This is a genomic window from Acinetobacter portensis (assembly GCF_023158935.1).
Classification (GTDB): Bacteria; Pseudomonadota; Gammaproteobacteria; order Pseudomonadales; family Moraxellaceae; genus Acinetobacter; species Acinetobacter faecalis.
Genome location: NZ_CP096120.1, coordinates 1,323,958 through 1,381,628 on the forward strand (window position 1 = coordinate 1,323,958; position 57,671 = coordinate 1,381,628).

Below are 57,671 nucleotides of genomic sequence, written 5' to 3' on the forward strand. Positions count from 1 at the left end.
CGAATTGTTCTGCCACACCAAAACCATCGCCAATTTCAACACCTTTCACAGCATTAATTGACATCATGGCATGTGCGATATCTGCATCTAAACGATCAAATACAGGCTCGCCCCAACCTACAGGGACTTGAGTCGCAATAATCTCTAGTTTCGCACCACAGCTTGTACCTTGTTCACGCAATGACGTTACAAGTGCTTCAAAACGTGGAACTGCATCAACATCGCCACAAAAAAATGGATTATTTGGAACTTCATTCCAATCTAATTTTTCAGCTTTTTCTGTGCCAATTTGAGTGACATGACCACGGATTTCAATACCAAATTTTTCGAATAAGAATTTCTTGGCAATTGCACCTGCGGCTACACGCATTGCTGTTTCGCGCGCGCTTGAGCGACCACCACCACGGTAATCACGGAAACCATACTTTTGTGTATAAGTATAATCTGCATGACCTGGCCGGAAAGTTTGTGCAATGTTGCCATAATCTTTCGATTTTTGGTCTGTATTGCGAATAAGTAAACCAATTGATGTACCTGTGGTTTTACCTTCAAATACACCTGAAATAATTTCTACTTCATCTGGCTCTTTACGCTGAGTTGCAAATTTAGATGTACCTGGTTTACGGCGATCTAAATCTTTTTGCAAATCTGCTTCAGACAGTTCAATTCCTGGTGGAACGCCATCGACAATAGCCATAAGACCAGCGCCATGAGATTCACCACAAGTCGTTACACGAAACAGTTGTCCAATACTATTACCTGCCATGTTTACGACTCCTTATGAATTGATAGATTGAATAAATAATTCACGGTACTCACGGCATTGCGCTGCTGTTAATGCAAAAATGCCCGAACCGCCTTTTTGGAACTGTAACCAGTAGAAATCTACTGTGTTAAAGTTTTGCTTCATTGCCCATTCAGAGTTACCTACTTCAATCACAATTAAGCCATCTTCAGTTAAGTAATCTGCTGCTTGCGCTAACATTTTACGTACCAAATCTAAACCATCTTGACCTGCGGCAAGTGCCATTTCAGGTTCATGATGGAACTCATCAGGAAGATCAGCCATATCTTCCGCATCGACATATGGCGGATTCGATACGATTAAATCATATTGATTTTCAGCAGGAATTTTTTCGAACAAATCAGATTCAAGCAATGCAACATTGAACTGTTGATTGTGATGTTCACAGTTAATTTGTGCTACTTCTAAGGCATCTTTAGACAGATCAGTCGCATCCACTTCTGCTTCTGGGAATGCATAAGCCAATGCAATGGCAATACAACCTGAACCTGTGCACATATCTAAAATACGGCGTGGCATTTTAGGATTTGGGTTTTCAGGTAGATTGTTCACACCTTCACGTGCTTCGTGATTTTCATCTAAACAGTATGGTGCAAAACGGTTTTGAATCAGTTCTGCAATTGGAGAACGTGGAATCAGTACACGTTCATCCACATAATAAGGTTTGCCGTCAAAGTAGGCTAAATTCAATAAATATGAGGTTGGCATACGCTCATTAATACGGCGTTCCAATAAGCCTAAAAATTCAGCTTTTTCACTTGGGAGTAATTTTGCATCAAGAATTTCAGCATCTGCTTTCCATTCAAGTGACATGCTTTGTAATACAAGTGCTGAGCTTTCAGCAAAATAGTCTTCTGTACCTTGACCTAAATGCGCATCGTATTGACGTAATGCTGTCACACCAAAGCGGATAAAATCACGAATTGTACTGAGGTTGTCAGCAGCTTCCTGAATATGTTCAGGGCTAATAGTCGGGCGATCCACTTTAAGGCGTCTCCAAAGTCATATGTCTTAAGCGCCTTATAATACCTTGTTTTAAACAATTTTTAATATTTTGATTGTTTAATTTCCACAATTATCTACTTAATGTTTTATTCTTTACTTGTACTTCAAGCATATCTGCACGTGAACTTGTGAATCGTAATGAACATCCAATATTTGCTGAATTAAGTTGCTTTGGTTTTTTATTGATTAAGCCACACGATACATCACGTTGCTTTTCCCAGTTTATTTGAATGATATTTAAGTTACTTTTTTCTTGTTCATTTGAAAGTGCCATATTCTTTTTAAAGAGTTTTTTCACTCTTTTATTTTGAGCTTTCAGTTCTTTAGATTGGCAAAAATTAATTATCTTAATTTGATTGTTTGATGATTTCATGCATTTAACATATTTCTTAGAAAACCCCATTGAATAGGAATTTACAGCAAATAAACTGCATGCAACAAACAACATACCCTTAAAAAACTTCATATAAATTTCCCCAAATTTAAATTTGAACTTTCAATTTATTATTAAAAACTTAATTGCCACTGTATATACCATTTTTTCAGCTGGCTTTCAAAATTAACATTGATTCTTCAACAATAAACCCTATATATATAATTGTCTTAATCGGTATTTAATTTTATGAGCTACAAACATAATAACTTAATGGCAATACGTACAAACTACTGGAATGATACCCAAAATCCTGATGTATTAATTGAAAAAGAGTTTTTACAAATTACTTTAAGCGAACAAAATATTTATGCTGAACCTTCTTTAGATGATGCTAAATACCTATTTTTTAATTTACCGAGCATTATTATTGTTAAAGGCTATGCCCTTGGTTTTATGAACAATAGTGTTAAAAGTATGATTCATGAGTTTATTGAAACACATAAAGTCGAGCTACAAAATAAAGCCGAAATTAAAATGAAATATCGAATGTAAAAGAAATGTTTGGCACACTTAGGCTATTAAATGTTCAAATCTAAAACAAACTATGCTTTTTAAGCACTTAAACTTTTTTAATACGTGAAGTCTTTGTAAAATTTAGTACAATCTAACCAAACTGCAATTTGCTTATTAAAGGTTTTATTTAAATGTCGGATCAGCACGATAAGCTCAAAAACTTAAAAACCTCCTCTATGGATCGACGCTTATCCATTGCTAAAGCATCTTTATTGGCTGGTACACGTTGGGCTGCGTCAAATGCGACATCTATTTTTTCAAGTGAAGAAGAAAAAGAAAAGAAACGTAAAAAAGCAACCAAAGAACAAGCAGATTACCTTGTTGCAGAAATAGGTAAATTAAAAGGTTCAATTGTTAAAATTGGACAAATGATGGCTTTATATGGTGAACATTTTTTACCCGAAGAAGTTACTCAAGCTCTCAATACACTCAATAATCAAACTGTAGCACTTGCTTGGCCTGCAATTCAGGCACAACTTCAGGCGCAACTTGGTTCAAAACTAAATGAACTTACGATAGATCCTGAACCAATTGGCACCGCTTCTCTTGCTCAAGTTCATCGTGCAATTCGCAATGTAGATGGTTTAGAACTTGTACTTAAAGTTCAATATCCGGGTGTTGCAGATGCCATAGATTCAGACATGAATCTATTTAAAAATATGCTAAAACTCACACGAATTGTGCCGCAAACACGTGAATTCGACCAATGGTTCGAAGAAGTTCGTGAAATGATGCATCGTGAAGTAAATTATAAAATTGAAGCTGAAACTACACGCAGATTTGGCGAACGTTTAAAAGACGATTCACGCTATGTTGTGCCTGAAATTATTGATGAGCTTTGCACGAATGAAGTCTTATGTATGACTTTTGAGCGTGGCGTACCTATTAATAGCCCTGTTATGCTTTCATTACCTCAGGAACGTCGCAATAAATTAGGTGAAGCATCACTTGAAATTGCTGTTCGTGAAATTTTTGAATGGGGCGAAATGCAAACCGATCCGAACTTTGGTAATTACCTTGTTCGCTTAGGTAATGGCGCAGATGTTGAAGATAAAATTATTCTTTTAGATTTTGGCGCAATCCGTCAATTCGACACACATTTACTTACTGTTGCGAAAAATCTAATTCAAGCTGGTTATGATCACGATCCTTTAGCGATGGTGAATGCAATGACTGGCTATGAATTTTTCGATTCAATTCCGCAAAGCATTAAACCAGATATGGCAAAAGTGTTTTTATTGGCAACTGAAGCATTTAGTAGTCCTGAAAATAATGACAACTTACCAGAAGGTGTAATGGATGAAAATTACCGTTACGACTGGAAAAAAAGCATGCTACATAGTCGTGTAATGCAACGTGCATCTAAGTCTATGGCTTCACGTTATTTTAGTGTTCCACCTAAAGAATTTATGTTTATTAGCCGTAAATTTATTGGTGCATATACGTTTATGACTGTAATTGAAGCAAAAACCAATGTACGTGCGATGGTTGCTAAATATATTTAATATCAGCCAAATAGATTTTCTTATTTAAGCTATAAATTCATTCATTTATGTGGGCTTTTTATATTATAAAATGATATAAAAGTCCCCTATCTACACACATTTAAGTCCGTTTTTTATGTACTCTCTACGCACTATTCAAATTCAAGACAACGCACAACTTGCTCAAATTATTCGCGAAGTTTCCAAAGAGTTTGGCCTGGCACCTGAAGCAGGCTTTGCCGTTGCAGATCCAATTCTAGATGACTTATATACCATATATTCACAAGAAAATGCGCAATATTGGGTAGTTGAAAATGAACAAGGTCAAATTTTAGGTGGCGGTGGAATTTCTCCACTTCAAGGTGATAGCAGTACTTTAGAAATTCAAAAAATGTATTTTTTAGCTGAAATTCGCGGTTTGGGCTTTGCTAAAAAAATATTGGAAAATGCTTTTGAATTTACAGAAAAACAAGGTTTCAAATCTTGCTATTTAGAAACGACTAAAGAACTTTGGCAAGCTGTAAAACTCTATGAAAAATTAGGCTTTAAACATTTAACAGCACCTAAAGGTAATACTGGTCATAGCCATGCCTGCGAAATTTGGATGGAAAAACAAATCTAAATTGCACAGCATCAATATATTTGAATTTTAGTTTAAATATATTGATGATTTTTTAAACAAAAACAATAAACCAATGAACAAAATCTGCTTGCCTTGATCAAAAAATAATTCATTAAATTCCAATTAAATCATTTGCTTAATTATCAAACTTTATATTTTTTAATTTCAATTAAACTTCAATTCCTTTTCTTTATGACCGTACTTATTACATAAATAAGTCGGATTCTTGCGTTTATGCTTTCAAGTTTATCTGTAGAGTGGCTTCTTGCAATTGGCATTTGCCTTGGTATTTTATTGATATTTATTTTAAGGAAAATTCATTCATTTCTGAGTGATTTTTTTAGACCTTTTAAGAAAGGAAAAACGTATTGGTGCCGTGTAACTGCTGTGAGTGATGGAGATACTCTCACCTGCTATCGACTCAATTTAAGACGCTCACAAACTAAAATCCGCTTTGCTTATATTGATGCGCCTGAATCGAATCAAGAATATGGTGATGAAAGCCAAAGATTGGTGAAAAAATTAGTGTATCGCAGATTTGTTCGTATCAATATTACCGATGTAGACCGTTATGGTCGCTGTGTTGGTATTGTTTATCGTAGAACACGCAATGTAAATGAAGAGTTGGTTAAACGTGGTGCGGCTTGGGTATATGAAGAATATATTAAAAATGCCAATAAACGTCAGCATTGGATGGCTTTACAAAATCAGGCAAAAAAGCAGAAGAAAGGTTTATGGAAACAAGCTAGACCTATCCGTCCTAGCATATATAGAAAACAGGCTAAATCTTAAATTTAAAAGCTGGCATTTTCATATAAAAAATCCTCCTTATTGGAGGATTTTTCAATTCTATAAAACAAATACTTAATTTTAGAATTTTGCGTTTAATACATTTTCTGAAACTTTGTTTTTCCAAAGATCGCGAAGTGTTGGTAAATAGAATTTTTCACCTAATTCAACAAGTTCTGCATCAATAAGTGCATTCACTTCATGCATAAATAAATAGTCAAAATCTACAGAAGATAGTTTTGTTTGCGACTTTTTGTATTCTTTTACTTTTTGCTGAGCTTTTTTCACTAAAGTATCTGCAAAAGATTTGTCTTTATATTGAGAAATTGCATTTAGACGCAATTCGATAATGCCCCAACCACTAAGTAGCAATTGAAATTTCTCAAAATCAGCAGTGGTTGATTCCCAAGTCATTTCATCTAAATTTTCATTTTCAGGCAAAACTGGAAGTAAGAGTTCCATAACACTTGGGAAAATCTTTTTTAAACTTAAAATAAATTTAACTGGATGCTCACCTGGATAATCCTTAAATTGAACCTGTTTTTGAACATCTGTTAAATAAATATCGAGCATTGAAAATTTTCCTAGATTGATTACTGCTTGTAGTAGATCGCAGTAATTTAAAACGAAGTGCATTTTAACAATTATGGCAGGTTATTCAAAGTTAAATCATTAATAGCGATTAGAAGAAACTTTTTCGCTTTTTAATTCGTCAATTCATAAAGGGTTGTAAGGTTTGGTGATTAGCTGACATACAGTGCAATATGTATTTTTCAATCTCTGGAGATCATCCATGATCGCTATTATTGTTAAATCCATAAACACCTTAACAGCTTTACACGAATCCGATGGTAAAGTTGGTGACACAATATCAATCTATTCAGCTATTGATGGTTCTCTTATTGAAGAATGCGTAATATTTGAATGTGAAAGCTATTAATAAGTAAAAGCCCTCTATCGAGGGCTTTTTTATTTAGAATTCCATCACTTCACATTCGGTGAAATCATTTGTTCAGGTCTTACAACTTCATCAAATTGCTCTGCGGTCACCAAATTCAGCTCAATAGCAACTTGCTTTAAAGTCTTTCCTTCTTTATATGCAGTTTTCGCAACTTTTGCTGCATTTTCATAACCAATTACGGGGTTTAAAGCGGTTACAAGCATTAAAGAATTATGTAAATATTCATCAATTTTTTCACGGTTTGGTTCAATACCTACCGCGCAATGCTCATTAAAACTATTACATGCATCACCCAATAATTGAATAGACTGTAAAAGGTTAAAAGCAATTACAGGCATAAACACATTTAATTCAAAATTACCTGATGCACCTGCTACGTTAATGGTTGTGTCATTACCCAAAACTTGAGCAACCACCATTGTCATTGCTTCACTTTGAGTTGGGTTTACTTTCCCCGGCATAATGCTTGAACCAGGTTCATTTTCAGGAATACGAATTTCCCCAAAACCGCAACGTGGTCCACTTGCTAACCAGCGAATATCATTGGCAATTTTATTTAAGCTTGCAGCCAAAGTTTTTAAAGCACCAGAAGCAAATACCGCAGCATCTCTACCTGCTAAAGCTTCAAACTTATTCGGTGCAGTTATAAAAGGTAAGCCTGTTAAAGCACCCAATTGATCCGCCGCTTTCACCGCATAGTCAGGATGTGCATTTAAACCTGTACCTACAGCAGTACCACCTAAAGGCAACTCATACAAACCTGTTAAAGCTTGTTGTAAACGTTTTAAGCCATGATCTAACTGAGATACATATCCACTAAATTCCTGACCTAACGTTAAAGGTGTAGCATCTTGCAAATGCGTACGACCAATTTTCACAATATCCGAAAATTCTTTTGATTTTTTATCTAATGTGTCACGTAAATTGGTCACAGCAGGAATGAGTAATTCATTGATTTGTAAACTTGCAGCCACATGAATTGCAGTTGGAAATGAGTCATTTGTAGATTGTGCACGGTTCACATGATCATTTGGATGCACAGGTTTTTGCGAACCTAATGGATTTCCTAATTTTTGATTGGCAATGTTAGCAATCACTTCATTACAGTTCATATTACTTTGCGTACCAGAACCTGTTTGCCATACCACCAAAGGAAATTGTGCATCCCACTTTCCTTCAATCACTTCATCTGCTGCACCTACAATATATTGTGCCAATTCTGTAGGAATTTGATTTAGCTCTGCATTGGTGATTGCCGCGGCTTTTTTAACTAAACCCATTGCGCAAATCATAGGACGTGGTAAACGCTCACCACCAATTTTGAAATTCTGTAAGCTACGTTGAGTTTGCGCACCCCACATTGCTTCACTTGGAACTTCAACTTCACCCATTGTGTCGTGTTCAATACGTGTTTGCATTTACTACCCCTAAGGTCTGTTCGCTATTGCCAAGCTATAGCAAATTTAGTGTCTTAAATATTGTTGCTTGTAAATTATCATATTTAAAATAAAAACAATTGTAAATGATAATTATTTACAATAACTCATTAATTATGCGTTTAACTGCTTTTGATAAAACAGCCATTCATCTTCTATCATTTGTTTAATTGTTTTTTGCGCTTTCCAATTAAACATACGTTGTACTTTTTCTGACGATGCACCAACTTGAGATAACTCTTCACCTTCAAAATAATTTGCATCAATTGTTGGAATTACTACATTTGTAACTTTAGAAACTACATCTAATAATTGTTGAATAGAGCAATTTTCACCTGAAATATTAAATATTTCATAAGCTTGATTTTGATAATACAACCATTGCAAAGATAAGCTCACCGCAGAACAAACATCCATTACATGTACAAAACTTCTATATGCTGTTTTATCTTCAGTATTATCATGTTTACGTAATTCTATAAATTCACGCTGCCCCGCAGCCACTTGCATTGCCAATGGCACAATATTTTTAGGAAATGGACGTATCAACTCGCCTAAATTCGTGTATTCAAAAGCCCCTGCAATATTGGCTAATCTTAAATTTACAATTTTCCACTCGGGGTCGGTCATGTAGGTATCTTTTAAAATATCTTCCGCCATTTGTAGAGATTTAATATATGGATTATTAAAGTGATAATTAAATAAATCTTCTTCTTTTAAATCTAAACTCGATTTTCCATAAACAGCTAAACTTGAAAGATAAACTAAACTTCGTACACCTGTACGCTGCATAGCACGCAGTAAACTCATCATACAGCTAACATTTGCATTGTAATATTCAAGTGGTTTAAGCACAGATTCTGTTAAAGATTTAAACCCTGCCGCATGAACCACACTATCTACTGCATATTGTTGAATAATATTCATTAAAGCGGGTGTATTTCGAATATCTACTTTTGCAAATGGAATGTTCATTCCTGTAATAGATTCTAGGCGTGCAAGGTTGCTCATGTCAGTATTGGATAAATTATCGACCAAAAGCACCTCTTGCCCTTGAGCCAAAAGGCTTAAAGCAATGTGAGATCCTATAAAGCCTAATCCACCTGTGACCAAAATCATTGTATACTACCTTTTTCTTATCAAATCAGAATGTCTCCTATTGGGAAACTGTTGATGTGTGAATTTCGATGAGTACTTTATTACTAATAACATCTGCACCTACTTCTATTCATGCTTGGCATGCGTTGGGTTTAGCCCAAGCCTTGCACAGTAAAAATGAAGATTTTCGTGTTTTCTTCTATCAAGACGGTGTATCTGTTGCCAATGAATTGCAATGGGTTCCAGATGATCAAAGAAACCTAAAAGCCGAATGGCAAAAACTCGCAATTCGGTTGCCTGTTTGCGTAAGCGCAGCACTTGCGCGCGGTATTTGTGATGAAGAAAATGCAAAAAGGCATCATCTTAAGCAACACAATTTAGCACAAGGCTTTGAATTGGTTGGCTTAGGTGAACTTGCAGATGCAGTTCAATCTACAGATCGTCTACTTCAATTCTAATCTTGTTTTCCAATAAAACCAGTTGCATTCAAAAGGTAAATTGTGTGAAAAATGTACTCATAATTTTAACTCAAGCGAATTTAACAAGCTTGCAAGCACATGAAAGTTTGTCTGCAACAATGGTACTCGCGACCTTTGGCTGTGAAGTGAAAGTCGTTCTGCAAGATGCCGCACTCAGCCTATTACAATCAGATTTACAGTTCGACCAGCTTAAACATGTGTTTAAAGTGGCTTCAAATATGGTCGATAGTTTTGAGTTCTACGACTTATCTCCAATTTTTGTAGAAAGCCAAAATAAAGATTCAATTTTTGTTAAAAACAGCACACAAGAAATTGAATTTATTGAATTAAATTCAAAATACATTCAAAATTTTGATCATGTTTTGTATTGGTAAATAAATGGACAACGTAATGACAAATAATACACTTTATTTAGTCCAATCTAGTTTTAATGAAAGCCCTGCTATGCTAGAAAAACTAAAACAGCTTTATATTACAAATGATGCTGTGGTTTTAATGGGTGAAGCTATTCTATATGCAAGTGCAGTACTGGCTAATGGTATAAACCAAGTTTATGTATTAGAAAATGAAGCGGAAAATTTAGCACAATTAGAATCTGCACAAATTGAAGTGATTTCATACAACCAATTTGCAGATTTAGCATTAAAGTTTAAACGTAGCATTCGTTTAAAATAATCGATCAATCACATTATTGTTTTACAAGTTTAAAGGCACTTTATGAGTTTAGAATTGGATCAAGATGGTCACTTAGTTGATTACACCATTTGGAATGAAGATGTTGCTCAGGAACTTGCAAATAGTTTAGATCTTGAACTAAGTGAATGGCATTTCCAAATTTTAAATGCTGTACGCCAGTTTTATGCACAATTTGGACATTCTCCTGCAACGCGCCCGCTCATTAAATTTTTAATGAAAACTGTTGGACCTGAAGTTGATAATGCAATGCTTCAGGATAAATTTAAAACAGGTTTGGTTGCACGTCATTTAAGCCGTTTGGCGGGTATTCCAAAGCCTGCAAACTGTTTATAAATTAAAAGTTTTGCATTTAAAAAGCACCCAATTGGGTGCTTTTTTTAAAGATTTATATTTATCCAAAGAAACCTATAGAAAGCTGAATAACGACTGCATTCACAATATCTACAAAGAAAGCACCTGTAAGCGGAATAACCAAAAAGGCTCTATGCGATGGTCCATAAGTATTGGTTACTGCTTGAATATTAGCAATTGCAGTTGGCGTTGCGCCAAGGTTAACACCACATTGACCTGCACAAAGTACCGCAGCATCATAATTACTTCCCATAATCCTAAAGGTAACAAAGTAAAGGTATAGCGCCAACAATATCGTTTGAGCAATAAGAATAATGACCAGTGGCCCCGCCAAATCTGCAAGCATCCAAAGTTGTAAAGACATAAGTGCCATAGCTAAAAATAGCGCCAATGAACCATTACCAAATACATCAATACAACGGTCAAACATCTCAATTCTAAAAATATGCTCTAAGATGTTACGTAAAATAACACCGCACATTAAAGCCCAAACAAAAGTTGGAAGCTCGAACCACTGACCTTTTGCAAAATCTGCCATAAAAAATGCAAAGCTAATACATACTGCGAACATCCCCATCGTTTTTACAGCGTCATCTGCTGTAATTAAACGTGTTTTTTTAGGATATTCAAAAGGCGCAATTTCAGATGCTGGAGGTGCTTCATTTCGACCATTTTCAGTCACAATTTCTTCTGCAAGTTGGTAACGACGTATTAGAAATTTAGCAACTGGTCCGCCCATCATACCGCCAATGACTAAACCAAATGTTGCACTTGCCATTCCTAAAACAATTGCACCTTGTATGCCATGATCTTGCTCAAATACTGTGCCCCAGGCACCTGCCGTACCATGTCCACCTGTTAAAGTTACAGAACCTGTAATTAAGCCAATTAAAGGATCTAAACCTAAAAGTTTAGCTAAACTAATACCCAATGCATTTTGCAGTAATACAAAAATAATCACACAAATAAGAAAGACAACTAAGGTTTTACCACCCTCTTTTAACTTGCCTAAACTTGCGCTTAAACCCACAGAAGTAAAAAACATGAGCATAAAGATTTGCTGTATGTGTGCATCAAAATTCACAGTAATATTAAACTGTTTAAATAAAATATAAGTAACAACAGCTGCAACTAAACCACCGGCGACAGGTTCAGGAATATTGTATTTTTTTAAAATACTCATTTTGTGAACACAAAAATACCCAATTAAGAGAACTAACACCGCAATGACAATGGTCATAAATGCATTTAATTGATAATCCATATTATATCCTTGTTATATTCCAGACACTTATATACAAATAATGCATTATTTTCAGCTTTAAATATGTAATTTTCATTATAAATATAAAGTTATATTTATTTTTAGGTATAAAAAAGCACCCTATTGGGTGCTTTTTATTTCAAAACAACTTACTTTTTAGCAGGAACAGATGCTTCAGTTGTAATATTTACAGTAATTTTGTCGCCCACATTCGGCACATACGCACCTACACCAAATGCAGAACGGTCAAATGTAGTTGTTGCATTAAAACCAATAGTTTCTAATTTAGTCATTGGGTGTACAGCTTGTTGATTTAATACAGCATCTAAAACAACAGGTTTAGTCACATCTTTAATGGTTAAGTTACCTGTAATTTTGAAATTCTTTTTGTCTGTAGTTTCAACTTTAGTACTTTTGAATGTGATGTTTGGATATTTTTCAGCATCAAAGAAGTCAGCTTTTTTCAAATGCTCATCTAAAGCTTTAACGTTTGTATTTAAGCTCGCAAGTGGAATAGTCACATTTACAGATGACTTTTCTGGCTTCGCATTATCTACGTTAATTGTACCTTGAATGTCGCTAAAGTTTGCAGATGGTGTAGAAAAACCAAAGTGATTCCAGTTAAATACTGTTGCTGTATGTGTTGGGTCAATTTGATAAGCAACAGGCTTTGCCATAGAAAGTGTTGCAGCTGAAGCGAATGCCAAACCTAATGCGAGTGATTTAAATTTCATGTTTATATCCTTTTTTGAATATGAATAAGTCTATATTTTTCATTGAAAATTACACTGTTATGTATAAAACGATATGTTGCAAATATGGAACGATTGATTGTTATTAATTTGTAACTAAACAATTGAATCACATAATAAAAATATGTGATTACTACAAAGCTTTATTTATCAAATGGTCAAGTATCACAGCTACTAGAATTTGCGGTTAAACATAGCACCTTATTGTTAATGTTTCGTATTAAGGTTTACATAACTTCACCATAGCTTCTTTTTTTCTTATTTATCATTTGTATATAAGTCAAATAAATAATAGGCATATTATGAAGAAGTTTCTCAAATATCTACTTATTCTAGTCATTATATTATTCATTATTGGGCTCATTTTCTTATTTAGACCAATTGCATCTAAACCTGTTAAATCTGCTTCAGATGAAAAAGTATTAGATGTTGTACTCATTGGTGGCGGCATTATGAGTGCCACATTAGGGACCTATTTAAATGAACTTGAACCTAATTGGAATATCCGAATGTATGAACGTTTGGATGCTGTGGCAGAAGAAAGTTCGAAAGGTTTAAACAATGCGGGTACAGGTCACTCTGGTTTTATGGAGATGAACTATACCCCTGAAAAAGATGGCAAAATTGATATTAAAAAGGCGATAGATACCGCATCTCAATTTGAAGTGAGTAAGGAATTTTGGTCTTATCAGGTTAAAAATGGCGTACTTGGGCAACCAAAGAGCTTTATTAACCCTGTTCCTCATATTGCTTTTGTTTGGGGTGATAGCGTTCCGTATATGAAAAAACGCCATGAAGCCATGACTCAAAATCCAATGTTTGAAGGGATGAAATATTCAGAGAATCCTGAAGAAATTAAGCAATGGGCACCTTTAGTTATGCAAGGTCGTGATGCTTCGCAAAAAGTTGCAGCAACACGTATGGATGTTGGTTCAGACGTTAACTATGGTTCTATTACCACTCAGTTAATTAACAACTTAACAAAACAAGATCAATTTAAACTTGAAACATCAACTGAAGTTACAGGCATTAGCCGTAACGATGACAATACGTGGACTGTTTCTGTTAAAAACTTGAAAACAAACACAACAAGTCATGTGAAATCTAAATTTGTATTCATTGGTGCAGGTGGCGCAGCAATTCGTTTACTACAAATGACAGGTTTAGAAGAAACTAAACAATATGCGGGCTTCCCTATTGGCGGTATTTTCTTAATGACCGACAATCCTAAAGTGACGGCTATGCATACCGCTAAAGTATACGGAAAGCCTGAATTGGGTGCGCCTCCTATGTCTGTTCCGCACATTGATACGCGTTATATTGATGGTAAAAAATATGCTTTGTTTGGTCCTTTTGCGACATATTCAAATAAATTCTTAAAACATGGTTCTCAGTTCGATTTAATGGATTCGACCAACAAGAACAATGTTATTCCAATGGCAACAATTGGTTTAGAGAATTTAGATTTGGTGAAATACTTAATTAGCCAAGTTGCAATGACGAAAGAAGATCAATTTAACGAGCTTAAAAAGTATTATCCTGAAGCGAAAATTGAAGATTGGACATTAAACCAAGGTGGTCAACGTGTTCAAATTATTAAGAAAGTGCCAGGTAAAGATGCAACTTTGCAATTTGGTACTGAAATTTTTGCCTCTAAAGATGGTTCTGTAACTGCGTTGTTGGGTGCTTCTCCGGGTGCTTCGACTTCTCCATACATCATGTTAAGTTTGATGGAAAAAGCCTTCCCTGAACAAGTAAAAGGTAAATGGAATGGCAAGTTGCATGAAATTGTTCGTTCTTATGGGCAAGATTTAAGTGCTAACCCTGCTCTTTTAGATCAAATTCGTACTTATACTAGTTCAACTTTAGGTTTGAATTATACGCCTACGCGCCATGCAGCTAATGATTCTACTGCGGTTGTTCCCGCTGTTGCGAATGCAAAATAATTTATTTCTAGTTCCATAAAAAAAAGATGAGCTTCGACTCATCTTTTTTTTATTTAAATTAAGCGATTATTCGATGTCATACACCCAGTTTCGGGCTTGTTTATCGGTGATGGTTTCACAAACGTAATAGTCGTGATCCCATGCGTCAGGATGAAAAATGTCTTTTTTTGTGTAGGTGACATTCTTGCCTTTTTCGACACAGACAAAGCTGTCGCCTTGGTCTTTGACTTGGGTTCCATTTAGGAAACCACCAATACAGAGGAAGCGGGATTGTTTTGCCATTAATAAATAATCTTAATCAATTTCGATAATTATACTATGAAGCTAATTTATCTAAAATCTTTTGAATATTATGTTCGTAATTGCCAATCTGTTTCATCCAAAATGTATTACTTTCAATCAAATTAATAAACTGTATTTGATCAATTTTCATGTTTTCTTGTTCCTCAAAAAAAGAACTTTGAACCAATGAATTTATAAAATCCATATTACTACTCAGCATAATAATGGCTTCATCCATAGATATCTTTAAATGTTCTCCAAAATATTCATGATCAAATTCTAATGTAGTATCTATAATCCAAGAGTGAATTTTTACATCATTTAAATTTTCAAAATATTGATTTAAAAAATTATCTCTTACGTGAGATACTTTTTTCGAAAGTTGATAAGCTGCCTTATTTAAAGTGAAGTTTCGATATTCATAAATCTCTTGAATACTACTTTTAATATAAGTTGATTTAACCTCAGCTACGATCACATGGTTTTCGCATATAGCTATAAGATCAATTTCACCAACTTCTCTATCTAAAGGCTGATATTGGCAAAACACTCGAAATCCAGCATTCTGAAATTTTTCAGCCAAATTTAACTCAATATTATCTGTTTCACTTCTTAGCTCTAAACGATTTTTATGTAATTTACGAACATAATTAATCATAGCTGTATTCAAATTTTGATATGCTGTAAGCCATGCAAATTGAAAAATAAAATCATCAATTTTATAAAATGGTTTTTGTTGAAATGTAGAATGATCATCTTCACGATACAGATCACAAGTCCAAAAATTCAAAATTTGTTCCATTTTATTTTTTTTGACAGTATTTGAACTTCCTTTTACCCACGAGGACATTCTTTTAATCTTTTCTTCTTGTCTAGCAAATGTGAATGGCATTCTATTTTCACCTATCACAAAACCATGCATAGTAAGTTGCGTTAAGGCATGTAAATTAGTTTCTGAATGAGATAAGAAACTCATAAATTTTTCAATATGATCTTTTAAAAAATGTGCTTGTGACAAAGTAATAGTAATCATTGTTTCATAAACATCAAGCTTTTGATTACTAATACTGAACTGAGTAATACCATACACTTGAGCCAGCTGCTCTTGAATACCAAATGCTTTTGATAATGCAACGGCATTAGCTTCTAAATTATCACCTGTATTTATAATGCTGTGTATAGCATCAGAATTTAGTAATTTTTCAGTACCAACACCCAGCCAATAGCTTATTAGTAATGAATTTTTCTCTGACCAGTGATCTTTTTCTTGTGTATTAGCGTAAATTAATTCTGAATTTTTCAGCTCATAATTTACCTGCTTATTAAAACTAAACGACTCAAGTACATTTCTTTTATAATTAATAATCTCAATTTCTATAGCTACAAGCTTTTTATACAATTCATACTGTTTTTGAAGTTGTAAAGTCATGCCATTACCAATTAAGAAAGGCATTAATTTACTTTTCAGTGCCAAAGCTATCGATTGATCAGTTAATTTTTTAGTATTTCTTCGAGAGGTTTTAACAATTTCATCAAAAGCCTTCCAAACCGTTTCTGCTGAATTCTTTTCATTTTTATCAAATTGATATGGCAAATATTCAAAATAATCCTGATTTGGAATCAAATATTCATAAGCATAGAGACTACCAAAAGACATAGCAGTGATTTGCCCCATATTTAGCTCATTTTTTATCTCTTCATAAATTTCTAATCGATGATTATATTGTGCATGTAAATAATCCACAGTCTGAAAAAATATAGATAGTGTTTCATTGTTAACTTCTTGTTCAATTTCCTTAAGTACAGACCATGAATGATGTTCAATATTAAGAATTATCCCAGAATAACGTACCGCTAAAATAAAACTTTGAACATCAAGTTTTAAAAAATTTAGACAGATGTTCTTATCAATCAAATTAAAACGAATATATTGGCTTAATCCGAGAATATAATTTTCACTTTTGACATCATCAATAGTTAATAATTTAATAAAACTTGATTGCCAGAACATATCAAATTTACTTTTAAAACTTCTACTTTGAGGTTGTGAACTTTTATATAAGAGGTCTTCTACAATTTTTTCTTTTGCAATCTCAGCCCCATATTCCAATAACAGAGACTCAAATTTATTTTCGTAATAATTTTGCATAAAAAATAAGGGCTGATTAATCAGCCCTTATTTTTAACTCATATTACTTTAATTTTCAACAAATTAAGTTAACTGAGCAGCAGCAATTTTCTTAGTATCAACATCTTTAGCAGCGTTTGTATAGTCGCTCATTTTGTCGAAGCTTAAGTATTGGTAAATATCAGCAGACATGCTGTCAATTTGAGCAGCATATTCTTGATATTCCGCAGGAGTTGGTAATTTACCAAGTACCGCAGCAACAGAAGCAAGTTCAGCAGAAGCTAAGTAAACGTTAGCACCTTGACCTAAACGGTTCGGGAAGTTACGAGTAGAAGTCGAAACACAAGTTGTGTTCGGAGCTACACGTGCTTGGTTACCCATACATAATGAACAACCTGGCATTTCAGTACGCGCGCCAGCTTTACCATAAGTATTGTAAAAACCTTCTTCCATCAATTGACGCTCATCCATACGAGTTGGTGGAGCAATCCACAAACGAGTATTTAATACGCCACCAGGAACTTTCTCTAACAACTTACCAGTTGCACGGAAGTGACCAATGTTAGTCATACATGAACCAACAAACACTTCGTCAATTTTCACGCCTTGAACGTCAGATAACAATTTCGCATCATCTGGATCGTTTGGACAACAAAGAACTGGCTCAGTAATTGTAGCTAGGTCAATTTCATACACTTTCGTGTATTCAGCGTCAGCATCAGCTTTAAGAAGTGATGGGTTCGCTAACCATTTTTCCATGTTCTCAACACGACGAGCCATAGTACGCGCATCGCCATAACCTTCAGAAATCATCCATTTCAACATAGTAATGTTTGATTTAAGGTATTCAGCAACTTTTTCTTCAGAAAGCGTGATAGAACAACCAGCAGCTGAACGTTCAGCAGAAGCATCAGAAAGTTCGAATGCTTGCTCAACAGTTAAGTCAGTTTCCATTTCTGTTAAGTCGATTTCTAAAATACGACCAGAGAAGATGTTTTTCTTACCTTTCTTCTCTACAGTTAAGTCACCTTGCTGAATCGCAACGTAAGGAATTGCATGTACTAGGTCACGTAGAGTGATACCAGGTTGCATTTTACCTTTGAACTTAACAAGAACAGATTCAGGCATGTCTAGTGGCATAACACCAGTTGCAGCAGCAAACGCTACAAGACCAGAACCCGCTGGGAAAGAAATACCAATTGGGAAACGAGTATGCGAGTCACCACCAGTACCAACTGTATCTGGAAGAAGCATACGGTTTAACCAAGAGTGGATAATACCGTCACCTGGACGTAAAGACACACCACCACGGTTCATGATGAAATCAGGAAGCGAGTGTTGCATTTGAACGTCAACTGGCTTTGGATAAGCAGCTGTATGACAGAAAGATTGCATAACAAGGTCAGCAGAGAAACCTAGGCAAGCTAAGTCTTTCAATTCGTCACGAGTCATTGGACCTGTTGTATCTTGAGAACCAACAGTTGTCATCTTAGGTTCGCAGTAAGTACCCGGAAGTACACCTTGACCTTCAGGAAGACCACAAGCGCGACCAACCATTTTTTGAGCTTGAGTGAAGCCTTTACCAGTAGCAGCAGGCTGAACTGGTACACGGAATAAAGTAGAAGGTGCAAGACCTAATTCTTCACGTGCTTTAGTTGTTAAGCCACGACCAACGATTAAGTTGATACGACCACCCGCACGAACTTCGTCAAGAAGAACTGGAGTTTTAAGTTCAGCTTCAGCAATAACAGCGCCATCTTTAGATGCAGTTACTTTTGCAGCAGCGTGATCGATGTTTAGAACGATTTCATCGCCCATGTTCATGTTAGCAACATCAATCTCGATTGGTAACGCACCAGCATCTTCCATTGTGTTGAAGAAAATTGGAGCGATTTTAGAACCTAGGCAGTAACCACCGTCTTTTTTGTTCGGGATGTGAGCAATGTCATCACCAAAGAACCAAAGAACAGAGTTAGTTGCAGATTTACGAGATGAACCTGTACCAACAACGTCACCAACGTAAGCAACTTGGTTGCCTTTAGCAACTAGCGCTTTAATTTGGCTTAATGGACCAACTTCACCTGGTTTTTCAGGGTTGATACCATCACGTTCGTTTTTAAGCATTGCGTTAGCGTGTAACGGAATGTCTGGACGGCTCCAAGCGTCTTGTGCAGGTGACAAGTCGTCTGTGTTTGTTTCGCCAGTTACTTTGAAAACTGTAAGTTTGATTTCTGATGGTACGTCTTTACGGCTTGTGAACCATTCAGCATCAGCCCAAGATTGCATAACCGCTTTTGCATTTGCATTGCCCGCTTTTGCTTTATCAGCAACGTCATGGAACGCATCAAATACAAGAAGAGTTTTCTTAAGTGCTTCAGCAGCTAATTCAGCAAGTTCAGCGTTATCAAGAAGAGCAACTAAAGGTGCTACATTATAACCACCAAGCATAGTACCTAGTAAGTAAACTGCACGTTCTTTAGAAACTAATGGAGAAGTACATTCGCCATTTGCCAAAGCAGCCAAGAAAGCAGCTTTTACATAAGCAGCTTGGTCAACACCCGCTGGAACACGGTTTTCTAGTAAATCAACTAGAAACGCTTCTTCGCCAGCTGGTGGATTTTTTAATAATTCAACTAATGCAGCTGTTTGAGCATCATCAAGTGGCTTCGGTGGGACTCCGAGTGCGGCACGTTCTTCAACGTGTTGGCGGTAAGCTTCTAGCACGGTGTAATTCCTCTTTTTAAAAAATTATTTACAAATTCCAGCCATTCACAGGCTTCGTAAATAATATGGACTACTTAATTTTACTAAAATTCCAGTTAAAAGTTAATGCGCTACAAGTGTTTCTTCGTGATGCTCATTATTTATTAACTAAATGATGCCAATCTTGATTATTCGGTAATCGAATTGCTAAAAATATGTACATCTAACTTGTATGTTTAACACTTTTTAAGCAGAAAAGAATCATTTAAAAGGCAACATGATGTTGCCTTTTAAATAAAAAAAATCATATTCAACCTTAGTGGACTGTAGTGCCTTGTATATATTGCTCTAAAGTTGATCGGCAGCCTGTAAATTTCATTTGAATTTGATCTTCATGCAACATTTGATGCGCTGCACTTGCAAAGGATATTTTAACTAAAAATAGTTTGGCTTGTTCATCTATAACTTGATCGATATACACTTTATCGCCCAAACTTAATACATAACTGCTACCACCAATAATGGCAACGCCTTGCTCGTCTTCCAAGAGCAAATCTGAATTGTGAAGATATCTAACGACTTCCATATGACTCTCCTTTTGTACTTGTTATAAATCTTAATATGACAAAAAAAGATAAGCTTTTCTATTAATTTGATAATATTTTATACAATGAATATTGCTTAGGCTATTTTTATTTTGTGTTAAAAAAACCGTTCCTTAGAACGGTTTGTAATCTGGCATTTGATCATGCGGTGTTGCAATACATCTTTCTGTTACTTTTACTTTAAGGTTATTGCGTGCACCTTCAACATCATCATTAAGTTCTGCTACTGGCAATTCGTAAGCTTCATCAATAATTTTTAAGATAAAACCTTTAGTTGTTTCATCATCAATTTTTTCTGCATGCTCAATTGCTTTGTCTTTTTCAATACCATTTTGACGATCTAACACAATTGAACGTGCTGCATTTCCTACGCTTGTACAGTAACCATGCCACTGCTCTTGCGGAGTTAAAGGTTTCTTTTCAGCACAGCCTGTTAATGCAACAAGAATGCCTAAAGCAAGTAACTTTTTCATTCAAAATCTCCTCTTGTGCCTATGATAATCAAATTTGTGCAAAATAAGAAATTTCAAATGTTCTAAATACAAAAAAGCCCTTTATAGCGCTTTTTTAATACTTAATTTCAACAAATTTTATGTATTCACAAAATTTCTTCTGTTTTAAATTCTGGATGTAATACTCGATATTCCTTTAAAAGCCTTTTTTCTGTCGCTAAAAAAGGTTTATTTTCTTCAAGCCAAGTTGACTTTCGTGTATCAAAGTCTGAATTCACTAAAAACCAATCTGAAACAACACCATAAATAAACGTATTATCTGAAAATACAAATTTCGCTTGATTGCGAATTTTGCTGTTAAGAAAAATTTTATGAGTGGGTAAAGCGCCAAATATGCCTAATTTTGTATACCGATACTCATATACATCGACCATAAAAAAAGAATCCAATATCTAATCCTCTATAATATCTTAATTAGAGAAATTAAACCGATTGGACTCTTTTTTAATACTTAAGCAAATATGTCTAAAATTTTAACCGCAAGTTGCCGTTAAAATCTTTTTAGTGACAGGATCAATTGTTACAGTAACGCGCTCTATACGGTAATCCATAGTTACAGGTTGACCTGGTTTTACAGTACGCACAATTGAAGACTGTGTTTTTTCTTTAATTTGCTCTTCTGTTAAATCTTTAAGTCCAACCAGTTTTTTTGCTTCTTCAGACACACATTCCGCATTATCTTTTCTAAAAAGCTCCCACTCTTCAATCACCTGCCCATTTGGTAAGTGGCAATAGCCAACTTGTCCATTAGTTTCATTTTTAATAGATAACTTTCCGCCCAAATCTACACAGTGTTTGCTTGCAGGGTTAGGCATACCTAGTTTTGGAGTAATGTCTTTTTGAGTTTGTGCGGTTGAACATGCAGTAATTGAAGCAAAAATTACACCCATAAATAAGATTTTTTTCATTGCATTATTATCTTCTTGAGAAAATTAAAATTTATCAGATTCATACATTTTGTGTGTTTATTATTTGCAATTTTTATTGAATAAGCACGTTAATTTTATCTAAATTAATTAAATCTTATTTTCTTTGAAACTTTTTCACTTCACACCAAGTTTGCACATCTAACTTATTAAAATTTTCACAGTGATGATTCAAAGCAATCTGATAATAAGTATTTACGTCTTTTTCAGAGAAATAATAATAATTTTTGTGATCTTGAGCATATCTCCAATAACCACCTGAGCCTTCATCAACTTGTGTAATTTTTAAAGTGAATATATTTGAATATTCAGGAATGTAATTTGATGAATCTGTCATCAACATCCATAAATTTGAAAAAAATTGATTAAAAAAAAGTAATATAAAAATAGATACGAATAACATAAGTATTTTTTTCATTATTAAAAATGAACCTATAGATTTTTTTAAATAACTAGAATATCTATGAATAGAACCTAGCATGTTTTAGTGTATTTATTTATATAAAAAAATGCCTGTAATTTATGAAATTCATACTTTTACAGGCATATCTTTTTTACTTATTCACTAGAATCTCCAGTTATAGAAAAAGTCGATTGCTCGTTCTAAAGACTGACTCGCTTCCATATATAAACGCTGATTCATTTGATAACGCAGCGTTAATTTATTTACAGGCGTAAATACACCAACACCATATCGAATAAACAAATCTGGTGTGATATAGCCCGTTAAGCTGACTTGCGTATCATCACCCGTACCTTGTGCATCTAAAGCCAAACCGCTTAATCCGAAAGTACGTCCAATTTGGTTTGTTAAAGCACGTGTCCCCCCAAGTCCCATACTAATACCTGCGGCTGCAATGGTATTGTTTACATCTGACTTAAAGCCTTCTGTTTGACTTAAACCACTTGAGCCTTCATTAATACGACCTGTAATAATTGCATTTAAAGCTTCTTGCTCAGACAACCCTGCATCGTTATACACTTGAATACTTGGGCTTGATGCTGTACCTGTAATTCGAATACCGACCAAACTGCTTTGGATGTTTTTATTGGTATCAATATCTAATGTTGGATTAGATAATGCACCATTAAAACGAGCAATCGCACGATTTAAATCTAGGCTTTGTCCATAAGCTTCAATTTTCACACGCTTACTTACACCAATTGCGCCATTAGCACGCATGGCAGTTTCAGAACCGCGTTGCGTTAAATACAAACGACCCGTTAATGGAATACGACTATCAAAGCCTTGGAAGATGACCTGATTACCCAAGCTTACATCTAGGTCAGCATGAATAGACCAAGGTTTTGCCGCTTTTAAAATTGCAAGTTGGTCTTGTCCTTCATGTACCACACGCACATCTGAAGATACATTCACTACACTTGCTGTTGCTTCAGGCATAGAAATAAGTGCACGTGGTACATTTACTTCACCTTTCACAGATAATTTACTTTGGAATGGATAAGCCTGTAATGCAATATCTGTATTTACAATGGCTGTAATTAACGGCGCTTGGCGCACCAATAAATTATCACCTTTCAAATTCAGATTAAGTTTCGGTTCGCCTTTCCAGTCAAAGTCTCCTGTAATTTTCCCAACGCCACGACCACTATTAAATGCACCATTAATGGCAGCATTGTCTTGTCGAATAGAAGAATACAATTGAATATTGGTTAAATTAACAGGTAAAGAAATCATGCTAATTGCACCATTTTTCAAACGCATTTCACCTGTCACTAATGGCTTAGATAATGAACCATTCACTTTACCCGCAAAAGATAAACTACCGTCTAAACGGCGTACATCTGCAATAAATGGTTTAAGTACTTTTAACTGTAATTCATTAAATGCAACTTCACCACGCATGGCTTTATTTGCAGAATATGGGTCAATCACAACATTGGCATAGCCTGTACCAATTGCAGGCGTTTTCACATCTAAACGTAGTTGCAAGCCTTCAGAAATACTTTTCGCAATCACAGAAATTTGGTCATATTTTAAATTTGAACCAATTTCTTGAGGATCATCTCCTGTAATACCAATAATGCCATTTTGAGTTAGAAGTTTGACGTCAATTTTTGGCTTTTGCCCCTGCGCCCAAGATGCTTTTGCATAACCATTTACCTTACCTGTAATGGCTAAACCATCTGGCATAAATGCAGAGAAATCACTTAAATCTACGTTCTGCGTTACAAAAGAAACATTACCCTTTGTTTTACTTGTGCGAATAGGCTGATCGAAACACAATTGACTTTGCTGACTCATCCAACAATGTGCACCAATAAATAACTCACTATTATTCGTGTGATAAATAACTGATGCATTTTGTTTTTGAACTAGGCGAGTTCTGAGTGAGTCAAAGTCACCTTTTTGAATTTGACCATACCAATCGTTATTGGCATTAAAACCACCTGCCAATTGAACATAAAATTCACTCAGTTTGTTTTCTGCTTTTACTTTAAGTACATGCGCCTTTCGTGTTCCTGCTACAGAAATTTCACCTTGTTGAATTTCACGTTCACCACTACGTAGCGAATTTAGTCGTGCAGTTAAAATAGTTGGTGTTGTATCTGAAGTTGGCAATTCACCTTCAATTTTCAACTGTTTTACACTAAACAAGTTATTAAAACTAAAACCATCTACAACCAAGTTTGCTGTTGCTTTTAAACGTGGTTTCGCCTGAACATTTAAATAGCCATATGCTTTTCCGCGCAAACCACTGTAAACCTCATATAAAGCAGGTGCATTAATTTTAATTTTTAAGTTTTGTGCATTACCTGTCGCTTGAATTTGGTTTTGTGCATAAGACAAAAATAAATTATTGGCTTCAAACTGCTTCGGAACCAAACCATTTTCATGTGAACTTAGTAACATTGTTAAGTTACCCGTACCACGAATAGGCTTATTGTTAATTCTTCCTGCCACGTTTAAACGCGATATATTTACACGCTTAACTTTATCTGCCCAAAGTCCTTGGGTTTTTACAACACCCGAAACTTCACCACGAACGCTTGATACAAAATATTGTGGTTTAAAGCGAATAAGAGATGCGTTTACATCCCAACCAATTCCATGCGTTAAATTCACAATACCATCAGCAGCAATACGTCCTGCAACACCATTATGACTAAATTGATTAATCTTAATATATTGTGAAGTACCTGAAATTTTAGCTTTTAAATGACCTTCACTACCTTCAATTGCACTTGCATTCAACGCACCATCATAATCAACGGCGAAGCTTTTAAAAGCTCCACCATGTTTTTCATCATGGAATAAAATTGCTGCTGTCGTTTTGCCTGTTAAGCGCACAGATTCATTTTGATCTGCTAAACGACCCGTTAATGAAATTGGATTTAAATGAATAATCTGCTGATTTGTTCTAGCATAACCATTGGCTTTTACGTGACCATTTAATAAATTAATTGGCGCGGCACTTGTGACCGTTTGCGGATTAAAATTATTGGCATTAAGTAATGCATTCCACTTTAATTGACGCTTATCTGTTGGTAATTCTACAAATGCGCTGCCTTTTAAACCGCCTTGACCTGCGCTAAAACTAAAGTTAGGTACATTAAGGTTATTATCTTTTATATTTAACTGCGCTAAATATTGTCCAGCGGGTAACGTAGATTTTTCATGTGGTTTGATAAATGTTTCCACATGAATATTCTGTTGATCATCTACTAAATTCAGTTTTACATCACCCGAATCACTTTTTAACCAACCAATATACGGCATTTCACGGTCTAAACCTTTCCATGCAACATTCATAAGCATTGGTTCAGGTTTTTTTGTTTTAGCTTCTTTTTGATCTAATTTTAAATCCCAAGCTTCATATTTATCGAAGGCAACATTAGCTGTTAAATGTAAACCATCTTCCAATAAACCTGTAGATGCTAAATTTGCATCTAATGATGGTGGTAAGAAATCACGTACAACTTCAGGAATAATCTTATCTGTTGGTTTTATATTGTCTAAACGACCTTTCATATCCCAAGTCACATGATCTTTCCAACTTACAACACCTGCAACATTCACAGCCCCATCTAAAAGCTGTCCATTCACATTTTCAATGTTGAGCTGATTCACTAAATCTGTGTGCATTGAAGCTGTATAACGACCTTCAGGAATATCTTGACCGCTTAAATCTGTATTTAAATCAATATTAAGACGTTCAATATCTCCATAATATTTTGCAGTTCCTTTTTTCGCAAAAAGCTTTTGATCTGTTAATAATGGAAGATGATAGTTTCTAAATTTTACTTCACCTTTCATTGGAACATGTTCACGAAGCGGATGAACAATTCCCCAACCCGTTAAAAGATCTGGAGTATTAGTAGCAAAGCCAGCTTCAATGGTGTCTAAAGTACCGTTCGCAACAACATGAATACCATGAATATTCAAACTGTCATTTAACGATGGAATATTTACATCGGCAGTTGCTTTTATTGGGTATTTGCCCTGATCAAAAGTCATTCCACCATTGGCATTTTTAACATTTAAATACCCCATATCTAAATGGGTGTTTTTAAAGGTAAGTTCTGTACCTTTCCATAATGCTTTTTCCAAATGAATATCGTTAAAATCAACTTGTGTGGAACCTGTAATAATCGCCAAATGGTCGACATCGGCTTTATCTACACGTAAAACAAATGGTAGTCGAATTTCATTGTATTTAAATGGCTCATTTGAAGATGGACCTTTGGTTATAATTTGAAGATTTTCTACATTAGCATGTGTTAAATGAATTTCTTTTTTAACTATTGCACGCCAACCTAAAGACACATCTGCCCGATCAATTTTTACATCTACAGATTCTAGCGTTACCAGTACTTTTTTTAGAATAATGCCATTCAGTAAATTTCCACTTTCATATTCATAGTGAATAATTTGCTGACGTTCAAGCACGCTATCGAGTAAAAACTTACTTCCTCGGTCGGTTGAAAACATAACTGCTAAAGCAGCAACAATAAAGAGAACTACAAAAAGAAGTGACATAAGTACACTTCTTAGTATTCTTCGCTTTTTAGGCAAAGCTGTTGGTAATTCTGGTTGCTGTTCCACTTCAGCCATAAATCTTCTCTAAACGTAAATTATAATTGTGAGCCAATAAAGAAATGTAAACGAATTGGTTTACTGTCATCCGACAAACCACTTGCCACATCTAAACGGATTGGACCAATTGGTGATGCCCAACGAATACCGACACCCGCACTATAAGCAGCAGGTGTTTTAAAATCTGCATCATACGCATTACCAAAATCTGTAAATACCGCAGCGCGCCATCCTTCAGAAAATTGATAATTATATTCAAGTGAACCCACAGCAAGTGCTTGACCACCTACTTTAAAGCCATCTTCTACAGGAGATAAACTCTTATAGTCAAAACCACGCATGGTTTGGTCGCCACCCGTTACATAACGTAAGTTATAAGGTACACGGCTAAAATCATCGGTAAAGATATAGCCCAAATCTGCACGACCTACAAATTGATGATCATAGCTTTCACCTACAGAATAAATGAAACGCCATCCTGCATTGGCAATTGCCATATTGACATCGGTTAATAGATTTTCACTACCAACTTCAACTTTATAAGTTTGCTTAAAGCCACGTGTTGGATTTACTCGTTTATCTGAATCTACACGCGAAATTTCATAACCAAATAGTAACGATTCTTGCTCAGGATTTCCTGTACCCAAAAAAGTATCAGGAATATCATCTACGTTAAATATGCCTTGCCCTGTAAGTCGATCCAGTCGGTAACGAACCCCCATTACATGTTGCCAACTACCACGCGGGTTTTTAATGACACGGTCTGCACCTAATACAGCAGATTCAATGAGCAAGTTTCCTGTATCAGAAATGTCTTTACGCTCTTCACGCTCATAACCGCCCACTAAAGAAATATAGTCATTTAATGGATGGTTATATGGAATGTTGTATCGACCATCAATAGATTGACGCTTTTCAGACAACTCAAAGTTTGCATCGAAAGAGTGACCACGCTTATTCACAATTGCACGGCGATATTGGCTACGTAAACGCACGCCTGTATCTGTGCCATAACCTAAACCGACTTCAGCATTATTTAACTTATCGGCATTTAAAGTCACAACAACTGGTATTTTTTTATTTTCACGTGCTTGAGCTTTTAAACGCTCTGTTTCATCTTCTTTTGTTTCTTGCTGAACCTGAAGAGTTCTAAACTCTTTACTGTCTTCATCTTTACCCAAACCTGCAAACTGATCTTCATTCACCACATTTTGTTTTACTTCAGTTGAAGATGCTTCTGCGACAGGTCTTGGAATTGGATCTGTTGAAGTACCATTTGCCAATTTTTCCAAATCAATTAAAGCTTGAAGATCCGGTGCATATTCTAATTTGTTCTCAATAGGATCAGGTCGAACTGCATCAACTAAGGTGTAATTAAAATAACGTGAGTTCGTTAAGTTATTTGCTAATGTATTTACACGCCAAAATGCATAATCTTGACCATCTTCCCAAGGCACTAATTGTTCAAGAATATCTCGATCTAAAGGAAATTCCTTATTTGGATCACTCATACGAAATTCAACCGCACCAATTTTATATCGGTCGCCTGTTTCGTATTTTAAATTAATATCTGCTGTATCTTGTGGTTGTGAAACTTTTACATCGTGCATACGCCAATATGAATCGAAATAACCATTATTGGTTGCAGCATCTGCAATTCGTTCTTTGGTTTTTTCGTATAAACCATGATTAAAAACATCGCCTTCAGATAAATCTGGTAATACGCCAATTACTAAGAATTGTGATTGAGTTTGTCCTGCACCGCTAAACTCAACATTATTGGTTTTTACAACAACAGGTTTATTTGGAACAACTAAAACCTTAACTTTACCATCACCAATTTTTTCAAATTTAAACTCTGCATTATAAAAACCAACCGCTTGCGCTGCTTGATTTGACATCGTTCTTAATTGAGAAATAGATGAAATAAAATCATCAAATGCTTCTACCGTATAACTTGATAATTTAGCTTCTATATTGGTCTTTAATAATTCGACTGATGCCTTTTCACTTGCAGTAAATGTATCTAAATTATCTGTAACAACGACTTCTGCACTAATACGAGGAATAGCTTGCGCATTGCCAATCTGTGGAGGACGAACTTTATTATAAATCTTTCTAAAGAAGCCTACTTTCTCAGGCTCTTTCGGTTCATCGTTACTTAAACTTAAAACATTTAACGTACGACCTGTTTCATTGGCTTCTACAATAATTCTGCTATCTGCATGAATGCTATTCATTAATGCATCAACATTTACAGGCGCTTGATTGATTTCTGCTAAATCTTGTTTTGTAGCATCATTTACAACAATGTCTTTAGATTGTTCTGCACGGTTTTTTTCCGCATCTTGTTTGGCTTGTTCTGCAACTTTAAAAATATCTTGCACCATCTGATCATCAACAGACAATTCGGGTAAGCTCTCTAATTCATCTATACCTATCGGTGCAAATTCTTCAATAGGATTAGGAGCGTTCATTTGATCTTGAAGCATTTGGTAGCTGTCAAAATCTTCATCAATTGCATAAAGCTGTTTATTGCTATGCAGTTTAAATTCTGAATTTATGTTATTCGCATTGGCTTTTATTTCTTCTTGATATTCAGCAGGCAACTCTATAGGACTCATTTCAGCTTGAGTTTGATTTTCTGCAAAACCATGCTGCGCCATTAAGCCTAAAAAAACACTCATACATAATTGTTTATGACCTACTCGTTCCAATAAAGAATGAATACTTAAACTTAATGTTGATTTTTTGAACTTCAAATTTTCAGGCATAAAACGTTAAACCAATCTAATATTTTTTAATATGAAATCCGTATCAATACTATTGCACGAGTAAAAATACTATATGACATTCATGATTGAATAGCCTTAAAATATCATACAGGAATTTTATAGTATTATAGAAGTTGCTCACATTTTTTAATAAAACTTTTAAAACAGTGCCAAAGCTATGGATAACAAAGAACATCTATTAGGTACACGTCGTTTTTTACCGATGTTTATCACACAATTTTTTGGTGCTTTAAACGATAATGTTTATAAACAAGCCCTGTTATTGGTCATTACTTATGGTTGGATTCAACAACAAACAGCAGATGTAAGTACGCTCAATAATTTGGCTGCACTGTTATTCATATTGCCTTATTTTATTTTTTCAGCAACCGCAGGACAAATTGCCGATAAATATGAAAGATCTAGGCTTGTTCGCTACCTAAAAATATCTGAAATTATCATTATGATTTTAGCCACTGTTGGCTTTTTAATTGGTAATTTGTGGTTACTTTTACTTGCACTGTTTTTATTGGGAACACATTCGACATTTTTTGGTCCCATTAAATATGCAATTTTGCCTGAAATTTTAAAACCAAATGAGTTGATGTCTGGAAATGCCTTATTCCAATCTGGCACATCTATGGCAATTTTAATTGGTATGATTTTAGGCGGTGCTGTTATTTCCTTATCTCAAGGAAATTTAGTTTGGATTAGCTCAACCGTCTTAATCATTGCTATTTTAGGTTATATTTCTAGTACATTTATTCTTAAACAAAAAGTAAACCCTAATAATATTCAGGTCGATTGGAACTTTTTTAGAACAAGCTTCCAAACCATAAAATATGCAAAAAGCCTTCCGCTTATTTTTACAATTTTACTTGGAAACTCTTGGTATTGGTTTTACGGTGCAACTTACCTCACCCAAATTCCACAACTTACCCAACAGTATCTTTATGGAAATGAAAATGTCGTTAGCCTTTTACTAACTTTCTTTTCTGTTGGTATTGGCGTTGGCTCACTTTTATGCAGAAAAATTGGTGGTACAGAAGTTAATATTAAAATGGTTCCTATTGGTGCTATTGGTTTAACTGTTTTTGCACTTTATTTGGCTGCAAGCATCTCTTTTGTACCTGCTCATACAGGTGAATTACTTTCACTTACTGAAGTTTTTCATCAACATGCAAGTTATTACCATGTCATGATTGCCATTACATTATTAGGCATTAGCGGTGGTTTTTATATCGTACCGCTTTACGCCATGATGCAAGCCTATTCACCTTGTTCTCATCGTGCACGTGTAGTGGCTGCAAACAATATTTTAAACGCAATTTTCATGGTAACTTCTGCTATATTCTCTATCATTGTATTAAGTATCTTAAACATAGATATGAAAATACTGTTTTGTATTACCGCAATTTTAAGTGCAATATTTTCAATTTGGTTACTCATTCGAATTAAACCATTATTAAAAACTGCACAGCTCTCGTTGGAGGATTAACTCATGCGTCAATTTACGGGTATCGACAAGCTTATCAATTCATTCGATCAGGCTTTACGTAGCTTAGTACCAGGTGCAACATCTGCTCATCGAGAAAATCCTGCAAATGAAGTAGATACACAACTTGCAGTAAGTGAAGCTCGTCATGTGGCTGGCTTAATGCGTGTAAACCATAGCGGTGAAGTGTGCGCTCAAGCTTTATATCACGGGCAAGCTCTTACGGCGAAATTACCCAATGTACGTCGTGAAATGGAATTTGCAGCAATTGAAGAGCAAGATCATTTAGCGTGGTGTGAAGACCGCTTAAAAGAACTCGATAGCCACACAAGTTTATTTAATCCTGTTTGGTATAGCTTGTCTTTTGGGATGGGCGCATTAGCGGGTATTGCTGGCGATAAATATAGTCTTGGTTTTGTTGCAGAAACAGAACGCCAAGTAAGTTTGCACTTAATTGATCATATTAATCAACTTCCTTCACAAGATGATCGTTCACGTAAAATTTTAACGCAAATGAATGAAGATGAATTACATCACAGAGATACAGCATTAAAAGCAGGCGGTGTAGATTTACCACTTCCTGTACGTATTGCAATGACAGGTATTTCTAAGTTAATGACTAAAACGAGTTATTACATTTAAAGATTTATTCTCACATAAATAAAAAAGCCCCTTTCGGGGCTTTTTTATTGTGACTTTAAGCTTCTTGCTTAGACTCTGCTGCATCTATCAAATCTTCTTCTAAAATTTGAAGTGATTCAATTTCTTCACCAGATTCAATAGTACGATGTACTGCTTTACGCGTTGCACGAGTAATTAAAGAGTTTAAGTCTCGTCCAGACATACCATCTGTAAGTTTTGCAAGTTCTTGCACTTTTTCACTCACATCAAATGCAACAGGTTTCGAGCTTAAAAGTAAGCTTAAAATTTTCGCACGTGCCTCTACATCTGGTAAGCCAATTTCAATTTTACGTTCTAAGCGTGACAATAATGCAGAGTCGATATTTTCAGGGTGGTTCGATGCCGCAAGCAAGAATACTTGTCCTGCTTTGGTTGCCACACCGTCAATCTCTTGCAGTAATTGCCCCACAATTTCTTGCACAAAACCGTCAGAGTTTCCACCACGAGAGCCCGCAATAATGTCAATTTCATCAATAAACACAATACACGGCGCTTGTGAACGCGCTTGTTCAAATAATTGTTTAACTTTCGAACCAGACTGACCAATAAAGTTCGCTTTTAAATCTGATGTTGCAGCAGCAATAAATGATAAACCTGATTGACCTGCTAAAACTCGTGCAATTTGGGTTTTACCTGTACCCGGTGGACCATACAACAAAATACCTTTTGGTGTAGATATTCCAAGCTTATTTAAGCGTTCAGAATTACGTAATTCTTTACCTAAATTTTGGAACTCATTTAAAGTTTTTTCTGGTAAAACAATATCATCCCAAGACAATGTCTTCACTTGTGTAGACGATTTACCACGCACTTTACGTACTTGTGCAACCAACGTTTCAATATTTAAATCTGAGTTAATATTCTCAGCAACCAATGTTGCAACAAGTGTATGAATATCACGACCTGACATACCTGAAGTTTCAGTCACTAACTCATCTGTTACTTCAATATTAAGCTCCGCCATCTTAAATTCATTTTTCAAGATGTTTGCACGCGCCTTATCATTTGGTAAACCAATTTCTACCGTTGTGGTGAATCGTGAAAGAATTGCATTATCTAAAATATCGTGACGGTTCGTTGCACCAATCACAAATACTTGACCTGCTGCCTGATTAAAACCATCCCACTCAGAAATGAAGGTTTGCACCAATTCATTACCAAAACTGTCATTATCTATACCACCACGTTTTGCAAATGCGCTTTCACATTCATCAATAAACAAAATTGTTGGTGCTTTATCACGACAACGTTGCCAAAGCTCTTTTACTTTTGGCGCAGTTTGTCCAATATGTCCCGCTTTTAAATCTGCAATATTTACAGCTTCAAAATGGCAGTCGGCTTGTTTTGCAAGCTTTCGTGCAATTAAAGTTTTACCCGTACCCGGTGGGCCATAGAGTAAAATACCTTTTGGAGATGGCTTACGACCTGAAACGAATAGATCAACCAGTTTTAAAATACGGTCTAATGTTTCTTCTTCAAGCGCAACATCTGACCAATTTACCATGACATCTTTTAAGGTCGAAATACGTTTTTTTAAAGAAGATAAAATTTGTTTATGACGCTCAGCTTCTTGTGAATGTTCAGCAAACTCTTGAATTGGCTTAATGTCATCTTGTACTTGATTGGCAAATTCTTTTAAAAACTTCTCACGAACAGTCCATTCTTGTTGAGACAAGTTTGCAGTAATATCAATGATCTGTGGCTCACCATTTTGTTGTACATGAAGCAATGCATAAATTTTCTTAGTTTCAAGGTCTTCAAATACAACAAATGACTCACCAAACATATTGCCAAATCTTTTATCAATTCGCCAATTAGAAGTAGAACCATTGCCCTCATTAGATGGCGCAACGGTTGCAATATATGGATGATTAGAATCTCCACTTTCCTTTTCGCTAAACTGCATAAACGATACTTTAAATGTACCTAATTTAAGTAGTGCTTGGCAGGCGCCTTCAGTTTTTTTAGTTGCGGCTTTGGTCATTGCTCTTCTGACAAGCCACACATAAATACCAAAAACAACCAAGTAGGTTAAAAAACGACCAAGAATATATTTTAAGAAATATGGTGCAACGAAAATGAGTAGAACCCAAATTACAATAGTTGCAAAACCACTCTTGGTTAAAGTACGTAAAGATAGTGATGAAAATAACTCTTTCTTACGTGCATCATCACGAATTTTCTGTACTGCATGCTTTACCGAATTGGCTAATTTGAGCTCTATATTTCGAGCTGCTCGCTCAACTGCAGGATAATACTGTTCCGCTTCTTTAAATGCTTCTTCACTTTGTGCTTTAATTCCATCTAGCTCAGCAATTGCCTTATTATATTGCTGTGCTAAATACCCCTCATTTTGTAAATTATCATTTGCCATGCAATAAACCATTTATCATTTTCATTATATTTATTATGCAAATAATCCTGTAAATTGCTAGGCAAAATATTTATATTTTCGAACAAAATCGAACATTTAAATTAACCATATATTCCAATAATAAAAAAAAGCCTCAAAAGAGGCTTTTTTTTTATGAATAATTATCGTGCATCAATTGATGGAACTTTACGCAGTTCAGGCCCTGTATAATCCGCACTTGGGCGAATAATACGGTTATCAGAACGTTGCTCCATCACATGCGCAGCCCAACCTGTTACACGCGACATTACGAAAATTGGTGTGAATAATTTCGTTGGAATATCCATAAAGTGATACGCCGAAGCATGGAAAAAATCTGCATTACAGAATAGTTTCTTCTCGCGCCACATCACTTCTTCACAGCGCACAGATACAGGATATAAAACGGTATCACCCACATCTTTTGCTAAACGCTCAGACCAAATTTTAATAATGCCATTTCGTGGATCATTATCTTTATAAATGGCATGACCAAAGCCCATAATTTTTTCTTTACGCTCAAGCTTACCTAGCATTTCACGTTCAGCTTCTTCTGGCGATGTCCAATTTTCAATCATCTCCATAGCAGCTTCGTTTGCACCACCATGTAAATGACCACGCAATGAACCAATCGCACCTGTAATACATGAATGCATGTCTGACAATGTTGATGCACAAACACGTGCAGTAAATGTAGAAGCGTTAAACTCATGCTCTGCATACAAAATTAAAGAAACATTCATTACTTGTTCATGCAATTCGTTTGGCTTTTCACCACGTAATAAATGTAAGAATTGCGCGCCAATTGAATCATCATCTGTATTTTCATTAACACGAACACCATCGTGGCTGAAACGATACCAATAACAAATAATGGCAGGTAAAGTCGCCAAAATACGGTCTGCAACATCTTGTTGATCTGCAAAAGAATATTCTGTTTCTAAATTACCTAACATTGAAACGCCTGTACGCATTACATCCATTGGATGCGAATTTGCAGGAATTCGCTCCAAAACTTCTTTTAACGCTTGTGGCAATGATCGTAAAGATTTTAATTTTGCTTTATACGCTTCAAGCTCTTTTTTATTTGGCAATTCACCAAAGAAAATTAAATAGGCTACTTCTTCAAATTGACAGTTTTCAGCAAGATCTTGCACATCATAACCACGATAAGTTAAGCCTGCTCCGCTTTTACCTACTGTAGATAATGCAGTTTTTCCTGCAACTTGACCACGCAACCCTGCGCCTGTAAGTACTTTTCCTTCAGCCATTTTTTTAATTCTCCTGTTTAAACAGTTTATCTAATGTATTTTCAAAGGTGTGATAATCTAAAAATTCGTAAAGTTCTTTTCGTTGTTGCATTTTATCAAGTACGTTAACCTGAGTTCCTTGGTCACGAATAGCATGCATAACTTCTAATGCTGCTTTTTGCATTGCACGTGTTGCAGAAAGTGGATACAACACCATCGAAATACCTTGTTCACCAAGCTCATCGACTGTGTAATACGGCGTATCACCAAATTCTGTAATATTTGCCAAAACAGGTACACCCACTGCATCACAAACTGTTCTGTACATTGTAATGTCTGTCATTGCTTCGGCAAAAATTGCATCTGCACCAGCTTCTACACATGCACAAGCACGGTCAATCACGGCATTTAAGCCTTCTTTTTGCAAAGCATCAGTACGTGCCATAATCACAAAATTAGAATCAGTTTTTGCATCTACCGCAGCTTTAACACGATCAACCATTTCTTGTTGCGTTACAATTTCTTTATTTGGACGATGTCCACAGCGTTTTTGAGCAACTTGATCTTCAATATGAACAGCCGCAGCACCTGCGGCAATCATTTGTTTGACTGTACGTGCAATGTTAAATGCACCTCCCCAGCCCGTATCAATATCTACCAATAATGGTGTATCTACACGTTCTGTAATACGTCGAACATCTTCTAAAACATTGTCTAGGCTAGTCATTCCCAAATCTGGAAGACCATAAGAGTAATTTGCAACTCCTGCACCCGATAAATAGATTGCTTTGTATCCGACTTGCTTTGCCATCATGGCAGAATAAGCATTTACAGTGCCCATAATTTGTAATGGTTTTTCAGCATCCAATGCTTGTCTAAATGCTAAACCTGCAGACTGTTGTTGTGTCATTGTCCTTTCCACAGTATCAATATTATTTATCGAACTTCGAGTATATCCATAATTTTTGATCAACCTACGCCCAAATTGCACGAAAATTATAGAACTTTAGTCATAAGTTAGATGAATATTCACACGATTCTAAAAAATATTTGAAGCACCACGGCACCTATAATATTTGGTATAATCTATATTAGCTCTATTCATAAATATGCCAATGCTCAATACTTTTCAGTTTCAAACATCTCATGATATTCCAGCCACTAAACGTGGTCATGAGCGCTGTGTAGCACTTCTTGAAAGTGCGACTGAATTGTTTCTAAGCCGTGGCTACGATGCTGTTTCATTAGATGATATTGTGAATCATGCAGGTGGATCGAAAGCATCTATTTATAAGTATTTTGGTAATAAAGACGGTTTATTTAAGGCTATTTGTGATTATCGACGTATTCAGTTTTTTGAAGATATCAGTGTTACCTGTGATCAAAAATCTATAGATTTACGAACAAACTTAGTCACCACCTTATTAAACTTCTATTCGCATATTCAAAAGCCAAAAAATGCATCTTTCATGAAGTTAATTATGGAGCAAGGTCAGCGTAATCCTGATATTGCTCGCCATATACATGAAAATGGTCCACTCAAAATTCAACAAGTTGTTGCAGATAGCCTAAAAAAGGCACATGAAAGTGGTTTGTTATATTGTGAAAATCCGCTTTATTCTGCACAACTTTACTTTGGAATTTTACGTAATTTAGAATGGCGAATTATTATTGGTGTTCCATTAGAACAAGATGATCAAGAAGTGTTCAAATATATAAGCTACGCGGTAGATCGCTTCTTAGACGGTCACCAAAAAGGCTAGTTTTTTTGCTTTTTTGTATAATTATAGTATAGAGTGTTCGATTCTCCTTTTTTCATCAACCAACCAACAACTAATTGTTGTTTTTATTCAGCAATTATTGTGGAGTAACCATGGCTCTACGTCACTTTCTTACTTTACGCGATTTATCTACTCTCGAACTGAACCAGATCATCCAACGCGGTATTGAGCTGAAGCGAAAGCAGCACAATAACGAAGTTTTCCAACCTTTTGTTGGTAAAGTGATGGGCATGATTTTTGAAAAATCGAGCACCCGTACACGCGTTTCGTTTGAAGCAGGTATGAGCCAGTTTGGTGGTAGTGCAATTTTCCTTTCTTCTCGCGACACGCAATTAGGTCGTGGCGAGCCAATTGAAGATTCTGCACGTGTAATTTCAAGCATGCTTGATATTGTGATGATCCGTACTTTTGGTCATGACATTGTAGAACGCTTTGCTTCTTACTCTAAAGTTCCTGTGATTAATGCATTAACTGATGATCACCACCCTTGCCAATTACTTGCGGACGTTCAAACTTATGTTGAACACCGTGGTTCTATTGAAGGTAAAACTGTGGCTTGGATTGGCGATGGCAACAATATGTGTAATTCATATATTGAAGCTGCGCACATGTGGGGCTTTAAGTTAAAAATTGCTGCGCCTAAAGGTTATGAACCTCAAGAGAAATTCTTGTCTGAATTTGCGCATTGTGTAGAGCTTGTTGATTCTGCTGAAGATGCGGCTGTAAATGCTGACTTAATCGTGACTGACGTTTGGGCAAGTATGGGACAGGAAGAAGAGCAAAAAATTCGTGAAAAAGCATTTGCTGATTTCCAAGTAAATGAAAAATTAATGGATTTGGCTCACCCAGATTGTTTATTCATGCATTGCCTACCTGCGCACCGCGGTGAAGAAATTTCTGAAAATATGTTAGAGCATAAAAATGCTGTAGTTTGGGATGAAGCAGAAAACCGCTTACATGCTCAAAAAGCTTTAGTTGAATTTTTATTAAATGAAAATTTAAAGAAAGATTAATAGTTTGATATAAGAAAGCCCCGAATTCGGGGCTTTCTTATTTATATCACAAAATTCACCTTTTATTCATACCTTACTCAGTATATTAAAAAATATTATTAAGAAATAATGAGTAAAATATGCTTAGAAACATCGGATTAACTATAATTTTATGCATTCCATTCACTACTTTTGCTAATGACGATAAACCACCCAAAGGACAAATCTATAAAGCTCAAGGTTTAAGTCTAGGAATTGGTGCAGTTGGTAGTAGCGGTATATATGTTGGAGAAAAAACTGAAATCACTCCTATACCCGTGATTTCATATGAAACTGAGCATTTTTTTATTCGTGGTTTATATGCAGGTGTAGAACTTTACAAAAATAACCTACTTACCGTAAATGCCATCACTAACATCAATATGATGAATTTAGATATCGATAACTTAAGTAAAGAAAAATTAGCCGCTAATAATATTAGTACATCACAATTAGAAGATCGTGAGCGTAGTGTAGATTTAGGTATAGAAAGTATTCTACGACTACCTTATGGCTTATTTTCACTACAAGCTGTCAATGATATCGGTGGTGCTAGTGACGGAGCAGAGCTTCGCTTCAATTATCAATACTTCTGGAGAATAAACCCTAAAGTCACTCTGATGCCAAATGTTGGTATAGATTGGCTATCGGACAAACGAGCAAATTATTATTATGGTATTTTAGACAGTGAAGTCTCTCGTGGTGTAGTCGCATACAAACCAAATCATGTCTTTATTCCACATTTATCTTTAGGTGCAAGTTATGCACTAACAGATAAAGTCAAATTAAGTGGTGCGGCAATGCAAAAGTTTTTACCAAACAAAGTGCAAGATGGACCGTTAGTTGATAAGAGTAAACTCACTAATTTTTACATGGCACTAACATATAAGTTTTAAGTATTCATTTTATTTTTTAGAAAACAATTTCACTCATCAATTTGAAGCCTAGACTCATTCTAGGCTTTTGAATAATCTGTCAAATTCAATACAGTCGTTTCATTTTTCTAATGAAAAATTAGAACTACTCTACAAACAACAACGCTAAACGAACTTGATCATATCCCAATTTAGGACTTGTTAAATCTACAATCGGGCGAAGTTTTAAAGAACCATCATCATTAAAATGATTAGAGTCTTTACGTTTTAACAAACGCTTATAAATTTTACGCACTTGTTCAACGACTTCTTCACCTGGGCTTGCAACAGAAATATCTAACCCCTGTTCTTTATGTAAACGCCCTAAATGATTAATAATGGTAGCAGGTGTTAAACCACGCTCTACCGCAATATCTTGAATTTCATAACCATCCACAAATAATGCTTTCGTTTCATCCAAAGTTGCAGCAGCGTAATTCGTTTTACCGCCACTTTTGGCAATTTTCTTCTCATTACGCTCAATTTCAACTTCATTTAGCGTACCGCCACAATGACGAATAAATGCTTTGTGCTGAGGTGTTAAGTCAATTGCATCGTAATGTTTTTCAGCTTCATCAGAAAGCTCTTGAAAACGTCTGTCCGCCTTAATGGCTAAACTATCTAGCTCTAAAGCTTGCTCATTAAAACCAAGTAACCGCAAGCCATCTAAGCTTTTTAATCGAGACAGCGCAACATAACCCTGCCCATTTTCAAAAGTATGACTTAAATTAATTTCAGCCGCTTCTAAAGTCATCCCTTGAGATTTATGAATGGTAATTGCCCAAGCTAAACGTAAAGGAATTTGCGAAAAACTCGCAATGGTTTTACCTGCATCGTTGTCCACAGACCATGTTTCAGGTTCAACAATTAAAGTCGTTCCATCTGTAAGTTTTACTTTCGGCAAGCAACCATATTCATCATCTTCTTCAAAGCCAATCACTTCGCCTAAGCTACCGTTAATGTAGCCCATATCGAAATTGTTCTTTACGAACATGACTTTGGCATTTTTCTTTAACGTTAAGTTTTCTGGCGCACGTACAGAAGACTTTAATGTTTCTATTAGCTTGTCATTACCATCACATTGCGCATCGAACTGACGACCATCATTTTCAATTTCATTCAAATGCTTAAAGTTAATGGTGTCTACGTCCATATTATGCGTATATAGACGTGTAAAGGTATCGCCAATATCTTGATTTCGTGTATTAATTAAAGCTTGTTTATGTGCTTCACTAATGCTTTGGCTACGAATGGCATTTAAAATATCGTTTAAATAATCGTTCCCTTGACGATGCTGTTCCGTCAAATAACATACGCGGAATTTTGCTTCCACCCACGCTTCAGACATAAAACAAAACTTATCACGGTTACGTTCATCATTACGACCTACAGGTGGTAACTGGAAAAAATCCCCTGCAACAATCACTTGAATTCCACCAAAAGCGTCTTCGCTTTCTTTGAAGAATTTTAAAACCTTATTCACTAAATTTAGTTGCTTAGCATGCAACATCGAAATTTCATCAATAATTAAAACTTGGGCATTTTCTAAATGCTCTTTTAAATATTTACGTTCTTTCATGCGCTTCAGTTCATCTTCTGAAATCGCATCTTTAATCCCAATACCAGCCCAAGTATGAATAGTCATACCATTCATATGCGTTGCAGCAATGCCCGTAGAAGCTGTAATAGCCACAGTAACTTTACGTGCTTTTAAATAATTGATGTATTGATTAAGCGTATAGGTTTTACCTGCACCAGCCGACCCTGTTAAAAATACATTTTCACCGGCTTTCAATAACTTCAGTGCAGTTTCTTGTTTCATAAGACCTATAACCATAAACGAACCGCTATAGCCTACAGATTTTTGACTCAAAAGTTAAGGTTAAAAGTCAGATTAGCGACAAAGCATGTCTTTCAATTTCATTTAATTGTTTTATTTTCAGTTTAATTCATCAATAAATTGGCGATGACATGTGAAATACCACCTTTCCCTTTAATAATTTGTACTTTAGAACGAGAGGAAATAACAAACTCTATTTGACAAGCATTCACACATCTTCGATATTCAATAAATATTACTGTAATAATCAAACTTGATTAGGTTCAAACATGGAAGTTAAATTAAAAGAAATACAATATCGACAAGATGTTTTAGGTGCTGGTTATGAATCTGCAGATCTTGAATTTCCAGCAGATTATGAAGGTAACGTAATTGCAACTTTAGTGAGAAAAAAAGCACAGAAATCTACACATAAAGCTGTTCTATATATTCATGGATTTATCGACTATTTCTTTCAAACAGAAATGGCGGAAAAGTTTAATGAGCAAGGTTTCGATTTTTATGCGCTTGATTTAAGAAAATATGGTCGCTCTCACCTTGCTCATCAGCAATTTTATAATGTGCATAATTTGTCTGAATATGATGCAGAAATTAGCCAAGCGTTAGATATTATTGACTTAGAAAACCATAATTCCGTTTTACTTTGTGGTCATTCAACAGGTGGCTTAATCACAACGCTTTATGCAGCACATCATCCCTATCATCCTTTAATTAAAGCCTTATGGGTAAATAGCCCATTTTATGATTTTAATAAAACTGCTTTTGAACAAAAGTTTGGGATTCCGTGTATTAGCCAATTTGGGAAATATACGCCAGATTTAGAATTCCCAAGTGGCTTAAACCGCTGGTATACACCAAGTTTGCACCGAAGTATGTATGGAGAGTGGAATTTCAACTTAGAATGGAAAAAGGAAAAGTTTCCAAAAGTTCGTTTAAGTTTTATTCGTGCTATTTATGAAGCCCAAAAGGAAATTCATAAAGGTGTTTACCTTAGTGTTCCAACTTTAGTCATGTATTCAAACCGCACAACAAACCCAAAACAATGGAATTCCGATGCTCAACATAGTGATATTATTTTAAACGTAAAAGACATAGAAAAATATGCACTCAAAATGTCAGGCAATATTCAATTATGTACTATTAAAAATGGAATGCACGATTTAGTACTATCCTCAGCTCCTGTTCGCGAAAAAGTATATTCCGAATTATTTCAGTGGCTAAATTTTAAAATGTCTTAAAATTTTCAAGATATAATTTTAGTTAAATACGAACTTAGATTTTCTTCTATTTTACTGACTAAGTGGAAATTAAAACTGTGAATTAAATTTGAATTAATACAGTAAAAATCATTTTTAAAATATAATGAACTACTACTTTAATACATCAAAATATAGTTCTCATTTATGTCAAATTTTCCAGACACAATTTATGCAATTCAACATGTCGCATTTGAAGATTTAGGCTCTTTAGAAGATACATTTTATCAACTTGGCTTTCGTGTTCGTTACTTTGAAGCAGGTGTTGATGACTTAAGTAAAGCATATGAACATAAAGGATTAACCATTATTTTAGGTGGTCCAATTGGTGTTAATGAAACGGAAGATTACCCATTCATACAAAAAGAAATAGACTTACTAAAAGTTCGTTTGAGTAATGATTTACCGACAATTGGTATCTGCTTAGGTGCGCAGTTAATTGCAACCGCTTTAGGTGCTAAAGTTTATTCAGGTACTACAAAAGAAATTGGTTGGAGTAAATTAACCCTTACTGATCATCCTATAAATCCACTAAATACTCTGCAAAATATTGAAGTTTTACATTGGCATGGAGATACTTTCGATCTCCCTGAAAATGCTAAATTACTTGCAAGTACAGAAGCTTACCCGCATCAAGCTTTTTCAGTGAATGAGCATATTCTTGCTTTACAGTTCCATATTGAAGCTTCAGCAGATAGCATGGAAAAATGGCTGATTGGACATACCTGTGAACTCAGAAATGCTTCTATTAATATCTCAAAACTACGTGAAGATAATCAAAAATTTGCACCACAACTTGAACCTGTTGCAAGTCAAATTATCAAAAACTTTATGACATCTCTAGTAAATTAATTATTAAAAAAGAAGATCTAAGCTAAAACTTAGATCTTCTTTAAAATGTACTTTTATAAATACAAAACAATCTTTTACTAACAATAGCTTCGTTTGCTTAGGCTATTTTCTTTTACAAAATGGAGAATCTGAAAATCCACCAAGTTCTAAACTTTTACTCTACCGCTCTAAATAATAGTTCGCAGCCAGTAACATATGTGAGGCATTTTCTAATTGTTTGTTCTCTTCAGATATTTTTTTAATATCTTGGTAAGCATTAATCCGCTCACAAAATGCTTTATTTTGTTCAGCAAACGTCGAACTTGTATCTTCAGAATCTAAAACTACTTTCGTATTTTGAATAATTTGCATGTATTGATTCAATAAAGCATCATATTTTTCTTGGCTTAGTTGTTCTGCGTGCACAAACGATGCAAAACAACTAATCATAATTATATGAAACTTAATATAAAGTTTCATATATATTATGCCTCATCACCTTCTTTCCATACATCTTCATAATCATCGCCATCAATCATAAAGCGAAAACCTACATCTAAAGCTAAGTATGGAAGAACATCTGGCGCAATTTCTTGTAATTCGCGAACGGTCATGGTTTCAAAGTTATCAGTGCCTTCTTCAAGCTCACCACCATAAATATACCAGCTCACATTTTCATCAGTTTCAGACTTTTTACGAATACCTACTAAAGGATCTTTATTTAAAGTTTGAACTGCTACAGCAATGACATCATCGCCACTTACTTCAATATAAGCGGAACCAAACTCTTCACATAAAAGTTTTTGTTCTGAAATGAGTTCAGCCAATGCTGAAGCTTGTTGCGGATTTTTAGCCATATTGTCGATTTACTATTTAAAAACAATTTCACCTAGCTTAACGTAAATTGAATATTTTCCAATATCAGAGTAGGTATTTATTCAAAATAAATCCTACTCATTCAAACTTAATGAAATAAAAAAAGCACCCGAAGATACTTTAAGGAACATAAATACTTGTAAATTGTTTATATATAGAAGATTCCACGCCATCTTTATATATAAATCGAGAAATTACACCTTGATCTGTATGAATGTTAATTGATATCGCATTAGATTTTAAATCTGCCATTAAATTCTTAGGCACGACAATACTATTTTTAGAATGACGTAAATTAAAGATTACTTCTTGAGTTGTTTTAGCTTCAGGCACAAAACTGTAAGATTTCTTATCATTACTAAATATGACTTTTTGAATATCATAATAATGATAAAGACTGTCTAAGCTTACTTTTACATTGAAATTATCTTTTTTCTGATCATTCCAGCTTACAGTCATTAAAGGACAAAGTTCATTCGTTTGACACAAAGGTAATCCCTTAGTTCCTATATTTTCCTGTGTTAACGTTGCACAACCACTTAACAATACAAACCCAAGCATAAAAAATACATTTTTATTCAATGTTTCACCCTCTATTTAGCTAATACCTAAAAATTTAAATGCAGTTGTCGCTTTTAAATAACCATTCGCTTTCCCAGCATAAATATTAGACTGATCTTTTCCTAAATCCAACTTTAATGTTTGAGTTCCGCTAAAATTAATATCTTTTAAATCAATCCAAAATGTATTTGGTGATACAGCAGATTCAAAAAAGTAAAGTTTACGTTTATGATCTACAACTGTTCGCCATCTTGTTGATGAGATATTTGGCTCTTCTTCTGTATTTAAACCAAATGGAACTGAAACATTTCTAATTACACTAAAAACACTTGCTAAAGAATGTTCTGATGTTGCTTTTTTAGGAATGGCATTAATATAAAATGAAGCACGTGCAAATCGATCAGCAGCTCTATTTGTACCAGGTAGCATCGTAGTTCCACCAATTTGTTTCCAATATTCATCTAATGCAAGTTGTTTTTCAAACAATGGGGAATTCGTCATTACTTGATACTTTCGACTATGATGTATAACTTGCTTACCTTTGACATACTCAATAATTGCACTATCTCCAGATGCATCAGAAATAGATAAATGTAGTGTTGTTAACCTTGATTCACCTGGAACTGCATCAGAAACTACAATAAATGGTTCTTTTTCCAAAGCTTTTACTGCTTCAGCAACCGTTGAATAATTATCTAAAATATATTGAGCCCATAATGAAATACTTAAAGTTGGTTTTTTATTCTTTTCTATATTAGGATATTCCGATTCTACCAACCATAATAAATTTGCAGCAAGCCCCTTTTCATTCATTCCATCTGTTGTTGAAATATCATAGCCTGTTGTTACAACACTTCCATATTTAGATGTCCATTTAATTGAATTTTTTCCAGCTGAACCATCTCTACTTACATTATTTGGTAAAACCCATATATTAGAACCTACATCTACCTTCCAGTCCATTGATCTTGCAGTTATTACATTCTGCTCATCACCTAAATAAACAACACGTGTACATGCCATAGAGAATTCCCCAATGAACAATAACCCAGCGGTTAATAGCAATTTTTTTCATATTCAACAACCCCAACGTTTCAAATTTTTATTAAATATTATATATATCAATATTATAGTTCTTATATAAAAGCTAGTATTTATTTTTAAACAAAAAAAACAACCTATTTCACTTGGTTAATTTATTTCCCCACATAAAAAAACCCCCTCCGTATTGGAGGGGGTTTTAGAATTAATGAGCTGGCGATGACTTACTCTCACATGGGTAACCCCACACTACCATCAGCGCAAAGAGGTTTCACTTCTGAGTTCGGGAAGGGATCAGGTGGTTCACTCTTGCTATTGTCGCCAGCACAACTGTTTATGGACTTGTTCGGGTCTTATTTACATCATTTGATGTATGCCTTACTTCGTACCAAATAGAATACATTAACAGGTATATCTGAGTTGAACATTGTCTTACTAACTTTCTTCTGAATCAAGCTATTTTGCTTAATATCGAATCAATTGAGCTTTATACAACAACTGTTTGGGTGTTGTATAGTCAAGCCTCACGAGCAATTAGTATTGGTCAGCTTCACATATCACTATGCTTCCACATCCAACCTATCAACGTCGTAGTCTTCAACGGCTCTTTAGAGGACATAAAGTCCTAGGGAAATCTTATCTTGAGGTAGGCTTCCCGCTTAGATGCTTTCAGCGGTTATCCCTTCCGAACATAGCTACCCGGCGATGCGACTGGCGTCACAACCGGTACACCAGAGGTTCGTCCACTCTGGTCCTCTCGTACTAGGAGCAGATCCTCTCAAATTTCCAACGCCCACGGTAGATAGGGACCGAACTGTCTCACGACGTTCTAAACCCAGCTCGCGTACCTCTTTAAATGGCGAACAGCCATACCCTTGGGACCTGCTTCAGCCCCAGGATGAGATGAGCCGACATCGAGGTGCCAAACACCGCCGTCGATATGAACTCTTGGGCGGTATCAGCCTGTTATCCCCAGAGTACCTTTTATCCGTTGAGCGATGGCCCTTCCATACAGAACCACCGGATCACTAAGACCTACTTTCGTACCTGCTCGACTTGTGGGTCTCGCAGTTAAGCGCGCTTTTGCCTTTATACTCTACGCGTGATTTCCGACCACGCTGAGCGCACCTTCGTACTCCTCCGTTACTCTTTAGGAGGAGACCGCCCCAGTCAAACTACCCACCAGACATGGTCCTCGCTCCAGATTATGGAGCAGAGTTAGAACCTCAATATTACCAGGGTGGTATTTCAAGATTGGCTCCACCGCAACTAGCGTCGCGGTTTCAAAGCCTCCCACCTATCCTACACAAGTAAGATCAAAGTTCAATGTCAAGCTGCAGTAAAGGTTCACGGGGTCTTTCCGTCTAGCCGCGGGTACACCGCATCTTCACGGCGAATTCGATTTCACTGAGCCTCTGCTGGAGACAGCGCCCCCATCATTATGCCATTCGTGCAGGTCGGAACTTACCCGACAAGGAATTTCGCTACCTTAGGACCGTTATAGTTACGGCCGCCGTTTACTGGGGCTTCGATCAAGAGCTTCGCTTACGCTAACCCCATCAATTAACCTTCCAGCACCGGGCAGGCATCACACCCTATACGTCCACTTTCGTGTTTGCAGAGTGCTATGTTTTTAATAAACAGTTGCAGGGGCCTGGTTTCTGTGGCTGCCGATAGCTCAGGAAGCAAGTTCCATCACCGTCAGCAGCGTACCTTCTCCCGAAGTTACGGTACCATTTTGCCTAGTTCCTTCAGCAGAGTTCTCTCAAGCGCTTTGGTCTACTCGACCTGACCACCTGTGTCGGTTTCGGGTACGATTCCTGTGTAACTGAAGCTTAGAGACTTTTCCTGGAAGTATAGTATCAGCCACTTCGCTAATAAATTAGCTTGCTATCAGTTCTCAGCATAGAGTACCCCGGATTTGCCTAAGATACATGCCTACAACCTTTCACCTGGACAACCAACGCCAGGCTGACTTAACTTTCTCCGTCCTCTCATCGCATTACACAGAAGTATTGGAATATTAACCAATTTCCCATCGACTACGCCTCTCGGCCTCGCCTTAGGGGTCGACTCACCCAGCCCCGATTAACGTTGGACTGGAACCCTTGGTCTTTCAGCGAACGGGTTTTTCACCCGTTTTGTCGTTACTCACGTCAGCATTCGCACTTCTGATACCTCCAGCAGACTTCTCAATCCACCTTCATCGGCTTACAGAACGCTCCCCTACCACTTGCAATAAATTGCAAATCCGCAGCTTCGGCATATAGTTTTAGCCCCGTTACATCTTCCGCGCAGGCCGACTCGACTAGTGAGCTATTACGCTTTCTTTAAAGGGTGGCTGCTTCTAAGCCAACCTCCTAGCTGTCTATGCCTTCCCACATCGTTTCCCACTTAACTATAATTTTGGGGCCTTAGCTGGCGGTCTGGATTGTTTTCCTCTTGACTACGGACGTTAGCACCCGCAGTCTGTCTCCCGGATAGTACTCATTGGTATTCGGAGTTTGCATCGGTTTGGTAAGTCGGGATGACCCCCTAGCCGAAACAGTGCTCTACCCCCAATGGTATTCGTCCGAGGCGCTACCTAAATAGCTTTCGGGGAGAACCAGCTATCACCAAGTTTGATTAGCCTTTCACCCCTATCCACAAGTCATCCCCTGGCTTTTCAACGACAGTGGGTTCGGTCCTCCAGTTAGTGTTACCCAACCTTCAACCTGCTCATGGATAGATCACCTGGTTTCGGGTCTATGCCCAGCAACTAAACGCCCTATTAAGACTCGATTTCTCTACGGCTCCCCTATTCGGTTAACCTTGCTACTGAACATAAGTCGCTGACCCATTATACAAAAGGTACGCAGTCACCGGACACAATGCCGGCTCCCACTGCTTGTATGCATGCGGTTTCAGGATCTATTTCACTCCCCTCACAGGGGTTCTTTTCGCCTTTCCCTCACGGTACTGGTTCACTATCGGTCAGTCAGGAGTATTTAGCCTTGGAGGATGGTCCCCCCATATTCAGACAAGGTTTCACGTGCCCCGCCCTACTCGACATCATCATATAAGCCCTTTCGTGTACAGGACTATCACCCACTATGGTTGCACTTCCCAGAGCATTCCACTAGAACTTATATGACTTAATGGGCTGTTCCCCTTTCGCTCGCCGCTACTGAGGGAATCTCAATTGATTTCTTTTCCTAAGGGTACTGAGATGTTTCACTTCCCCTCGTTCGCCTTGCAACACTATGTATTCATGTTGCAATACCTACCTTATGGTAAGTGGGTTTCCCCATTCAGAAATCTCCGGATCACAGGATATTTGCCGCCTCCCCGGAGCTTATCGCAGGCTATTACGTCTTTCATCGCCTCTGACTGCCAAGGCATCCACCACATGCACTTAATTACTTGACTATACAACCCCAAACAGTCGTTAATCCCTACAAGTAGGATTAGCAACAGATCAACTAACAAGTTAGTCAATCATACAGTTGGCGTCTGTGCACTTAAGCACTGTACAGCTTCAATTAGATTCATATACCAAAACGCTTGATTCAGTTTAATCGCTAGTAAATCATCATTCTCGTAAACTCAGAATTGCTTCTTCGTTTTTAAGTTTGATGAGTTATGAACAAATTATTTCAACTCAAATATATTCTGTTAATGATTTTTCTAGCCTTCGTCAGGTCTAGAAACTGTGATAAATCACAGAACTTAATAAACTTAAACTCTATCGTTTAATTTACTAAATTCTATAATCTCTCAGCTTATATATCGTAAACGATATATGGTGGAGACTAGGAGAGTCGAACTCCTGACCTCCTGCGTGCAAAGCAGGCGCTCTACCAACTAAGCTAAGTCCCCAGCTTATCATATAGATTCAATGTCTCTGATTCTCTGTCTTACTCTGCAATTAATTGCTTCGTCAGTAGTGGTGGGTCTGACAAGACTTGAACTTGTGACCCCACGCTTATCAAGCGTGTGCTCTAACCAACTGAGCTACAGACCCTCAGGTACATCGTATGAAGAACAACTTGTTGTGGATTCTTACCAATCGTCAATCTTTCGTTAAGGAGGTGATCCAGCCGCAGGTTCCCCTACGGCTACCTTGTTACGACTTCACCCCAGTCGTCGGCCACACCGTGGTAAGCGTCCTCCTTGCGGTTAGACTACCTACTTCTGGTGCAACAAACTCCCATGGTGTGACGGGCGGTGTGTACAAGGCCCGGGAACGTATTCACCGCGGCATTCTGATCCGCGATTACTAGCGATTCCGACTTCACGCAGTCGAGTTGCAGACTGCGATCCGGACTACGATCGGCTTTTTGAGATTAGCATCCTCTCGCGAGGTAGCAACCCTTTGTACCGACCATTGTAGCACGTGTGTAGCCCTGGTCGTAAGGGCCATGATGACTTGACGTCGTCCCCGCCTTCCTCCAGTTTGTCACTGGCAGTATCCTTAAAGTTCCCACCCGAAGTGCTGGCAAATAAGGAAAAGGGTTGCGCTCGTTGCGGGACTTAACCCAACATCTCACGACACGAGCTGACGACAGCCATGCAGCACCTGTATGTAAGCTCCCGAAGGCACCAATCCATCTCTGGAAAGTTCTTACTATGTCAAGACCAGGTAAGGTTCTTCGCGTTGCATCGAATTAAACCACATGCTCCACCGCTTGTGCGGGCCCCCGTCAATTCATTTGAGTTTTAGTCTTGCGACCGTACTCCCCAGGCGGTCTACTTATCGCGTTAGCTGCGCCACTAAAGCCTCAAAGGCCCCAACGGCTAGTAGACATCGTTTACGGCATGGACTACCAGGGTATCTAATCCTGTTTGCTCCCCATGCTTTCGTGCCTCAGTGTCAGTATTAGGCCAGATGGCTGCCTTCGCCATCGGTATTCCTCCAGATCTCTACGCATTTCACCGCTACACCTGGAATTCTACCATCCTCTCCCATACTCTAGTCTCCCAGTATCGAATGCAATTCCTAAGTTAAGCTCAGGGATTTCACATCCGACTTAAAAGACCACCTACGCACGCTTTACGCCCAGTAAATCCGATTAACGCTCGCACCCTCTGTATTACCGCGGCTGCTGGCACAGAGTTAGCCGGTGCTTATTCTGCGAGTAACGTCCACTATCCAAGAGTATTAATCTCGGTAGCCTCCTCCTCGCTTAAAGTGCTTTACAACCAAAAGGCCTTCTTCACACACGCGGCATGGCTGGATCAGGGTTCCCCCCATTGTCCAATATTCCCCACTGCTGCCTCCCGTAGGAGTCTGGGCCGTGTCTCAGTCCCAGTGTGGCGGATCATCCTCTCAGACCCGCTACAGATCGTCGCCTTGGTAGGCCTTTACCCCACCAACTAGCTAATCTGACTTAGGCTCATCTATTAACGCAAGGTCCGAAGATCCCCTGCTTTCCCCCGTAGGGCGTATGCGGTATTAGCAGCCGTTTCCAACTGTTGTCCCCCATTAATAGGTAGATTCCTAAGCATTACTCACCCGTCCGCCGCTGAATCCTGTAGCAAGCTACTTTCATCCGCTCGACTTGCATGTGTTAAGCCTGCCGCCAGCGTTCAATCTGAGCCATGATCAAACTCTTCAGTTTAAAATCAGTAGTACCTTTAAAGGGTACCAATCTTGGCTCATCAATTTTCTGACAAATATTTCTCAAATAAACTTCGAGTAATTTCTACCATCAAATCAATGAAAATAATTTCGATTGATCAATCAGTAAAAATCCACACAAGTTGTTCTTCATAATCTCTTAATGATCTTCTTGTTGGTTCGTCACCAGCAAGCTCAACACCCAAACTCAACATTACGCTTCGTTCATTGCGTTGGTGTGCTGCGTATTCTATAGAGTTTCTTAGCAAGCGCAACCCCTTTTTATTAAATAATCTCAAATTCACACACACATGTTTACTTTTCATACAAAAATTAAAAATTAATGCTAAATTTACCGCGATTAGCTTAAAAATTAAACGAATATTTATAAAAAAAGCCACGTTATTCGTGGCTTTTTTAAATCTAGTTATTTTACTGCTCTGCTAACCAAGTCAAAAACTTCTGTCTTTCCACTTTAGATGCATTTTTCCATATTTGAATGAGGCGTTGATCTTGACCACCTTTTACACTCACATCTGTTGATATTTCTTCTTTTGGCTGATTTAACTTTGCTTGAGCCGTATATTCCGGTGATGGCTGTACATTTACTTGATTTCTATTTATTGACTCCCCCTCAACAAACAAATTACTCACAATACCTAAACCAGAGGTTTTAGCACCTTGCTGCTTAACCAATAATTGATTTTTACTATTATATAAACCAAATACAGGTTGCTTTGCGTAATCTCTCGCAGCATCTACATTTTTTGGCGTATCTATTAATGATAAATAATAAGTTTGATTATCATCCAATAATGGCGTTTTAATATTTACGATATTTGATCGTACAATTTCATGTGTTCCAATATTTCGATTTTCTTCAAAATACTGTGAATATCGAACAGAGATTACATTCTCACCTGTCTTTAATTGATGTGCTTTTTTATTAGAACTAAACAAGCCTGTATTTACTTCTTGCCCATTAATTGCCGCAATTTTTATTTCTTCTGACGTTGTTAATGTAATTGCTGCAAATGCAGGTGTACTCATCATTAATAAAGTAGCGAAAAAAGACCATCTTTTATTCATTAATACATATCTCATCATTTTTTACGTTTGATGGCACTATGAATGAGCTTAATGACACTTTCATTACAACTATTAATTCACTTGTTTTAAATAAAAAAAGAGTGCTTAAGCACTCTTTCTTCATATTAATTACAACATTAATTAAATGATTTAAAACGTTCAGCATCATCTATAAATGTTTTTTCGCCAGCAGGCGCTTCAATAGAACCAAATACTAGTTGAGCGCGTAGTTTCCAATTTGCAGGAATATCAAATGTTGTTGCAACTTCAGCGTCTACGATTGGATTGTAATGTTGCAATGAAGCGCCAATATTTTGTTCTGCTAGTGCAGTCCATACCGCAAATTGTGCAATTGCAGTTGAATGCTCAGACCAAACCGGGAAATTATCTGCATACAAAGCAAAGTTTTCTTGTAAGTTTTTAATTACAGATTGGTCTTCATAAAATAATACTGTACCTGTACCTGCCGCAAAACTTTGAATTTTCGCTTCAGTTGGTGCAAATGCTTCTGCAGGCACAATTTTACGTAATGTTTCTAACGTAATATTCCAAAATTTAGCATGAGATTCACCAAACAAAGTCACAACACGTGAAGATTGTGAGTTAAATGATGATGGACTTAAACGCACAGCTTGTTGAATTGTTTTTTCAATGTCTGCATTTGCAAGTTCTACATTTTTACCAATTGCATAAATTGTACGGCGTTTTTCTATATTTTTTAAAAATGACATTAGGATTCCTCTTTGATCTCACGATCACTCTTAATTCGTTATACACATCTTATAATTTTTAATTTTTAGATAAATACCCAATTTCATTACATAGTGTTTTATTAATAGAACAATCAATTAACATAGATCGTAAAATGGCTTTATTCTACGTGTAGATTTTTTAATTTCTATACACGCAGAACAATATAACCAATTTTAATGAAAAACTTTAAATTGCTGTTCGTAATCTATAAATGGTTTTTCAACTATTTCTTGCTCAATAGAACCGAATACAAGTTGTGCACGTAGCTTCCAGTTTTCATCAATATCAAAGGATTTTGCAATTTCTTCATCAATAATTGGATTGTAGTGTTGCAACGAAGCACCAATGTCTGAATCTGCTAAAGCAGTCCATACCGCAAATTGCGCCATACCAGATGTTTGTTCAGACCATATTGGAAACTCTTCTGCATCAAAAGGACGTTTTTTTTGTAATTGCTTAATAACCGCTTGATCTTCATAAAACAAAACTGTTCCATAAGCTTTTAAACATTGATCAATTTTCACAGCTGTTCCTGCAAAAATATTGAAAGGCACAATTTTACGTTGCATCTCCTTCACAATATTCCAAAATTTATGATGTGAATTACCATATAAAATAACAACGCGTGTACTTTGTGAATGATGTGCAGATGGACAACTTCGCACAGATTCTTGAATCAGCTCTGTTAAATAAGTTTGACTAAAACGAAGTTTATCGCCTAATTCGCTAATATTTCTTCGCTTTTTAAGCTGATCAATGAATGTACTCTCTTCAATCACACTGACATTTTTCTTTTTTAACTTAAAATCTTTTGTGATATCAGATGTCAAAACATGACCAATCTTATCTAATAATGCCATTACCTTTTCCCCAAAAAAATTGGCATGAATACTAGCTTTATTGTAATGATTTTATTTTTAATTAATTATCTATAAAAATCATTATTGATGCTTTTTAAATCAATCACTTACCCACAAAAAAATAAACTCCGCATTTAGCGGAGTTTATGTGACCTAATCAGCAGTTTTAATTTGAGCAATATTATTTATCTGTTTCAAATAATGCCGCAACAAATGATTTTGCAGAGAATGGTCTTAAATCATCAATTTGCTCACCAACGCCAATAAAACGAATTGGCACATGTGTGCGACTTGCTATGTTAAATAACACACCACCTTTAGCTGTACCATCAAGTTTGGTAATTGTAATACCCGTTAAGCCAACAGCTTCATCAAACATTTCAACTTGGTTAATTGCATTTTGACCTGTGCCTGCATCTACAACCAACATCACTTCATGTGGTGCAGTCGCATCACTTTTTTGCATAACGCGCTTAACTTTCGTTAACTCTTGCATTAAATGCCCTTTATTGTGCAAACGTCCTGCTGTATCTGCAATAAGCACATCTACACCTTTAGCACGCGCACTTTCAAAAGCATCAAAAATAACAGAAGCACTGTCTGCACCATGACCTTGTGCGACAACAGCAATATCGTTACGTTCGCCCCAAATTTGAAGTTGTTCAGTTGCTGCTGCACGGAATGTATCACCCGCTGCAAGCATTACTTTTTTACCTTCGCCTTGAAGACGTTTTGCTAACTTACCAATTGTTGTTGTTTTACCTACGCCATTTACCCCCACAACTAAAATCACATACGGCGATTTGTTTGGATCAATATGCATTGGTTTTACACGTGGTTCTAAAATAGCAACAAGCTCTTCTTGCAATGCTTTATATAAAGAATGCGAGTAAATTAGATCACCGCGGTTTGTACGTTCCGTTAAATTCGCAATAATTGTTTTTGTTGCTTCTACACCAATATCTGCAACAAGTAATTGCTCTTCAACTTCTTCTAATAATTCATCATCAATTTCTTTACCACCGATGAGAATATTCACCATACCATCGGCAAGGTTTTTACGCGTTTTCGTTAAGCCGCTTTTCATTCGGCTAAAGAAACCACCTTTTGCCTTTGTTTCTTCTTGTGCAACTTCTGTCGAAACGCTTTCTACTGCTGGTGTTGTTTCAACAATAGGCACATTAATTGAAGGTAAATTCGGTAACGTAACATCGTCATCACCGATGTCAGCATCAATTAAAAATTTATTCTGCCCATTAGATTGTTGCTGCATGCCGAATCCCTGAAAATACTGCATTAAAATAAAAGTGAAAGTCTAGCATAAATCACGTCGTTTTACGTTGTATTGATTTACATAGATTTGTCTGAACATTAAGCCTAATCAATCTTCAATAGATAAAGCAGGAAGTTCTGTTGCTTTGTTCATTTCAATTTGATGTGCATGCATAAGGCGAAGATATTGCCCAACTATAATGGTCTGTTGTTGCAATAATGCTTCTGCCATTTCTTGGCTTTCAGGATATATAGGCTGATTAGCAATTACTTTAACTTGCTGAAACTTGACGGAATCAATTGGGCGATATAACGCAACTGTAGACATCACCAAAATAATTGAAATAATAAAAAGAATGAACGCATTATAAATTTGCTCAAGCTTTAACTGAGCATAAAATTGCTTAATTTTTTGAATATTGCTGTACATGACCTACCTCGATTAAAGGTAGTTTATGGGTGTCTAAAATTAATCACAAGATATTCAGCTCAATTCTGCCTATATTTATAAGCAAAATTGAGCTTAAGCTAAGATTTAATGTAAAACAGGCGCTAGAAAAACAAAATATAAAACTATTGCGATAACAGCCAATACACCATACATAATTTTTACATGCGTTTGATTTTCCTCTTCATGATGATGCGGACTTTCATCAACAGAAAAACGCTCTAACTCACCATTGTATGCTTGATAAAATTCTGCACGCTGCTCTGCATTTAATTCACGTGTGTAATCATAAACACGCTTTTTTTGTGCAAGGCAAAAATCACCTAACCTTAATTCATTATGATAAATCGCTTCATCCAATTGCTTTCGATGTAATTGAGCTAATCCTATAATTTGAGCTTTATTGGGTGGTAAATCTAAAGAAAATCCATCTATAGTTTTTGACATTTAATTTCCCCTTATTTTAATAATCGATTGATGTTTTTTTTAATAATTCGTTCACACCTTACGCATAAGATCATTATTTAATCATTTAAACGCAACCTATTACAACAATCAAGCAGATTTATTTGACACTTCAAGCAATTTGTAATAATAGTTTAATAATAGAGTGTTAAAAATATCTAAAGACTCAAGATTGGTCTTTATAGTTTGAACATAATTACAATAAGGAGTTATATATGATTCAACAATTCTCTCAACAAGACTTAGAACATGTTTACGCAGATGCAGTAAATACAATCCAATACGAAATGAACTTTGCAGAAGCAGTTTCACAATTGGAAGGTGCAGCACGAGCTGGACATGGTAAAGCAGCAATGTTTTTAGCAGAACTTTATTATCAAGGTTTTCGCGTAGAACGAGATTCACTAAAAGCACAATTTTGGCAAAACCTAGCCACCATGCAAGCATAATTAAACGTCACTCAGGTGGCGTTTTTTTACGACCTTTTTCATATAATTTTACGATTCTACGCAAAGTTTAAACAATACTGTCATTATAAGTCCGTACAATAAAATCAAATCAGCAACTAAGAATGATTATGTATCAGGTGAATCAATTACACCCATTACCCAAAGATTTCTTTCTTAAAATTACAATTTTAAAATCGATGATGTACTGCGGTGTACTTTGGGGTTTGTATCATGAGGGCTGGGCGATGACTTCCGATCAAGAACATCACATTTTTCCTTTTTGGTTAAGCTGTTCTCAAGCACAGAAATATGCTCAAAAAAAATGGCCAAATTACACAGCGCGTAAAATTACCCCTGAAGATTTTCAAAAATCTTTATTACCCACCCTTACCCGTTTAAATGTTAAACCAACCTTATACAATTCAAATCACCAGAAATTTAAGTTTAGCCCGCAATTAATGAAATATTTTTTCTTTAATAAGCCAAATAAACTTCTTGCTTAACAGATATTAAATACACAGAACAAAGTACAAGGATGTACTGAACATTCACAAAAGATGACCATAAATATCTTTGTATTTATAAAATTTCACGTTAATTTAAAAAGAACTCAGAAGAACAATGAAAGAGGATAATTTGAATGAGCAATGTAGCATACGTTTTAAAAGATAAAGACAATACTGCTATATATACAGTAAAGCCAAATTCAACGGTTCTTGATGCTATTAAATTAATGGCTGATAAAGGTATTGGTGCGCTTGTAGTTACCGATGAAAATAATAAAGTTGCAGGCATTCTTTCTGAGCGTGATTACACGCGTAAAGTTGTTCTTATGGAGCGTACTTCTAAAGATACGCTTGTTAGCGAAATTATGACGGCTAAAGTTTTAACCGTACCTACAACAGCATCTGTAAAAGAATGTCTAAAATTAATGACCGATAAGCATTTACGTCATTTGCCTGTTGTTGAAAACGAGCAACTTTTAGGTTTTATTTCAATTGGTGACTTAGTAAAAATTGCGATGGAAGATCAAAACAAGTTAATTGATCAGTTACAGCAATATATTTCGGGTTGATTCATTAAGACACTTACTTAATATAGTAAGTGTCTTATATCTTTTTTAGAATGCCCTCTTTTCCTTTATGTATTTCTGTAAAAAAT

Annotated in this window: 54 protein-coding genes, 2 tRNA genes and 3 rRNA genes (2 of these 59 only partly in view); 20 read left to right on the forward strand and 39 right to left on the reverse strand. The window is 36.1% G+C overall.

All coding sequences use genetic code 11. The features are described from left to right. From aroC to MZO21_RS06575, 3 genes are all read right to left on the reverse strand, one after another. Nucleotides 1-766, reverse strand: partial view of a chorismate synthase gene (gene aroC / locus MZO21_RS06565; protein ID WP_154771618.1) — the 5' portion only. Its footprint begins 320 nt before the window's first position; 766 of the gene's 1,086 nt are visible here — the first part of the coding sequence; its start codon is at nt 764-766; its stop codon lies off the left edge, out of view. 12 nt (nt 767-778) lie between these two features. Next, nucleotides 779-1,789, reverse strand: a complete 1,011-nt coding sequence (prmB, locus tag MZO21_RS06570) for a 50S ribosomal protein L3 N(5)-glutamine methyltransferase (RefSeq protein WP_171501156.1) — start codon at nt 1,787-1,789, stop codon at nt 779-781. A 91-nt stretch (nt 1,790-1,880) separates the two neighbouring features. Continuing rightward, nucleotides 1,881-2,258 carry a lysozyme inhibitor LprI family protein gene (locus tag MZO21_RS06575; RefSeq protein WP_248129627.1) on the reverse strand — a complete coding sequence of 126 codons (378 nt, stop codon included), beginning with the start codon at nt 2,256-2,258 and terminating at the stop codon, nt 1,881-1,883. A gap of 174 nt (nt 2,259-2,432) precedes the next feature. Between MZO21_RS06575 and MZO21_RS06580 the strand changes: the two genes are divergently transcribed. The 4 genes from MZO21_RS06580 to MZO21_RS06595 all read left to right on the forward strand — a co-directional run bounded on the left by MZO21_RS06580 (nt 2,433) and on the right by MZO21_RS06595 (nt 5,657). Continuing rightward, nucleotides 2,433-2,738: a hypothetical protein gene (locus MZO21_RS06580; RefSeq protein ID WP_154771616.1), complete on the forward strand. Its 306-nt coding sequence runs from the start codon at nt 2,433-2,435 to the stop codon at nt 2,736-2,738. Nucleotides 2,739-2,890: 152 nt separating this feature from the next. Further along, nucleotides 2,891-4,264 carry an ABC1 kinase family protein gene (locus MZO21_RS06585; protein WP_154771615.1) on the forward strand — a complete coding sequence of 458 codons (1,374 nt, stop codon included), beginning with the start codon at nt 2,891-2,893 and terminating at the stop codon, nt 4,262-4,264. Nucleotides 4,265-4,379: 115 nt separating this feature from the next. After that, nucleotides 4,380-4,865 carry a GNAT family N-acetyltransferase gene (locus tag MZO21_RS06590; RefSeq protein ID WP_248101111.1) on the forward strand — a complete coding sequence of 162 codons (486 nt, stop codon included), beginning with the start codon at nt 4,380-4,382 and terminating at the stop codon, nt 4,863-4,865. Between the two features lie 234 nt (nt 4,866-5,099). After that, complete coding sequence (locus MZO21_RS06595; protein WP_154771613.1) at nt 5,100-5,657, forward strand: thermonuclease family protein; 558 nt, start codon at nt 5,100-5,102, stop codon at nt 5,655-5,657. Between the two features lie 78 nt (nt 5,658-5,735). Here the strand turns inward: MZO21_RS06595 and MZO21_RS06600 are convergent, their stop codons facing one another. Next, the gene (locus tag MZO21_RS06600) at nt 5,736-6,227 is read right to left on the reverse strand and encodes a hypothetical protein (protein ID WP_154771612.1); all 492 of its coding nucleotides are present in this window, start codon (nt 6,225-6,227) and stop codon (nt 5,736-5,738) included. Nucleotides 6,228-6,447: 220 nt separating this feature from the next. Here MZO21_RS06600 and MZO21_RS06605 point away from each other — a divergent pair, with 220 nt between their 5' ends. Continuing rightward, nucleotides 6,448-6,594, forward strand: coding sequence for a hypothetical protein (locus MZO21_RS06605; RefSeq protein ID WP_154771611.1), 147 nt, complete (start codon nt 6,448-6,450; stop codon nt 6,592-6,594). A 44-nt stretch (nt 6,595-6,638) separates the two neighbouring features. Here MZO21_RS06605 and fumC read toward each other — a convergent pair whose 3' ends face one another. Both fumC and MZO21_RS06615 read right to left on the reverse strand, forming a co-directional pair. Further along, nucleotides 6,639-8,033, reverse strand: coding sequence for a class II fumarate hydratase (gene fumC / locus MZO21_RS06610; protein ID WP_248101114.1), 1,395 nt, complete (start codon nt 8,031-8,033; stop codon nt 6,639-6,641). 132 nt (nt 8,034-8,165) lie between these two features. Continuing rightward, nucleotides 8,166-9,170 carry an SDR family NAD(P)-dependent oxidoreductase gene (locus tag MZO21_RS06615; RefSeq protein ID WP_248101117.1) on the reverse strand — a complete coding sequence of 335 codons (1,005 nt, stop codon included), beginning with the start codon at nt 9,168-9,170 and terminating at the stop codon, nt 8,166-8,168. Nucleotides 9,171-9,238: 68 nt separating this feature from the next. Here MZO21_RS06615 and tusD point away from each other — a divergent pair, with 68 nt between their 5' ends. Genes tusD through MZO21_RS06635 form a run of 4 tightly spaced genes read left to right on the forward strand, consistent with a single transcriptional unit; the run spans nt 9,239 to nt 10,657 of the window. Beyond that, nucleotides 9,239-9,607, forward strand: a complete 369-nt coding sequence (gene tusD / locus MZO21_RS06620; RefSeq protein ID WP_154771608.1) for a sulfurtransferase complex subunit TusD — start codon at nt 9,239-9,241, stop codon at nt 9,605-9,607. Between the two features lie 44 nt (nt 9,608-9,651). Continuing rightward, the gene (locus MZO21_RS06625) at nt 9,652-10,002 is read left to right on the forward strand and encodes a hypothetical protein (protein WP_171501155.1); all 351 of its coding nucleotides are present in this window, start codon (nt 9,652-9,654) and stop codon (nt 10,000-10,002) included. Between the two features lie 16 nt (nt 10,003-10,018). After that, entirely contained in the window at nt 10,019-10,303 is a 285-nt protein-coding gene (locus MZO21_RS06630) for a DsrH/TusB family sulfur metabolism protein (protein WP_154771606.1), read from the forward strand. A gap of 42 nt (nt 10,304-10,345) precedes the next feature. After that, a complete protein-coding gene (locus tag MZO21_RS06635; protein WP_154771605.1) occupies nt 10,346-10,657 on the forward strand; it encodes a TusE/DsrC/DsvC family sulfur relay protein in 312 nt (103 codons plus the stop codon). Between the two features lie 58 nt (nt 10,658-10,715). Here MZO21_RS06635 and gltS read toward each other — a convergent pair whose 3' ends face one another. After that, nucleotides 10,716-11,939, reverse strand: a complete 1,224-nt coding sequence (gltS, locus tag MZO21_RS06640; protein WP_154771604.1) for a sodium/glutamate symporter — start codon at nt 11,937-11,939, stop codon at nt 10,716-10,718. A 149-nt stretch (nt 11,940-12,088) separates the two neighbouring features. Then, nucleotides 12,089-12,673, reverse strand: coding sequence for a YceI family protein (locus MZO21_RS06645; protein WP_154771603.1), 585 nt, complete (start codon nt 12,671-12,673; stop codon nt 12,089-12,091). 320 nt (nt 12,674-12,993) lie between these two features. On the opposite strand from MZO21_RS06645, the gene mqo reads away from it, so the two are divergent. Continuing rightward, complete coding sequence (gene mqo / locus MZO21_RS06650; protein WP_248101120.1) at nt 12,994-14,637, forward strand: malate dehydrogenase (quinone); 1,644 nt, start codon at nt 12,994-12,996, stop codon at nt 14,635-14,637. A gap of 66 nt (nt 14,638-14,703) precedes the next feature. Here mqo and MZO21_RS06655 read toward each other — a convergent pair whose 3' ends face one another. The 10 genes from MZO21_RS06655 to MZO21_RS06700 all read right to left on the reverse strand — a co-directional run bounded on the left by MZO21_RS06655 (nt 14,704) and on the right by MZO21_RS06700 (nt 29,626). Then, a complete protein-coding gene (locus MZO21_RS06655) occupies nt 14,704-14,919 on the reverse strand; it encodes a hypothetical protein (protein WP_154771601.1) in 216 nt (71 codons plus the stop codon). Nucleotides 14,920-14,953: 34 nt separating this feature from the next. Continuing rightward, nucleotides 14,954-17,068, reverse strand: a complete 2,115-nt coding sequence (locus tag MZO21_RS06660) for a hypothetical protein (RefSeq protein ID WP_154771600.1) — start codon at nt 17,066-17,068, stop codon at nt 14,954-14,956. Between the two features lie 63 nt (nt 17,069-17,131). After that, a complete protein-coding gene (locus tag MZO21_RS06665) occupies nt 17,132-19,771 on the reverse strand; it encodes a bifunctional aconitate hydratase 2/2-methylisocitrate dehydratase (RefSeq protein WP_171501154.1) in 2,640 nt (879 codons plus the stop codon). Between the two features lie 295 nt (nt 19,772-20,066). Then, a complete protein-coding gene (locus tag MZO21_RS06670; protein WP_154771599.1) occupies nt 20,067-20,336 on the reverse strand; it encodes a hypothetical protein in 270 nt (89 codons plus the stop codon). Nucleotides 20,337-20,468: 132 nt separating this feature from the next. Further along, complete coding sequence (locus MZO21_RS06675) at nt 20,469-20,828, reverse strand: hypothetical protein (protein ID WP_154771598.1); 360 nt, start codon at nt 20,826-20,828, stop codon at nt 20,469-20,471. A gap of 125 nt (nt 20,829-20,953) precedes the next feature. Continuing rightward, nucleotides 20,954-21,241 carry a hypothetical protein gene (locus MZO21_RS06680; protein WP_154771689.1) on the reverse strand — a complete coding sequence of 96 codons (288 nt, stop codon included), beginning with the start codon at nt 21,239-21,241 and terminating at the stop codon, nt 20,954-20,956. 99 nt (nt 21,242-21,340) lie between these two features. Then, nucleotides 21,341-21,775 (reverse strand): I78 family peptidase inhibitor, encoded by a 435-nt coding sequence (locus MZO21_RS06685; protein ID WP_154771597.1) that lies wholly within the window; start codon nt 21,773-21,775, stop codon nt 21,341-21,343. A gap of 115 nt (nt 21,776-21,890) precedes the next feature. Then, nucleotides 21,891-22,274, reverse strand: coding sequence for a hypothetical protein (locus tag MZO21_RS06690; protein ID WP_171501153.1), 384 nt, complete (start codon nt 22,272-22,274; stop codon nt 21,891-21,893). Nucleotides 22,275-22,358: 84 nt separating this feature from the next. Beyond that, the gene (locus MZO21_RS06695) at nt 22,359-26,870 is read right to left on the reverse strand and encodes a translocation/assembly module TamB domain-containing protein (protein WP_154771538.1); all 4,512 of its coding nucleotides are present in this window, start codon (nt 26,868-26,870) and stop codon (nt 22,359-22,361) included. A gap of 20 nt (nt 26,871-26,890) precedes the next feature. Continuing rightward, on the reverse strand, nt 26,891-29,626 hold the full coding sequence (locus MZO21_RS06700; RefSeq protein WP_248101127.1) for an autotransporter assembly complex protein TamA: 2,736 nt from the start codon (nt 29,624-29,626) through the stop codon (nt 26,891-26,893). A 178-nt stretch (nt 29,627-29,804) separates the two neighbouring features. On the opposite strand from MZO21_RS06700, the gene MZO21_RS06705 reads away from it, so the two are divergent. Together MZO21_RS06705 and coq7 are read left to right on the forward strand one after the other, a co-directional pair. Continuing rightward, nucleotides 29,805-31,124, forward strand: coding sequence for an MFS transporter (locus MZO21_RS06705; RefSeq protein ID WP_154771536.1), 1,320 nt, complete (start codon nt 29,805-29,807; stop codon nt 31,122-31,124). Between the two features lie 3 nt (nt 31,125-31,127). Next, nucleotides 31,128-31,763 (forward strand): 2-polyprenyl-3-methyl-6-methoxy-1,4-benzoquinone monooxygenase, encoded by a 636-nt coding sequence (gene coq7, locus MZO21_RS06710; protein ID WP_154771535.1) that lies wholly within the window; start codon nt 31,128-31,130, stop codon nt 31,761-31,763. Between the two features lie 55 nt (nt 31,764-31,818). On the opposite strand, the gene MZO21_RS06715 is transcribed toward coq7, so the two are convergent. The 3 genes from MZO21_RS06715 to prpB form a co-directional block, all read right to left on the reverse strand. Next, on the reverse strand, nt 31,819-34,176 hold the full coding sequence (locus MZO21_RS06715; protein WP_154771534.1) for an AAA family ATPase: 2,358 nt from the start codon (nt 34,174-34,176) through the stop codon (nt 31,819-31,821). Nucleotides 34,177-34,337: 161 nt separating this feature from the next. Next, nucleotides 34,338-35,465 (reverse strand): bifunctional 2-methylcitrate synthase/citrate synthase, encoded by a 1,128-nt coding sequence (gene prpC / locus MZO21_RS06720; protein WP_154771533.1) that lies wholly within the window; start codon nt 35,463-35,465, stop codon nt 34,338-34,340. Nucleotides 35,466-35,469: 4 nt separating this feature from the next. Beyond that, nucleotides 35,470-36,354, reverse strand: a complete 885-nt coding sequence (gene prpB, locus MZO21_RS06725; protein ID WP_154771532.1) for a methylisocitrate lyase — start codon at nt 36,352-36,354, stop codon at nt 35,470-35,472. Nucleotides 36,355-36,559: 205 nt separating this feature from the next. Here prpB and MZO21_RS06730 point away from each other — a divergent pair, with 205 nt between their 5' ends. The 3 genes from MZO21_RS06730 (at nt 36,560) to MZO21_RS06740 (ending at nt 39,152) form a co-directional block, all read left to right on the forward strand. After that, the gene (locus MZO21_RS06730) at nt 36,560-37,207 is read left to right on the forward strand and encodes a TetR/AcrR family transcriptional regulator (RefSeq protein WP_154771684.1); all 648 of its coding nucleotides are present in this window, start codon (nt 36,560-36,562) and stop codon (nt 37,205-37,207) included. Between the two features lie 110 nt (nt 37,208-37,317). Then, a complete protein-coding gene (gene argF, locus MZO21_RS06735; RefSeq protein WP_154771531.1) occupies nt 37,318-38,238 on the forward strand; it encodes an ornithine carbamoyltransferase in 921 nt (306 codons plus the stop codon). A 119-nt stretch (nt 38,239-38,357) separates the two neighbouring features. Continuing rightward, entirely contained in the window at nt 38,358-39,152 is a 795-nt protein-coding gene (locus MZO21_RS06740) for a MipA/OmpV family protein (protein WP_154771530.1), read from the forward strand. A 124-nt stretch (nt 39,153-39,276) separates the two neighbouring features. On the opposite strand, the gene MZO21_RS06745 is transcribed toward MZO21_RS06740, so the two are convergent. Next, entirely contained in the window at nt 39,277-40,992 is a 1,716-nt protein-coding gene (locus MZO21_RS06745) for an AAA family ATPase (RefSeq protein ID WP_154771529.1), read from the reverse strand. A gap of 287 nt (nt 40,993-41,279) precedes the next feature. On the opposite strand from MZO21_RS06745, the gene MZO21_RS06750 reads away from it, so the two are divergent. Both MZO21_RS06750 and MZO21_RS06755 read left to right on the forward strand, forming a co-directional pair. Beyond that, a complete protein-coding gene (locus tag MZO21_RS06750) occupies nt 41,280-42,248 on the forward strand; it encodes an alpha/beta hydrolase (protein ID WP_154771528.1) in 969 nt (322 codons plus the stop codon). 165 nt (nt 42,249-42,413) lie between these two features. Continuing rightward, a complete protein-coding gene (locus MZO21_RS06755) occupies nt 42,414-43,118 on the forward strand; it encodes a glutamine amidotransferase (RefSeq protein ID WP_154771527.1) in 705 nt (234 codons plus the stop codon). 159 nt (nt 43,119-43,277) lie between these two features. Here MZO21_RS06755 and MZO21_RS06760 read toward each other — a convergent pair whose 3' ends face one another. From MZO21_RS06760 to MZO21_RS06835, 16 genes are all read right to left on the reverse strand, one after another. Continuing rightward, nucleotides 43,278-43,523 (reverse strand): hypothetical protein, encoded by a 246-nt coding sequence (locus tag MZO21_RS06760; RefSeq protein WP_248101130.1) that lies wholly within the window; start codon nt 43,521-43,523, stop codon nt 43,278-43,280. Between the two features lie 59 nt (nt 43,524-43,582). Continuing rightward, entirely contained in the window at nt 43,583-43,954 is a 372-nt protein-coding gene (locus MZO21_RS06765) for an immunity protein Imm33 domain-containing protein (protein WP_154771525.1), read from the reverse strand. Nucleotides 43,955-44,093: 139 nt separating this feature from the next. After that, nucleotides 44,094-44,555 (reverse strand): hypothetical protein, encoded by a 462-nt coding sequence (locus MZO21_RS06770; RefSeq protein WP_228273419.1) that lies wholly within the window; start codon nt 44,553-44,555, stop codon nt 44,094-44,096. A gap of 15 nt (nt 44,556-44,570) precedes the next feature. Then, the gene (locus MZO21_RS06775; protein WP_154771524.1) at nt 44,571-45,557 is read right to left on the reverse strand and encodes a linear amide C-N hydrolase; all 987 of its coding nucleotides are present in this window, start codon (nt 45,555-45,557) and stop codon (nt 44,571-44,573) included. 229 nt (nt 45,558-45,786) lie between these two features. Continuing rightward, nucleotides 45,787-45,901: ribosomal RNA gene (gene rrf / locus MZO21_RS06780) — 5S ribosomal RNA — on the reverse strand. A 187-nt stretch (nt 45,902-46,088) separates the two neighbouring features. Beyond that, nucleotides 46,089-48,983: ribosomal RNA gene (locus MZO21_RS06785) — 23S ribosomal RNA — on the reverse strand. A gap of 374 nt (nt 48,984-49,357) precedes the next feature. Continuing rightward, nucleotides 49,358-49,433 (reverse strand) — tRNA-Ala (locus MZO21_RS06790). Nucleotides 49,434-49,501: 68 nt separating this feature from the next. After that, nucleotides 49,502-49,578: transfer RNA gene (locus tag MZO21_RS06795), tRNA-Ile, on the reverse strand. Between the two features lie 60 nt (nt 49,579-49,638). Next, nucleotides 49,639-51,175 (reverse strand): 16S ribosomal RNA (locus tag MZO21_RS06800). Together the 16S, 23S and 5S rRNA genes with 2 tRNA genes alongside form the textbook arrangement of a ribosomal RNA operon. 118 nt (nt 51,176-51,293) lie before the next feature. Next, nucleotides 51,294-51,443, reverse strand: a complete 150-nt coding sequence (locus MZO21_RS06805; protein ID WP_154773613.1) for a hypothetical protein — start codon at nt 51,441-51,443, stop codon at nt 51,294-51,296. A gap of 163 nt (nt 51,444-51,606) precedes the next feature. After that, nucleotides 51,607-52,263, reverse strand: a complete 657-nt coding sequence (locus tag MZO21_RS06810) for a DUF2057 family protein (RefSeq protein ID WP_154773614.1) — start codon at nt 52,261-52,263, stop codon at nt 51,607-51,609. A gap of 137 nt (nt 52,264-52,400) precedes the next feature. Further along, nucleotides 52,401-52,994: a nitroreductase family protein gene (locus MZO21_RS06815; protein WP_154773615.1), complete on the reverse strand. Its 594-nt coding sequence runs from the start codon at nt 52,992-52,994 to the stop codon at nt 52,401-52,403. Between the two features lie 195 nt (nt 52,995-53,189). Further along, nucleotides 53,190-53,876 (reverse strand): nitroreductase family protein, encoded by a 687-nt coding sequence (locus tag MZO21_RS06820; RefSeq protein WP_154773616.1) that lies wholly within the window; start codon nt 53,874-53,876, stop codon nt 53,190-53,192. A gap of 181 nt (nt 53,877-54,057) precedes the next feature. Continuing rightward, nucleotides 54,058-55,149 carry a signal recognition particle-docking protein FtsY gene (ftsY, locus tag MZO21_RS06825; RefSeq protein WP_154773617.1) on the reverse strand — a complete coding sequence of 364 codons (1,092 nt, stop codon included), beginning with the start codon at nt 55,147-55,149 and terminating at the stop codon, nt 54,058-54,060. A 108-nt stretch (nt 55,150-55,257) separates the two neighbouring features. Further along, nucleotides 55,258-55,578, reverse strand: coding sequence for a hypothetical protein (locus tag MZO21_RS06830; protein ID WP_154773618.1), 321 nt, complete (start codon nt 55,576-55,578; stop codon nt 55,258-55,260). A 105-nt stretch (nt 55,579-55,683) separates the two neighbouring features. Then, complete coding sequence (locus MZO21_RS06835; protein WP_154773619.1) at nt 55,684-56,043, reverse strand: hypothetical protein; 360 nt, start codon at nt 56,041-56,043, stop codon at nt 55,684-55,686. Nucleotides 56,044-56,276: 233 nt separating this feature from the next. On the opposite strand from MZO21_RS06835, the gene MZO21_RS06840 reads away from it, so the two are divergent. From MZO21_RS06840 to MZO21_RS06850, 3 genes are all read left to right on the forward strand, one after another. Continuing rightward, nucleotides 56,277-56,510: a hypothetical protein gene (locus MZO21_RS06840; protein WP_154773620.1), complete on the forward strand. Its 234-nt coding sequence runs from the start codon at nt 56,277-56,279 to the stop codon at nt 56,508-56,510. A gap of 128 nt (nt 56,511-56,638) precedes the next feature. After that, entirely contained in the window at nt 56,639-57,013 is a 375-nt protein-coding gene (locus MZO21_RS06845; RefSeq protein WP_154773629.1) for a DUF2750 domain-containing protein, read from the forward strand. A 137-nt stretch (nt 57,014-57,150) separates the two neighbouring features. Then, the gene (locus MZO21_RS06850) at nt 57,151-57,585 is read left to right on the forward strand and encodes a CBS domain-containing protein (RefSeq protein ID WP_154773621.1); all 435 of its coding nucleotides are present in this window, start codon (nt 57,151-57,153) and stop codon (nt 57,583-57,585) included. A gap of 45 nt (nt 57,586-57,630) precedes the next feature. Here MZO21_RS06850 and MZO21_RS06855 read toward each other — a convergent pair whose 3' ends face one another. Further along, nucleotides 57,631-57,671, reverse strand: partial view of a hypothetical protein gene (locus tag MZO21_RS06855; protein WP_154773622.1) — the final stretch only. It continues 454 nt past the right edge of the window; 41 of the gene's 495 nt are visible here — the last part of the coding sequence; its start codon lies off the right edge, out of view; its stop codon occupies nt 57,631-57,633.

What these genes read in the sequence shown, in the direction of transcription:
- MZO21_RS06575 (WP_248129627.1), bottom strand. Translation starts at nt 2,258, where the DNA reads ATGTTGTTTGTTGCATGCAGTTTATTTGCTGTAAATTCCTATTCAATG.
- MZO21_RS06580 (WP_154771616.1), top strand. Translation starts at nt 2,433, where the DNA reads ATGAGCTACAAACATAATAACTTAATGGCAATACGTACAAACTACTGG.
- MZO21_RS06585 (WP_154771615.1), top strand. Translation starts at nt 2,891, where the DNA reads ATGTCGGATCAGCACGATAAGCTCAAAAACTTAAAAACCTCCTCTATG.
- MZO21_RS06590 (WP_248101111.1), top strand. Translation starts at nt 4,380, where the DNA reads ATGTACTCTCTACGCACTATTCAAATTCAAGACAACGCACAACTTGCT.
- MZO21_RS06595 (WP_154771613.1), top strand. Translation starts at nt 5,100, where the DNA reads ATGCTTTCAAGTTTATCTGTAGAGTGGCTTCTTGCAATTGGCATTTGC.
- MZO21_RS06600 (WP_154771612.1), bottom strand. Translation starts at nt 6,227, where the DNA reads ATGCTCGATATTTATTTAACAGATGTTCAAAAACAGGTTCAATTTAAG.
- MZO21_RS06605 (WP_154771611.1), top strand. Translation starts at nt 6,448, where the DNA reads ATGATCGCTATTATTGTTAAATCCATAAACACCTTAACAGCTTTACAC.
- fumC (WP_248101114.1), bottom strand. Translation starts at nt 8,033, where the DNA reads ATGCAAACACGTATTGAACACGACACAATGGGTGAAGTTGAAGTTCCA.
- MZO21_RS06615 (WP_248101117.1), bottom strand. Translation starts at nt 9,170, where the DNA reads ATGATTTTGGTCACAGGTGGATTAGGCTTTATAGGATCTCACATTGCT.
- tusD (WP_154771608.1), top strand. Translation starts at nt 9,239, where the DNA reads ATGAGTACTTTATTACTAATAACATCTGCACCTACTTCTATTCATGCT.
- MZO21_RS06630 (WP_154771606.1), top strand. Translation starts at nt 10,019, where the DNA reads ATGACAAATAATACACTTTATTTAGTCCAATCTAGTTTTAATGAAAGC.
- MZO21_RS06635 (WP_154771605.1), top strand. Translation starts at nt 10,346, where the DNA reads ATGAGTTTAGAATTGGATCAAGATGGTCACTTAGTTGATTACACCATT.
- gltS (WP_154771604.1), bottom strand. Translation starts at nt 11,939, where the DNA reads ATGGATTATCAATTAAATGCATTTATGACCATTGTCATTGCGGTGTTA.
- MZO21_RS06645 (WP_154771603.1), bottom strand. Translation starts at nt 12,673, where the DNA reads ATGAAATTTAAATCACTCGCATTAGGTTTGGCATTCGCTTCAGCTGCA.
- mqo (WP_248101120.1), top strand. Translation starts at nt 12,994, where the DNA reads ATGAAGAAGTTTCTCAAATATCTACTTATTCTAGTCATTATATTATTC.
- MZO21_RS06655 (WP_154771601.1), bottom strand. Translation starts at nt 14,919, where the DNA reads ATGGCAAAACAATCCCGCTTCCTCTGTATTGGTGGTTTCCTAAATGGA.
- MZO21_RS06660 (WP_154771600.1), bottom strand. Translation starts at nt 17,068, where the DNA reads ATGCAAAATTATTACGAAAATAAATTTGAGTCTCTGTTATTGGAATAT.
- MZO21_RS06670 (WP_154771599.1), bottom strand. Translation starts at nt 20,336, where the DNA reads ATGGAAGTCGTTAGATATCTTCACAATTCAGATTTGCTCTTGGAAGAC.
- MZO21_RS06675 (WP_154771598.1), bottom strand. Translation starts at nt 20,828, where the DNA reads ATGAAAAAGTTACTTGCTTTAGGCATTCTTGTTGCATTAACAGGCTGT.
- MZO21_RS06680 (WP_154771689.1), bottom strand. Translation starts at nt 21,241, where the DNA reads ATGGTCGATGTATATGAGTATCGGTATACAAAATTAGGCATATTTGGC.
- MZO21_RS06685 (WP_154771597.1), bottom strand. Translation starts at nt 21,775, where the DNA reads ATGAAAAAAATCTTATTTATGGGTGTAATTTTTGCTTCAATTACTGCA.
- MZO21_RS06690 (WP_171501153.1), bottom strand. Translation starts at nt 22,274, where the DNA reads ATGCTAGGTTCTATTCATAGATATTCTAGTTATTTAAAAAAATCTATA.
- MZO21_RS06695 (WP_154771538.1), bottom strand. Translation starts at nt 26,870, where the DNA reads ATGGCTGAAGTGGAACAGCAACCAGAATTACCAACAGCTTTGCCTAAA.
- MZO21_RS06700 (WP_248101127.1), bottom strand. Translation starts at nt 29,626, where the DNA reads ATGCCTGAAAATTTGAAGTTCAAAAAATCAACATTAAGTTTAAGTATT.
- MZO21_RS06705 (WP_154771536.1), top strand. Translation starts at nt 29,805, where the DNA reads ATGGATAACAAAGAACATCTATTAGGTACACGTCGTTTTTTACCGATG.
- coq7 (WP_154771535.1), top strand. Translation starts at nt 31,128, where the DNA reads ATGCGTCAATTTACGGGTATCGACAAGCTTATCAATTCATTCGATCAG.
- MZO21_RS06715 (WP_154771534.1), bottom strand. Translation starts at nt 34,176, where the DNA reads ATGGCAAATGATAATTTACAAAATGAGGGGTATTTAGCACAGCAATAT.
- prpC (WP_154771533.1), bottom strand. Translation starts at nt 35,465, where the DNA reads ATGGCTGAAGGAAAAGTACTTACAGGCGCAGGGTTGCGTGGTCAAGTT.
- prpB (WP_154771532.1), bottom strand. Translation starts at nt 36,354, where the DNA reads ATGACACAACAACAGTCTGCAGGTTTAGCATTTAGACAAGCATTGGAT.
- MZO21_RS06730 (WP_154771684.1), top strand. Translation starts at nt 36,560, where the DNA reads ATGCTCAATACTTTTCAGTTTCAAACATCTCATGATATTCCAGCCACT.
- argF (WP_154771531.1), top strand. Translation starts at nt 37,318, where the DNA reads ATGGCTCTACGTCACTTTCTTACTTTACGCGATTTATCTACTCTCGAA.
- MZO21_RS06740 (WP_154771530.1), top strand. Translation starts at nt 38,358, where the DNA reads ATGCTTAGAAACATCGGATTAACTATAATTTTATGCATTCCATTCACT.
- MZO21_RS06745 (WP_154771529.1), bottom strand. Translation starts at nt 40,992, where the DNA reads ATGAAACAAGAAACTGCACTGAAGTTATTGAAAGCCGGTGAAAATGTA.
- MZO21_RS06750 (WP_154771528.1), top strand. Translation starts at nt 41,280, where the DNA reads ATGGAAGTTAAATTAAAAGAAATACAATATCGACAAGATGTTTTAGGT.
- MZO21_RS06755 (WP_154771527.1), top strand. Translation starts at nt 42,414, where the DNA reads ATGTCAAATTTTCCAGACACAATTTATGCAATTCAACATGTCGCATTT.
- MZO21_RS06765 (WP_154771525.1), bottom strand. Translation starts at nt 43,954, where the DNA reads ATGGCTAAAAATCCGCAACAAGCTTCAGCATTGGCTGAACTCATTTCA.
- MZO21_RS06775 (WP_154771524.1), bottom strand. Translation starts at nt 45,557, where the DNA reads ATGGCATGTACACGTGTTGTTTATTTAGGTGATGAGCAGAATGTAATA.
- MZO21_RS06810 (WP_154773614.1), bottom strand. Translation starts at nt 52,263, where the DNA reads ATGAATAAAAGATGGTCTTTTTTCGCTACTTTATTAATGATGAGTACA.
- MZO21_RS06815 (WP_154773615.1), bottom strand. Translation starts at nt 52,994, where the DNA reads ATGTCATTTTTAAAAAATATAGAAAAACGCCGTACAATTTATGCAATT.
- MZO21_RS06820 (WP_154773616.1), bottom strand. Translation starts at nt 53,876, where the DNA reads ATGGCATTATTAGATAAGATTGGTCATGTTTTGACATCTGATATCACA.
- ftsY (WP_154773617.1), bottom strand. Translation starts at nt 55,149, where the DNA reads ATGCAGCAACAATCTAATGGGCAGAATAAATTTTTAATTGATGCTGAC.
- MZO21_RS06830 (WP_154773618.1), bottom strand. Translation starts at nt 55,578, where the DNA reads ATGTACAGCAATATTCAAAAAATTAAGCAATTTTATGCTCAGTTAAAG.
- MZO21_RS06835 (WP_154773619.1), bottom strand. Translation starts at nt 56,043, where the DNA reads ATGTCAAAAACTATAGATGGATTTTCTTTAGATTTACCACCCAATAAA.
- MZO21_RS06840 (WP_154773620.1), top strand. Translation starts at nt 56,277, where the DNA reads ATGATTCAACAATTCTCTCAACAAGACTTAGAACATGTTTACGCAGAT.
- MZO21_RS06845 (WP_154773629.1), top strand. Translation starts at nt 56,639, where the DNA reads ATGTATCAGGTGAATCAATTACACCCATTACCCAAAGATTTCTTTCTT.
- MZO21_RS06850 (WP_154773621.1), top strand. Translation starts at nt 57,151, where the DNA reads ATGAGCAATGTAGCATACGTTTTAAAAGATAAAGACAATACTGCTATA.